The organism is Novosphingobium acidiphilum DSM 19966 (genome assembly GCF_000429005.1).
Classification (GTDB): domain Bacteria; phylum Pseudomonadota; class Alphaproteobacteria; order Sphingomonadales; family Sphingomonadaceae; genus Novosphingobium; species Novosphingobium acidiphilum.
On the sequence record NZ_AUBA01000006.1, the window covers coordinates 1 to 57,671 of the forward strand.

The 57,671-nt window shown below is 64.4% G+C and carries 54 protein-coding genes (1 of these 54 running past the window's edge); 30 read left to right on the forward strand and 24 right to left on the reverse strand.

Features of this window, described 5'->3' with window-relative positions; translation table 11 throughout:
• The 3 genes from G404_RS0106630 to G404_RS0106640 form a co-directional block, all read left to right on the forward strand.
• Positions 1–216, forward strand: a 216-nt coding sequence (locus G404_RS0106630; protein WP_028640382.1) for an integrase core domain-containing protein, incomplete at its 5' end; no start/stop codon positions are given.
• A gap of 161 nt (positions 217–377) precedes the next feature.
• Entirely contained in the window at positions 378–554 is a 177-nt protein-coding gene (locus G404_RS20835) for a hypothetical protein (RefSeq protein WP_245584427.1), read from the forward strand.
• A gap of 46 nt (positions 555–600) precedes the next feature.
• Complete coding sequence (locus G404_RS0106640; protein WP_245584428.1) at positions 601–1,638, forward strand: LacI family DNA-binding transcriptional regulator; 1,038 nt, start codon at positions 601–603, stop codon at positions 1,636–1,638.
• On the opposite strand, the gene G404_RS0106645 is transcribed toward G404_RS0106640, so the two are convergent.
• The 4 genes from G404_RS0106645 to G404_RS0106660 form a co-directional block, all read right to left on the reverse strand.
• Positions 1,635–2,969 (reverse strand): glycoside hydrolase 5 family protein, encoded by a 1,335-nt coding sequence (locus tag G404_RS0106645; protein WP_028640384.1) that lies wholly within the window; start codon positions 2,967–2,969, stop codon positions 1,635–1,637. The two genes, G404_RS0106640 and G404_RS0106645, sit on opposite strands and share 4 nt — an antisense overlap.
• Positions 2,960–5,446: a glycoside hydrolase family 3 protein gene (locus G404_RS0106650; protein WP_028640385.1), complete on the reverse strand. Its 2,487-nt coding sequence runs from the start codon at positions 5,444–5,446 to the stop codon at positions 2,960–2,962. The genes G404_RS0106645 and G404_RS0106650 overlap by 10 nt, the downstream gene beginning before the upstream one ends.
• 11 nt (positions 5,447–5,457) lie before the next feature.
• Entirely contained in the window at positions 5,458–6,978 is a 1,521-nt protein-coding gene (locus G404_RS0106655; protein WP_051280356.1) for a tryptophan halogenase family protein, read from the reverse strand.
• Positions 6,979–7,047: 69 nt separating this feature from the next.
• Positions 7,048–10,122, reverse strand: coding sequence for a TonB-dependent receptor (locus G404_RS0106660; protein ID WP_028640387.1), 3,075 nt, complete (start codon positions 10,120–10,122; stop codon positions 7,048–7,050).
• Between the two features lie 344 nt (positions 10,123–10,466).
• Here G404_RS0106660 and G404_RS0106665 point away from each other — a divergent pair, with 344 nt between their 5' ends.
• The 3 genes from G404_RS0106665 to epsC are packed head-to-tail and all read left to right on the forward strand — an operon-like array spanning position 10,467 to position 13,285.
• Entirely contained in the window at positions 10,467–11,507 is a 1,041-nt protein-coding gene (locus G404_RS0106665) for a mannose-1-phosphate guanylyltransferase (RefSeq protein WP_028640388.1), read from the forward strand.
• Positions 11,504–12,310 carry a class I mannose-6-phosphate isomerase gene (locus G404_RS0106670; RefSeq protein WP_028640389.1) on the forward strand — a complete coding sequence of 269 codons (807 nt, stop codon included), beginning with the start codon at positions 11,504–11,506 and terminating at the stop codon, positions 12,308–12,310. The genes G404_RS0106665 and G404_RS0106670 overlap by 4 nt, the downstream gene beginning before the upstream one ends.
• 27 nt (positions 12,311–12,337) lie before the next feature.
• Positions 12,338–13,285: a serine O-acetyltransferase EpsC gene (gene epsC, locus G404_RS18350; RefSeq protein ID WP_051280317.1), complete on the forward strand. Its 948-nt coding sequence runs from the start codon at positions 12,338–12,340 to the stop codon at positions 13,283–13,285.
• Between the two features lie 62 nt (positions 13,286–13,347).
• On the opposite strand, the gene G404_RS18355 is transcribed toward epsC, so the two are convergent.
• The 3 genes from G404_RS18355 to G404_RS0106690 all read right to left on the reverse strand — a co-directional run bounded on the left by G404_RS18355 (position 13,348) and on the right by G404_RS0106690 (position 17,173).
• Positions 13,348–14,160, reverse strand: a complete 813-nt coding sequence (locus tag G404_RS18355; protein WP_051280319.1) for a hypothetical protein — start codon at positions 14,158–14,160, stop codon at positions 13,348–13,350.
• Positions 14,161–14,317: 157 nt separating this feature from the next.
• Positions 14,318–15,403: a calcium-binding protein gene (locus G404_RS0106685; protein ID WP_028640390.1), complete on the reverse strand. Its 1,086-nt coding sequence runs from the start codon at positions 15,401–15,403 to the stop codon at positions 14,318–14,320.
• Positions 15,404–15,568: 165 nt separating this feature from the next.
• On the reverse strand, positions 15,569–17,173 hold the full coding sequence (locus G404_RS0106690; RefSeq protein WP_028640391.1) for a phosphoenolpyruvate carboxykinase: 1,605 nt from the start codon (positions 17,171–17,173) through the stop codon (positions 15,569–15,571).
• Between the two features lie 250 nt (positions 17,174–17,423).
• Here G404_RS0106690 and G404_RS0106695 point away from each other — a divergent pair, with 250 nt between their 5' ends.
• The 8 genes from G404_RS0106695 (at position 17,424) to G404_RS0106730 (ending at position 24,049) form a co-directional block, all read left to right on the forward strand.
• The gene (locus G404_RS0106695) at positions 17,424–18,194 is read left to right on the forward strand and encodes a response regulator transcription factor (protein ID WP_051280321.1); all 771 of its coding nucleotides are present in this window, start codon (positions 17,424–17,426) and stop codon (positions 18,192–18,194) included.
• On the forward strand, positions 18,163–19,791 hold the full coding sequence (locus G404_RS0106700) for an ATP-binding protein (protein WP_051280325.1): 1,629 nt from the start codon (positions 18,163–18,165) through the stop codon (positions 19,789–19,791). Before G404_RS0106695 ends, G404_RS0106700 begins: the two co-directional genes overlap by 32 nt.
• Entirely contained in the window at positions 19,788–20,231 is a 444-nt protein-coding gene (locus tag G404_RS0106705; RefSeq protein WP_028640394.1) for an HPr kinase/phosphorylase, read from the forward strand. The genes G404_RS0106700 and G404_RS0106705 overlap by 4 nt, the downstream gene beginning before the upstream one ends.
• Positions 20,228–21,271, forward strand: coding sequence for an aromatic ring-hydroxylating oxygenase subunit alpha (locus G404_RS19790; RefSeq protein WP_051280328.1), 1,044 nt, complete (start codon positions 20,228–20,230; stop codon positions 21,269–21,271). Before G404_RS0106705 ends, G404_RS19790 begins: the two co-directional genes overlap by 4 nt.
• Positions 21,272–21,346: 75 nt before the next feature.
• Positions 21,347–22,300, forward strand: a complete 954-nt coding sequence (rapZ, locus tag G404_RS0106715; protein ID WP_028640395.1) for an RNase adapter RapZ — start codon at positions 21,347–21,349, stop codon at positions 22,298–22,300.
• A 219-nt stretch (positions 22,301–22,519) separates the two neighbouring features.
• A complete protein-coding gene (locus tag G404_RS0106720) occupies positions 22,520–22,924 on the forward strand; it encodes a PTS sugar transporter subunit IIA (protein ID WP_028640396.1) in 405 nt (134 codons plus the stop codon).
• A 3-nt stretch (positions 22,925–22,927) separates the two neighbouring features.
• A complete protein-coding gene (locus G404_RS0106725; RefSeq protein ID WP_028640397.1) occupies positions 22,928–23,224 on the forward strand; it encodes an HPr family phosphocarrier protein in 297 nt (98 codons plus the stop codon).
• Positions 23,225–23,248: 24 nt separating this feature from the next.
• Complete coding sequence (locus G404_RS0106730) at positions 23,249–24,049, forward strand: TrmH family RNA methyltransferase (RefSeq protein WP_028640398.1); 801 nt, start codon at positions 23,249–23,251, stop codon at positions 24,047–24,049.
• Positions 24,050–24,082: 33 nt separating this feature from the next.
• On the opposite strand, the gene G404_RS0106735 is transcribed toward G404_RS0106730, so the two are convergent.
• The 3 genes from G404_RS0106735 to recR are packed head-to-tail and all read right to left on the reverse strand — an operon-like array spanning position 24,083 to position 26,852.
• Positions 24,083–25,579 (reverse strand): DNA recombination protein RmuC, encoded by a 1,497-nt coding sequence (locus G404_RS0106735; RefSeq protein WP_028640399.1) that lies wholly within the window; start codon positions 25,577–25,579, stop codon positions 24,083–24,085.
• A gap of 60 nt (positions 25,580–25,639) precedes the next feature.
• Positions 25,640–26,209 (reverse strand): peptide deformylase, encoded by a 570-nt coding sequence (locus G404_RS0106740; protein WP_028640400.1) that lies wholly within the window; start codon positions 26,207–26,209, stop codon positions 25,640–25,642.
• Positions 26,210–26,255: 46 nt separating this feature from the next.
• Complete coding sequence (recR, locus tag G404_RS0106745) at positions 26,256–26,852, reverse strand: recombination mediator RecR (RefSeq protein ID WP_028640401.1); 597 nt, start codon at positions 26,850–26,852, stop codon at positions 26,256–26,258.
• 48 nt (positions 26,853–26,900) lie between these two features.
• Between recR and fmt the strand changes: the two genes are divergently transcribed.
• The 3 genes from fmt to G404_RS0106760 are packed head-to-tail and all read left to right on the forward strand — an operon-like array spanning position 26,901 to position 29,666.
• Positions 26,901–27,806 (forward strand): methionyl-tRNA formyltransferase, encoded by a 906-nt coding sequence (gene fmt, locus G404_RS0106750; RefSeq protein WP_028640402.1) that lies wholly within the window; start codon positions 26,901–26,903, stop codon positions 27,804–27,806.
• Positions 27,806–28,591: a tRNA pseudouridine(38-40) synthase TruA gene (truA, locus tag G404_RS18365; protein WP_051280330.1), complete on the forward strand. Its 786-nt coding sequence runs from the start codon at positions 27,806–27,808 to the stop codon at positions 28,589–28,591. Before fmt ends, truA begins: the two co-directional genes overlap by 1 nt.
• Positions 28,557–29,666: a zinc-binding dehydrogenase gene (locus G404_RS0106760; RefSeq protein ID WP_028640403.1), complete on the forward strand. Its 1,110-nt coding sequence runs from the start codon at positions 28,557–28,559 to the stop codon at positions 29,664–29,666. Before truA ends, G404_RS0106760 begins: the two co-directional genes overlap by 35 nt.
• Before the next feature lie 37 nt (positions 29,667–29,703).
• Here the strand turns inward: G404_RS0106760 and cobS are convergent, their stop codons facing one another.
• On the reverse strand, positions 29,704–30,681 hold the full coding sequence (gene cobS, locus G404_RS0106765; RefSeq protein ID WP_028640404.1) for a cobaltochelatase subunit CobS: 978 nt from the start codon (positions 30,679–30,681) through the stop codon (positions 29,704–29,706).
• Between the two features lie 298 nt (positions 30,682–30,979).
• Here cobS and G404_RS0106775 point away from each other — a divergent pair, with 298 nt between their 5' ends.
• From G404_RS0106775 to G404_RS0106785, 3 genes are all read left to right on the forward strand, one after another.
• The gene (locus tag G404_RS0106775) at positions 30,980–31,471 is read left to right on the forward strand and encodes a GFA family protein (protein WP_028640406.1); all 492 of its coding nucleotides are present in this window, start codon (positions 30,980–30,982) and stop codon (positions 31,469–31,471) included.
• Between the two features lie 3 nt (positions 31,472–31,474).
• Positions 31,475–31,654, forward strand: a complete 180-nt coding sequence (locus G404_RS0106780; RefSeq protein WP_028640407.1) for a hypothetical protein — start codon at positions 31,475–31,477, stop codon at positions 31,652–31,654.
• Positions 31,655–31,996: 342 nt separating this feature from the next.
• Complete coding sequence (locus G404_RS0106785) at positions 31,997–33,154, forward strand: hypothetical protein (RefSeq protein ID WP_156906220.1); 1,158 nt, start codon at positions 31,997–31,999, stop codon at positions 33,152–33,154.
• 64 nt (positions 33,155–33,218) lie between these two features.
• Here G404_RS0106785 and G404_RS0106790 read toward each other — a convergent pair whose 3' ends face one another.
• A complete protein-coding gene (locus G404_RS0106790) occupies positions 33,219–33,875 on the reverse strand; it encodes an alpha/beta hydrolase (protein ID WP_028640409.1) in 657 nt (218 codons plus the stop codon).
• Positions 33,876–34,020: 145 nt separating this feature from the next.
• On the opposite strand from G404_RS0106790, the gene G404_RS0106795 reads away from it, so the two are divergent.
• The 4 genes from G404_RS0106795 to parC all read left to right on the forward strand — a co-directional run bounded on the left by G404_RS0106795 (position 34,021) and on the right by parC (position 38,899).
• Complete coding sequence (locus G404_RS0106795) at positions 34,021–35,076, forward strand: cysteine desulfurase family protein (protein ID WP_028640410.1); 1,056 nt, start codon at positions 34,021–34,023, stop codon at positions 35,074–35,076.
• Positions 35,073–36,158 (forward strand): cysteine desulfurase family protein, encoded by a 1,086-nt coding sequence (locus G404_RS0106800; RefSeq protein WP_028640411.1) that lies wholly within the window; start codon positions 35,073–35,075, stop codon positions 36,156–36,158. Before G404_RS0106795 ends, G404_RS0106800 begins: the two co-directional genes overlap by 4 nt.
• Positions 36,159–36,190: 32 nt before the next feature.
• The gene (locus G404_RS0106805; protein WP_028640412.1) at positions 36,191–36,523 is read left to right on the forward strand and encodes a 2Fe-2S iron-sulfur cluster-binding protein; all 333 of its coding nucleotides are present in this window, start codon (positions 36,191–36,193) and stop codon (positions 36,521–36,523) included.
• A gap of 78 nt (positions 36,524–36,601) precedes the next feature.
• Positions 36,602–38,899, forward strand: a complete 2,298-nt coding sequence (parC, locus tag G404_RS0106810) for a DNA topoisomerase IV subunit A (RefSeq protein ID WP_028640413.1) — start codon at positions 36,602–36,604, stop codon at positions 38,897–38,899.
• A 67-nt stretch (positions 38,900–38,966) separates the two neighbouring features.
• Here the strand turns inward: parC and G404_RS0106815 are convergent, their stop codons facing one another.
• On the reverse strand, positions 38,967–39,467 hold the full coding sequence (locus G404_RS0106815; protein ID WP_028640414.1) for a hypothetical protein: 501 nt from the start codon (positions 39,465–39,467) through the stop codon (positions 38,967–38,969).
• Positions 39,468–39,788: 321 nt separating this feature from the next.
• Positions 39,789–41,201 carry a M20/M25/M40 family metallo-hydrolase gene (locus G404_RS0106820; protein WP_028640415.1) on the reverse strand — a complete coding sequence of 471 codons (1,413 nt, stop codon included), beginning with the start codon at positions 41,199–41,201 and terminating at the stop codon, positions 39,789–39,791.
• A 185-nt stretch (positions 41,202–41,386) separates the two neighbouring features.
• On the opposite strand from G404_RS0106820, the gene G404_RS0106825 reads away from it, so the two are divergent.
• Positions 41,387–43,009 carry an inorganic phosphate transporter gene (locus tag G404_RS0106825; protein ID WP_028640416.1) on the forward strand — a complete coding sequence of 541 codons (1,623 nt, stop codon included), beginning with the start codon at positions 41,387–41,389 and terminating at the stop codon, positions 43,007–43,009.
• On the opposite strand, the gene G404_RS0106830 is transcribed toward G404_RS0106825, so the two are convergent.
• The 10 genes from G404_RS0106830 to G404_RS0106875 all read right to left on the reverse strand — a co-directional run bounded on the left by G404_RS0106830 (position 43,010) and on the right by G404_RS0106875 (position 52,136).
• Entirely contained in the window at positions 43,010–43,693 is a 684-nt protein-coding gene (locus tag G404_RS0106830) for a Fe2+-dependent dioxygenase (RefSeq protein ID WP_028640417.1), read from the reverse strand.
• 13 nt (positions 43,694–43,706) lie between these two features.
• Positions 43,707–45,944: a TonB-dependent receptor gene (locus G404_RS0106835; RefSeq protein ID WP_028640418.1), complete on the reverse strand. Its 2,238-nt coding sequence runs from the start codon at positions 45,942–45,944 to the stop codon at positions 43,707–43,709.
• 151 nt (positions 45,945–46,095) lie between these two features.
• Entirely contained in the window at positions 46,096–46,662 is a 567-nt protein-coding gene (locus tag G404_RS0106840; RefSeq protein ID WP_028640419.1) for a nucleotidyltransferase family protein, read from the reverse strand.
• The gene (locus G404_RS0106845; RefSeq protein ID WP_028640420.1) at positions 46,659–47,558 is read right to left on the reverse strand and encodes an XdhC family protein; all 900 of its coding nucleotides are present in this window, start codon (positions 47,556–47,558) and stop codon (positions 46,659–46,661) included. The genes G404_RS0106840 and G404_RS0106845 overlap by 4 nt, the downstream gene beginning before the upstream one ends.
• Positions 47,555–48,061, reverse strand: a complete 507-nt coding sequence (locus G404_RS0106850; RefSeq protein WP_245584429.1) for a cytochrome C — start codon at positions 48,059–48,061, stop codon at positions 47,555–47,557. Before G404_RS0106850 ends, G404_RS0106845 begins: the two co-directional genes overlap by 4 nt.
• A 69-nt stretch (positions 48,062–48,130) precedes the next feature.
• On the reverse strand, positions 48,131–48,673 hold the full coding sequence (locus G404_RS0106855; protein WP_028640422.1) for a methylamine dehydrogenase light chain: 543 nt from the start codon (positions 48,671–48,673) through the stop codon (positions 48,131–48,133).
• Positions 48,674–48,792: 119 nt separating this feature from the next.
• Positions 48,793–49,395: a thioredoxin domain-containing protein gene (locus G404_RS0106860; protein ID WP_028640423.1), complete on the reverse strand. Its 603-nt coding sequence runs from the start codon at positions 49,393–49,395 to the stop codon at positions 48,793–48,795.
• A 2-nt stretch (positions 49,396–49,397) separates the two neighbouring features.
• A complete protein-coding gene (locus G404_RS0106865) occupies positions 49,398–49,955 on the reverse strand; it encodes a MauE/DoxX family redox-associated membrane protein (protein ID WP_028640424.1) in 558 nt (185 codons plus the stop codon).
• A gap of 21 nt (positions 49,956–49,976) precedes the next feature.
• Entirely contained in the window at positions 49,977–51,203 is a 1,227-nt protein-coding gene (locus G404_RS0106870; protein ID WP_028640425.1) for an amine dehydrogenase large subunit, read from the reverse strand.
• A 198-nt stretch (positions 51,204–51,401) separates the two neighbouring features.
• Complete coding sequence (locus G404_RS0106875; RefSeq protein ID WP_245584430.1) at positions 51,402–52,136, reverse strand: TetR/AcrR family transcriptional regulator; 735 nt, start codon at positions 52,134–52,136, stop codon at positions 51,402–51,404.
• 249 nt (positions 52,137–52,385) lie between these two features.
• Here G404_RS0106875 and peaA point away from each other — a divergent pair, with 249 nt between their 5' ends.
• The 5 genes in view from peaA to G404_RS0106900 are tightly spaced (at most 37 nt apart) and all read left to right on the forward strand, a layout consistent with a single transcriptional unit that may run on beyond the window.
• Complete coding sequence (peaA, locus tag G404_RS0106880) at positions 52,386–54,200, forward strand: quinohemoprotein amine dehydrogenase subunit alpha (protein WP_051280333.1); 1,815 nt, start codon at positions 52,386–52,388, stop codon at positions 54,198–54,200.
• Complete coding sequence (peaB, locus tag G404_RS0106885) at positions 54,197–55,654, forward strand: quinohemoprotein amine dehydrogenase maturation protein (RefSeq protein WP_028640428.1); 1,458 nt, start codon at positions 54,197–54,199, stop codon at positions 55,652–55,654. Before peaA ends, peaB begins: the two co-directional genes overlap by 4 nt.
• On the forward strand, positions 55,651–55,983 hold the full coding sequence (gene qhpC / locus G404_RS0106890; protein ID WP_028640429.1) for a quinohemoprotein amine dehydrogenase subunit gamma: 333 nt from the start codon (positions 55,651–55,653) through the stop codon (positions 55,981–55,983). Before peaB ends, qhpC begins: the two co-directional genes overlap by 4 nt.
• 37 nt (positions 55,984–56,020) lie before the next feature.
• The gene (locus G404_RS0106895; RefSeq protein WP_036520692.1) at positions 56,021–57,121 is read left to right on the forward strand and encodes a YncE family protein; all 1,101 of its coding nucleotides are present in this window, start codon (positions 56,021–56,023) and stop codon (positions 57,119–57,121) included.
• 2 nt (positions 57,122–57,123) lie between these two features.
• A protein-coding gene (locus tag G404_RS0106900; protein ID WP_036520695.1) for a hypothetical protein crosses the window boundary here: on the forward strand, positions 57,124–57,671 show its 5' portion. Its footprint extends 454 nt past the window's final position; the window shows 548 of its 1,002 coding nt (coding positions 1–548); its start codon is at positions 57,124–57,126; its stop codon lies beyond the right edge, outside the window.

Genomic DNA, 57,671 nt, shown 5'->3' on the forward strand with positions numbered 1-57,671 from the left:
CTGCTGGAAAACTACTTCCTGCCAGGCGACCTTGAACTCCAGATCGAGGCCTTCATCGAGCACTACAATCACCAGCGCTACCACGAGAGCCTGAAAAACGTCACGCCCGCTGATGCCTACTTCGGCAGGGCGCCAGCCATCATCAAGCAGCGCGAAACCATCAAGCGACAGACCATCGAACATCGACGCTTGCAACACCGCAAGCTCGCCGCCTAAAACCAAACCCCAGACGAGGCCCGCTCTCCGTTAATTTACGCCGCCTGATGTGCCAAATGTTCTGACGACGGACAACCGGCACACCCGCGCCGCGCGGCGCGCTGGTGTGGTGGGATCCGGGCCGGGATTATTCGGCACATGTCAAACCCGACGCAGCGGTCATGCTGGGTGACACGACGCTGGTGCTGCAACCGCGCCTGCTGCAGCCCCGGTTTGAACTCGGGTACGATCCGCTGTGGCAGGCCTATGGCAAAGAGGTCGAAGCGCACTTCACCCCCGTTGGCCAGACCCGGCTGTGGCGCCTGTGGCAAAGGCGCGATCTGGCCGCGGCCAGGTGATGCGGCGCGCTTGTCAAAGCGGCGGGTTTCGCGCAAGACCGGGGGATTGACCGAGGGAGAAAGACCCATTTCGCGCCGCGCCACGATCTATGAAATCGCGACTGCGGCCGGGGTGTCGCCCAAGACCGTCTCGCGGGTCCTGAACGACGAACCGTTCGTCAAGGATGCGGTGCGCGACCGGGTCAAGGCCGTGGCCAAAGAGCTGAACTATCAGCCCAATATCGCGGCCAAGGGCCTGATCACGCGGCGCAGTTTCATCATCGGGCTGACCTATGAACGACCCAGCCCCAGCTATGTCGTCGAATTGCAGCGCGGCGTGCTCGAACGGCTGGCCGATGAACGCTATCGCATGATCATCCTGCCGTTTCGCGATGTCTGCGCGCGGCGCGACGATTTTATCGCGTTTCTGCGGTCTGCGGCGCTTGATGGCGTGGTGCTGGCGCCACCCGGCAGCGACGAGCTTGAAGTGCTTGATCAACTCGATGCAGCAAAGATCCGCTACGGCCGGATCGCCCCGCAATTGTCACCCGAACGCGGTGCCTCTTCGTTGATGGATGACACCGCGGCGGCGCGCGAAGTGGCCGAACACCTGCTGGCGCTGGGTCACCGCCGGCTGGCGGTGATCCTGGGCGATTCCACGCACCGGTCGAGCACCGCGCGCAGCGAAGGCTATGCCCAGGCCTTTGCCGCTGCCGGCATCGCGATGGATGACGTCTGCGTCGAACAGGGCGACTACACCTTCATCAGCGGTGAGGCCGCGATGCAGCGCATCCTTGCCCGCCCCGGCCCGCGTCCGACCGCCATCCTGGCGCAGAACGACGACATGGCGGTGGGTGCGATGACCATGGCGCGCGAAGCGGGGCTGGCGATCCCCGAAGACCTGTCGGTGACCGGTTTCGACGATTCCGATATCGCCCGGCTGGTCATGCCGAAACTGACCACGGTGCGCCAGCCGGTGTTCGACATGGCAGTCACCGCCACCGATGGCCTGCTGGCGTTGCTTGCCGGCGAAGCGACGCCCGCGCCGGTCATGCACGCGCACCAATTGCTGGTGCGGCAATCCACCGCCGCGCCCAAAGCCTAGGCCATTGTTGCAAACCGCGCCGCGTGGTCACGGATCAGCGTGATCATCGGCATATCGCTGTCGAAATTGCCGTACCAGCCTTGCGGTTCGTGGGGCGGATCGCCCATCAGCGGGTCGCCCGGGTGCCAGCGGTGATCGGGGCGGCGGTTGCGCGCCTCGCCGTTCCAGCCCCAGAAATTGGTTCCGGCAACCGGCCCGCCTTGCGCCAGGCTGGCCTCTGCCGCGCCATAGATCAGGCGATAGTATTGCTGGCGGAACGTGGTGGCGACGGATGGGTCATACAATTCGCCATCGCGGGGAAATCCGAATTCCTCGATCACCAGCGGCTTGTTGGCGGACCTGGCCAGACGGATGTGGGTGGCAATATAGTCCTCGACTTTGGCACGGCCCGCATCCCATGTGCCGGCCAGGTTCTTGCCATCGACCCAGCCCCAGTTGAGTGGCCAGACATGCGCGGTCAGATAATCGATCGACTGGTGCGCGCGCAGCACGATTTCTTCGCTGCCGGCAGTGGCAATCGTGCCTTCCAGCCCCAGCGAGACCAGGTGATTGGCATCGAGGCTGCGGATCAGCGCGGCGCTGGCATCGATCCACGCGTAATAGGATGGCAGCACGCGCGCCATTACCGCGGGGCTGACCCCGGGGCGGGGCTCGTTGCACAATTGCCATGACAGGATCGCCGGATCGTCGCGATAAGCGCGCCCGGTCACGGTGTTGATCCGGCCGACCACGGTGCGCACCCAGGCAAAAAACCGGCCCACCGCATGGGTGTTGGCATAGAAATCCGCGCCAGCATCGGGAAACGCGGGCCAGGGATGCGCCGGATCATTGTTGTCGAGATAGCGCCCCGTGTCATACCACAGCAGCGTCATCATCCCGCCCGACCATTCCCAATTGTTGGTCAGGTACAAAACACCGGTCATGTTCCGGCGTGCCAGTTCCGCCATGGCATGATCCAGCCCGACCAGCAGCGCCTCGTTCACATGGCCGTCGCGATATATAAATCCGGGGGTGACGCTGGCGTGCAACGGGCCTTCCTCGGCGCCCGCCAAAAGCCGGATATTGCGCACACCCATCGCCTGCAACCGGTCAAGTTCCCGCCCCAGGCGCGCGCGACCCGCGGGATCGGCGCCAAGCCAGGCCAGATACCAGGCATTGGCCCCGGTGTGGCGCCAGGGCCTGCCATTGCGCACAAAGCCTGTGCCTTCGCGCCGGACAAAGCCCGCAGCAGGCGGCTGCGCGTGCGCCATGTGCGCGGCCAGCGGGGTGGCCGCCAGCGCGGCCAGCAGGGTGCGACGGTCGGTGGCCAAGGGCCGGTGTGTTACGGACATGGCAGCTCCTGTTCGGCATCGTTGCCCAGTCGCACTTCGCCGATGGCAATGTCGCTGGCCCCGTCGAGTGTCAGGCGAAATGCTTCGCCCAGCCGCGTCATGTCGGCACCGTGGCGGGCAAGGCATTTCAAAGCCAGGCCATAGCGCACCCAGCGGTCGGCCACGGGCAGGGTAACGGGCACGTCGGCGCGGCAGGCCACCCCGTCACAATCGCTGCCCAGCAGCGCACGCGTCGGGGCTTGGGCAACGCGCGCGGTGATCAGCAGCTGGACATCGCCGTTGGCTTCGCGCGACAGGTTGAGCGGGGCAGGCGCCATCAACGCGATCGTCGCAGGGCCCGCCGTGACGACAAAGCGGCGCGCCCCTTCCTGCACGCCGTAATCGCGCGCGGTGACCTGGACCCGCCCGCCCAGTGCCGTGGCCGGCACGCCGGTGATGCGGGTCGATCCGCTGCCGTCGGGGGATTCGACCCGCAATGACCAGCCGCTGGCGGGCTGGCCATTGCCGAACCAGCGCCGGATATCGGCAACGGGTGCAACGCCCGCATCTTCGGACAACGCTGCCCAGCCGCGGGTGCGGTCGCGCCAGGACATGCCATAGCCAAACGGAAACAGCGCGCCGTCCTGCGCGCGGGCGGTGCGCGGCCACGCGGCAGGCAGGCGTCCGGTCAGCATATGGCGGGGGCGGCCACGCGCGTCGCCGATCAGCACGTCGGCCAGCCCTTCGCCCTCGCTGCCCGGCAGCCAGGCCACCACAAAGGCATTGGCGGCATTGAGCGCGGGGTTCACGAACAACGGCCGTCCGGTCAGCATCACCGCGATCACCGGGATGTGCTGCGCGCGCAGCGCACGCATGGTTTCCCAGGGCGCAGTCAGGTCGGGGCTCAATTGCAACGATTTGAGATCGCCCTGGAATTCGGCATAGGGCCGTTCGCCAAACACCACCACCGCGGCATCGGGTCGTCGCGCAAAATGGCCGTCGGGCGCCAGCTCGGCGCTGCCGCCGCCTGCGGCCATTGCCGCCTGCAACCCCTGCCAGATCGTTGTGGCGCCCGGAAAATCGGCGCGCGACAGCCCGGTGCCCTGCCAACTGATGGTCCAGCCGCCGGCAGCGCGCGCCACGTCATCGGCGCCGTCGCCTGCGACCAGCAGATGGCCACGCGGGCGCAGCGGCAGCACGCCATCGTTCTTCAGCAGCACCAGCGATTTGCGCACCGCTTCGCGCGCGATGGCACGGTGTTCGGCCGATCCCAGCTGCGCCCATTGGCCGGACAGCGGCCGGGTCGATGGCGCGCCTGCATCGAGCAGGCCCAGCCGCGTCTTGACCCGCAGGATGCGGGCCACCGCATCATCGATCCGCGCCATCAGGATCACCCCGGCGCGGGTCTGCGCGATCAGGCTGGTGACCATGTCTTTCCAGCTGTCGGGGGCCATGACCATGTCGATCCCGGCCAGCACGGCCTGGGGACAGGATGCATTGGTGCAGCCTTCGACCTGGCCATGCGCGTTCCAGTCGGACACGACGAACCCGCCAAAACCCATCCGGTCTTTCAGCACGCCGGTCAACAGCCCGGCATTGCCCGTCATCTTGCGGCCCTGCCATCCCGAAAAGCTGGCCATGACGGTGGCCACGCCGTTTTCGATCGCCGGGCCATAGGGCGCGCCGTGGATATCGCGCAGCTCGGTTTCGCTGATCGCGGCATCGCCCTGGTCCACGCCGTTGGTGGTCGCCCCATCGCCAAGGAAATGCTTGGTCGAGGCCAGGACCTTGCCCCTGGCCAGCAGGTCGCGCCCGTCGCCAGGTCCTTGCAGACCGCGCACCATCGCGCCCACCAGGTGCGACACCAGCGCCGGGTTTGACGAATAGCCTTCGTAGGCGCGGCCCCAGCGGTAATCCTGCGGCACGGTCACGGTGGGGGCAAACGTCCATTCCTGCCCGGTGACGCGCACTTCGGTCGCGGTGGCGGCGCCGATGCGTTCGATCAGATCGGGATCGCGGGTTGCGCCAAGCCCGATGTTGTGCGGAAACAGCGTGGCGCCGATGATGTTGGAATGTCCATGCACGGCATCGATGCCCCACATCACCGGAATGCCGACCCCGCCGTGCGACCGGTCGGTCGATGCGGTCCAATAGGCATCGGCCAGCCTCAGCCATTCGGGCGCCAGTGCCTTGTCATTGCCGCCGGGGCCGCTGTTGCCGCCATTCAGCACCGCGCCCAGGTGATACGTCCGCACATCGTCGGGCGTGGTGCAGCAGATGTCGCCCTGCACCAGTTGACCGATCTTTTCCTCCAGCGTCATGCGCGCGATCAGGTCGGCGATGCGCGCCTCAGCCGCGGCGTCGCGTATGACGGGGTAGTGGTACACGGGCCAGATGCCGGGATGCGCGGTGCCCGGCGCATCGGCGCTGGCGGGGTCGGGTATGGCAAGGCACAGCCCGACCAGCAGCGCGGCACGGCGAAGAACGGGAACGGTCATGGGCTTGGGGATCATCCGGGTATCGCGACGGCGCGCAGTGGAAACAGGGCACAATGGGGCAGCGCCTGCGCGCGGCCGGCCAGGGTGTCGTGGCTGATCTGCGCCAGCATCGCGCGCAGCCGCGCCGGATCGATAGCAGACAGCAGCGGATCGGTGCGGCGCGGGGTCAGCCCCATGCCATCGAGCACGTAGAACCAGCTTGCCTCGGTAAACATCTCGCGCGGATAGGGCCGGATTGTGCCGGCATCGGCATAAAGTGCAATCCGTTCGGCCAGGCTGTCGGGCAGGGGGGCCTGGGCCATGTCGGCCCAGAACGCGCTGTCGCGGCGGGTGGTCAGGGCATAATGCAGGATCAGGAAATCACGGATGCGTTCAAGTTCCAGCGCCAGTTCGGCGTTATAGCTGGCGGCCAGCGCCGGATCGAAGCGCCGGTCGGGAAAATGGTCGAGCAAATTGAACACGCCTGCGACAATCAGGTGGATGCTGGTCGATTCCAGCGGTTCGAGAAAGCCCGAGGCAAGGCCCACTGCCACGCAATTGCCGACCCAGGCCCGGTTGCGCCGCCCAGGCACAAAGCGCAGCTGGCGGGGTTGGGCATCGGTGCCAAGCGCGGTCTGCAGATCGGCGCATGCCGCATCGTCCGACTGATGCGCGGAGGAATAGACATAGCCATTGCCGCAGCGGTGCTGCAACGGGATGCGCCAGCGCCATCCCGCACGCATCGCATGGGCCACGGTATAAGGGGGCAGCGTCGCCGCGCGCGGGGTCGGCACGGCAAGCGCCCGGTCGCACGGCAGATGCGCGCGCCAGTCGACATAACCGGTTTTCAGTTCGCGTTCGATCAGCACCCCGGCAAAGCCCGAGGCATCGATGAACAGGTCGGCCGGCAATGTGCGGCCATCGGTCAGCGCAATGCTGGCCACGGTGCCATCGCCACGGCGCGCGGCGCCGCGCACGGTCGCCTCGATCCGCGCAACGCCAAGCGTTTCGGCATAACGCCGCAAATAGCGCGCCATCAGCACCGCATCGAGGTGCAGGGCAAAACGCGCACCGGGCGGCGGACGTTCGGGCGAAAACGCCTGGTCGGCTTCGCACAGATGCGCACACAGGTTGTACCGGTCGACCCCTCCCTGGCCGCCGTGCGCGCGGTCATGCAACAGCGCGTGATGAAACGGGCGGCGCCCGATGCCGGTGCCAAACGTGCCGAACGGATGCCAATAGGACGTGCCGGGGCCGTTCCATTGGTCAAAGCGGATCGCCAGTTTCAGCGTTGCCTCGGTATGGCGGATGAAATCGGGCAGCTTGATATCGAGGAACTGCAGCATGTCGATAAACGGCGGGATCGTCGCTTCGCCCACACCGACGATGCCGATATCCGCGCTTTCCACCAGCGTGATGCGCGTGCCCGTGCCGGTCAGCGCACGGGCCAGGATTGCCGCACTGATCCATCCTGCAGTTCCGCCACCGACAATCACGATCGACCGGATGGCGCCATCCGCATCGTCGGTTGGAGCTGCGCGCGCAAAGGTCATGGGATCAGGGCTTTTCATATCCGAAACAGTGCGGCCACCGCATGAGGAACGGTGGCCGCCAGCGAGAGCTCAATATTTGAACTTGGCGCCAAAGAAGAACCGCCGCCCCGAATTGAAATAGGTAAACGGTTCGTTGGTCCATTGCAGATAGGCGTGCTGCGCGGCCTTGGTCAGGTTCTGCGCCGAAAACACCACGCCAAAGTTGCGGTTGACGTCATAGCCGATCTGTCCGTCGAGCTGGCCGTAAGGTGCGGAAAACACCTCATAGGTCGTGGACGTGCCGATCTGGTTGTTGAACGAGAACGTGGCGCCAGCGGCCGAATCGTTGATGGCCTTGTCGCGCCACGAATAGGACAATCGCGCCGAGAAGCCGTGCTGTTCGTAAAAGCCGTTGATCGTGAACGCATTCTTGGCAACACCCGGGATCGGCGCGGTGGTCGTGAACGAGGTTGGCAGGCTGGCACTCGATTGCGATCGGGTATAGTTGGCCGCCACGCCAAAGCCCTGCAGCGCGCCTTCGCGGGCCTGCCACTGGGCACCCAGTTCGATGCCCCAGATCCAGCCCGATCCCGCATTTTCCGGCTTGGACACATCGGCGGTGGTGCCGCCGAAATCATCGTTGACAGTGGTCGCCACGTTCAGCGTTTCGACGAAGTTCAACACTTTCTTGTAGAACACGGCGACGCTGATCAGCGAACCCGGCGCAAAATAGTTTTCATAGTCGGCCACGCCCTGCCACGCGCGATAGGGATCGAGCTGGGCATTGCCCGATGACCCGCCGGCAAAGGCAAACCCGTCGGCCACGCCGGTGTTGACATTGATCCGGCCGCCGGTCTGGCGGGTAAAGTTGTAGCTGTTGCCAAGCCCCAGCGAAAACAGATCCTGCGGCGACATCACCTTGGCCGCGCCAAACCGGACAATCTGGCGATCATCCAGTTTGTATTCGAAGTTCACCGAGGGCAGCCAATCGTCATAATGGCGATTGGTGCTGACCGGCACGTTGTTGTTGTTGACCCCGTTCCACGATGCCGTGCCGTAGAATGTGGGCACCGCGGCGGTCTGTGCGTTGTTGATATCGAGCCAGGTCGACACGAACCGCACGCCGACATTCAGGTGATAGGCCGATGATTTTTCGCCCACATCGGTCATCAAATAGGCGGCCGTGGTCTTGGTGTTGACCGCAAACGAGCTCAACGTGTCTTCGAAGAACTGCTCGGTGGTGTTGGTGCCGCCGCCACCGCCCGCCCACACGGTTTGCAGGTAGGTCGCCGGATTGGTCATGCCCCCGGTATAGGGGTTTTTCACCGTGATCGTGCCGGCGCCGAAATTGTTGACGGTCATCGCCAGGTTCGGGTTCGACAGCGCGGTCGAATAGGGCAGATTGGCATAGCCCGGATCAACGTAATAGACGAAGTTGCCGCCGCCGGCCGACTGGCAGCAGGTGTTGATCAAGGCGCCGTTGGGCGATGTGATCAGATAACGGCCAAAGATCTGGTTTACGTCGCGGCCCGCGCCGCGCACGCCGGCTTCGATCACCATGCCCGGCTTTACGTCCCACGCGGCATCGAAATGCAGATCCCAGGCCGATTGCCTGGTCGTGTTGGCCCAGGCCCAGTTCGATTTGAACAGGGTGTAGTTGGGGTTGTTCAGCACGTCGGAATTGTACGCCACGCCGGGCAGGCCCGACGTGCCGCCATTGGTCCAGTTGAAGGTGTAGCCCGGAGTGCCACCCGTGCCGCAAGTCGACGCGCCGTTGTTGCAGCCGGGCGCCGAGGTGGTCGGATTGCCGGTGACGAACGAATTGTACTGGCCATGTTCGACGTCGGCCTGGTCGGCTTCAAGGTCCGAACCCGCCTTTGAATAGGCGCCGCCCCAGTTCAGCCGCAGCCCGTTCCGGTTGTCGAATTTCAGCTTGGCCTGGAAATTGTCGGCATGCGCGGTCGTGCCCTGGTACAGCGTCGAGGTTTCGGCACCGTTGGCATAGAACGAGCCCGATTGGACCACGCCGTTGCTGTCGATCGACGACGGGCTGCCCGCCAGCAGCGCGGGCAGCGGCGTGCCGGGTGAAGCGGGCGTGCCGGCTGGCGAACCCTGGCCATTGAACCACACTTTGTCCGAATACTGGATGTCGGTATCGCCTTCGTGGCTGTGGAACCACACAAAGCTGGCCGACAGATCATCGCTCAGCCTGGCGGCAAACCCGGCCGATGCGCCAAAAATGCGGCGATCATCGTTGTCATTGGTGAAATAGGCCAGCTGCGGGATGATATAATTGGTTGATCCCGGCGCAAAGCTGGCCGCGGTCAACCCGCCGCCATTGGCACCGAACTGCGGCGTGGTGACATAGTCGGTGAGCAGCCACTGGTTGCGGTTGGCATCCTGAAATGTCTTGGTCAGCGTCTTTTCATGGTCATAGGAAAGTGCTGCAAACACGGCAAAATTGTCGCTGACTTTGTACGAAACAAACAAGGTGCCATCGGGCGTGACCGACTTCGCGCCCGACGAGACTGTGCCGCGCAAGTTGCCGGCCACGGTCAGGCCCGCTTTCTGCGCCAGCGGATCGATCCCCTTGAGGTTGATCGTGCCGCCGATGCCGCCTTCTACGGTCGAGGCCTGCGGGTTCTTGTAGACGTCGATGCCGCCGATTTCCTCGCTCGGCACGCCTTCAAGGCTGGCATATTGGCTGTTGGCTCCGGCGCCGCCGCCCGATGCTTCACCGCCGACATAGAATTCGCGACCGGTCAGGAACACTTCGCCGTTGAGAAGCGTGGCATTCTGCCGCAAACCGTCGATCAGCACGCTGGTGCCCTGGCCATTGGCGCGGTCGATCTGCACGCCGGGCAGGCGTTGCAACGATTCCGCCACGTTCTGGTCGGGAAACTTGCCAATGTCCTCGGGCGAAATCGATTCGATCACCAGGTCGGAATTGCGTTTGGTGTTCAACGCATTGCGCAAACTGGCGCGATAGCCGCTGACGATGATCGGGTTGGCGGGATCCGCGGTGGGTGTGGTCGCAGCCGGCGTGGAGCCGGTGGACGCAGGCGCCGTTTGGGCCAGCACCGTGCCTGCGGAAAGACTGGCAACGATCATGGCCGATGCAGATGCAGAGCGCGCAAAGGCACGCGCCAAATGATGGCGTTTCATGGGGTTCCCCTCCGAGTTTTGGCCGTGTCCCGTTTGCAGATTCGAGTCGTGCACGGTTTTGCGCGGCTCATGACGCAGCCTTCGCCATAAGGATTATTCCTGTATGACATCGATGTCAATTGCCAATCGGACAGCGGGCCGGCGGGGCTGGCGAGGGAACAAAAGGTGCCGATGCGGGCTTTGGTGCCTTGTCCATATCGAACCGTAATGCCACGATTTCCGGCGCAATTTCGGCATGACACCTTGACCCTCGTGGGATAAGCGCACTACAGGTTGTTGCCTTCGGGCGGCTTTTTTCGGCCTGTGTAAGCTGTCCTGCTGATCAAAAGAGAGATTTTTGCGGCGTGACCAAGATCGTTCCAGTCATCTTGTGCGGGGGCAGTGGCACCCGCTTGTGGCCGCGTTCGCGCAAGGCCATGCCCAAGCCGTTTTTGCCGCTGGTGGGTGAAACCACGCTGTTTGCCGCAACCGCCTTGCGCTGCAGTCCCGACGCTGGCTTTGCCGAACCGGTGGTCGTGGCGGGCGCGGCGCATGTGCCGCTGGTGGAAAGCCAGTTGCCCGACGCGGGCGCGGGCTCGATCATCGTCGAGCCTGCGGCCAGGAACACGGCTGCGGCCATTGCCCTGGCGGCGGCACGGCTGCCGGCCGAGGCAATCATGCTGGTCTGCCCTAGCGATCATCACATCGGCAACACCGCGGCGTTTCAGGCGGCGGCAAGGGCTGCTGCGGATCTGGCGGCGCAGGACTGGCTGGTGTCATTCGGTATTGAGGCGACGGCACCCGAAACCGGGTTTGGCTATCTCAAACGCGGTGCGCCGATTGCAGGATCGACGGGGTTTCAGGTCGAACGCTTTGTGGAAAAACCCGATCTGGATCGTGCGCGCGGTTTTCTTGCCGATGGCGGCTATTCATGGAACGGCGGCATATTCGCGTTTCGCGCCGGCGCGTTTCTGGACGAACTGTCGCGCCACCGGCCCGATATAGCAGACGCGGTGCGCGCAGCGGTCGCCGCCGGGCACGAGGACGGCGACCGGTTCCATCCCGATCCGGCGATCTTTGGCGCGATCGACGGCGATTCGGTGGATTATGCAGTGATGGAAAAGACCGCGCGCGCCGCGATGGTACCGGTGTCGATGGACTGGTCGGATATCGGCAACTGGCAGGCGCTGCACGATGCCCTGCCGCATGATGCCCAGGGCAACGTGGTGCGGGGGCAGGTTGAATTGAAGGACTGCCGCAATGTCCACGTGCAGACCGACGGGCCGCGCGTGTCGGTGATCGGGGTCGAGGGTCTGATCATCGTGGTCGATGGCAACGATGTGATGATCACCACACCCGCCGGCGCGCAGCTGGTTGGCAAACTGCATGGTGCCGTGAACCAGTGACCGCACTGCCGATCCGTCTGGTGGACAAACCGTGGGGCATGGATGTGCTGCCTGCACCTTTTGCGGCAGCGCCCGGTCGGCGTATCGGCGAAATCTGGTTCGAGCCGCCCGCGGCACTGCCATCGCTGCTGATCAAATATATCTTCACCAGCGAAAAGCTGTCGGTGCAGGTCCATCCGGACGACGCGCAGGCGCTGGCCGCGGGTGAAACCGACAGTGGCAAGGACGAATGCTGGCTGGTGATCCATGCCGAGCCCGGCGCTGCACTGGGTGTCGGGTTTGATCGGCCGATCGATCATGGCGCGATGCGTGCCGCCGCGCTGGACGGCAGCATCGAACATCTGTTGACGTGGTATCCGGTCAGGCCGGGTGATTTCTTCCAGATCCCGGCGGGCACGGTCCATGCCATCGGCGCCGGGGTCGGACTGATCGAGATTCAGCAGAATTCCGACATCACCTATCGCCTGTTTGACTATGGCCGGCCGCGCCCGCTGCACCTTGAAGCCGGAATCGCGGTGGCAAACGGGGTGCCGCACGAACCGTCACTGCGCCGCCATATTGCCGATGCGGGCACGATCGAACTGGCCGATGGCCGTTATTTCCAGGCGCATCGCATCGCGGGCCGGCCCGACGCGGCGCTGCGCGCGATCTATGCCGGCCCGGTGCTGATACTGCCCCGCCAGGGGACGGTGCGGATCGGCGATACCCTGGTTTCCCCCGGTGATTGTGCCGAGGCGGCAGGGCTTGACGCGGTGGCGTTTGATGGCGACGGTCTGACAATCGTGGTGCGCGCCAAGGCCTGATCGGCCGTCGCAAAAGGATTGTTGGCAATGACGGGTCCGAAGGTCCCAGCGTTCGATATTGCAACGGTGGTCAACCAGTTGCGCGATGTGCGCAAAACCTGGCGGCATGCCCAGGGCCATGTCGGCGAATTCGGTGCGCAAGGGTTTCCTTCGCGCCAGACCATCGGGCAGATCATCGATATTCTGTCTGCTGCGCTGTTTCCGCTGCGGCTGGGACCGCCCGAACTGACCATGCGCGACGAAGATGCATTCGTGCAGTCCAGTCTGGAATCAGCCTTGCCCTTGCTGGCGACGCAAGTGCGCAGGGAATTGTACTATGTGCGGCCCGATCGCGGGTCGCAGGCGATCGAACGCGCAGTCACCGCGATTGTCGAAGAGCTGACGTTGCGCCTGCCGGCGATCCGGCGACTTCTCGACAGCGATCTCGAGGCGGCGTTCAACGGTGATCCGGCGGCGCGCAGCGTCGATGAAGTGCTGTTGTGCTATCCTGGCACGATTGCGTTGATCCACCACCGTGTCGCGCACGAACTGTATCTGCTGGGTGCGCCGCTGGTGGCGCGGATCATGGCCGAAAACGCGCATTCGCGCACCGGGATCGATATCCATCCCGGGGCATCGATCGGCCACAGTTTCTTTATCGATCACGGGACCGGGGTGGTGATCGGTCAGACTGCGATCATCGGTGACCGGGTGCGTCTGTATCAGGCGGTCACGCTGGGTGCGCGCAGCTTTGCCACCGATGCCGAAGGACGGCTGTTGAACGAGCCGCGCCATCCGATCATCGAAGATGACGTTACGATCTATGCCGGGGCAACCGTGCTGGGCCGGATCACGATCGGCAAGGGATCGGTGATCGGGGGCAATGTCTGGCTGACCCGTTCGGTGCCCTGTGGCAGCCGCGTGCGCCAGACCCAGCCCAGCATCAACATCGAAACAACCGATCCCTGCGATCCCAGCGACTGGTCGTCCTTGTAACACATCCGGCAAAAGGCCCCTTCGGACAATGCCGAAGGGGCCTGTCGTCGATCATCGGTTGATCACGGGCGATGCCATTCGCGGCCGCCGCGATACCCGCCATGGTAACCGCCGCGGTACGGACCGCGATAGGTGTGATAATACCAGGCATGATAGGGATAGGGGCGATAGGCCCAGGCTCCGCCAACGAACACCCACGGCTGATACCAGCCCGGCGCTGCATAATAATATCCGGGATAGCTGTAGGGATAGGCGGGGGCGCCTGCGCGCACGACATAGCCGGGAGGGCATCCGGGGCTGGTGGCGTTGTTTTCGGAACCGGCAATGGCCGCGCCTGTGCCTGCGCCAACCACTGCGCCAAAGGCAGCCGAACCGCCGCTGTGACGCCCGCCCGCCGCACCGCCGACAATCGCGCCCAGTACGCCACCGATCACCGCGCCTGCGGCGACGTTGCCATGCGATTTGACGCAATATTGTGCCGCCCACCGTTGGGCATCGGCGGCATAGCGCGCGTCAGTGGCCTGTTGCGCGGCGTAATCGGGCGTAGGCGCATAACCGGGGGGCGGCGGCGGCGCTTGACCCGGGGCATAGCCCTGTGGCGGGGCGGGTTCGGGCGGCGGTGCGGATGCATCGCCATTATAACCCGGCGGCGGCGGCTGGTTGGGATCATAGCCCTGCCGCTGGTTCTGGTCATAGCCTTGCGGCTGGTTCTGGTCATAGCCCTGCGGTGGCGGGGGCGGCTGGTTCTGATCGTAACCCTGCTGGGGCGGATAAGGCTGGGTCTGCGCAGAGGCAGCGACCGAGCCCAAAACCATCGAGACAACCGCAATCGCGGCAAGGCCCGTGCTGTGGCGAAGGTGAGCCGGTTTGAACATGATCAGTCAATCCCTGTTTCGGCCAACTGGTGCGGCGCAATCGCGCACCACCGTGGCGTCGGACAAGCGGTTTATCAACGCCCACCTGAACACAGGATGATTATCCGCGATCGTGCGCGGCCAGGACAAAGTGATACAATTGGATGCGCCCGCCGCATCACAGCACGAAGTCCGCGGCCGCAAGACCGAACACGTTTTTCAGCGTTATCATGAAATCGGCGGTTCCCCCGCCGGTCAGGTCCCCGGTGATGGTGACCCCGGTGCCGGTTACGTCATAGCGCACTTCGCCGGCATGCCCGTCGAATGCAGCGGTGCCGATAAAGGTCAAATGCCCGGCCCCCCCCGAAGGCAGCGCGCTGTCGAAAGCCGACAGGTCGATCACATCATGCGTGCCGGCGTGAAATCGCTGGATCGAATCCGCGGTGGCCGTGGTCAACCCGCCGGTATGGCCGGGCGCAAAGACAAAACTGTCCGAGCCGGCGCCGCCGACCATGATCGTCCGTCCGGTTCCCGCATAGATGGTGTCGATGCCCGATCCCGCTGTAAGCGTGTCGGTTCCCGCACCGCCCCGGATCGTATTGGTGCCGGCACCACCAAAGATGAAATCGGTGCCGGCACCTGCGGTCAGCACGTCGTTGCCCGGCCCGCCATAAATCACCGTTTTGCCAGGCCCGGCGGTGATCGTGTCATTGCCTGACAGGCCCACCAGCAATTCCTTGCCATGGCCGCCCTGCAGCACGGGATTGCTGCTGGTGGCGTAATAGACTGCCGAATTGGGAAAGAACGTGAAGGCGCTGTCGACGTCAAAGGCGATGGACTGCGCCTTTGCCCCTGACGGGTTCACACCCAGCACAAACAGCGCCCCGTTCAGCGCAGACAGCGTGCCGTTTTCAAGAATGAACGAATCGAGCGGCATGGCCGCCAGCGCCAGGCCCACGGCGCTGACCCCGACCACGGTGAAATTCATCTGACCCACCAGCGATTTGCCCACAAACGCATCGAGCACCAGCGTATTGCTGGTGTCCGACACGCTGGCCACTTCGAAGGTGACATCCTTCAGCGTGAAGAACGCCCCGCCCAGCGTGCCGGTCATGCCCGAATAGGTTATGACCTCGCTGGTCGACGTCGAACTGACCGTGACCGAGCCGTTGATCAGCGTGGCAGCAGCGGTGGCAAAGGCATTCCAGCCGAATGTCAGCCCGACAAGCGGGTCAAGATTGCCCAGTGAAACCGTCGTGACCATGATCCAACCCGCGATGGTGGCGTGTGCGGTGCACAGGACGCCAGCGTCGCATTGCGCGCAACGCGGGTTGGTTCCACTTCGGAGCTACAAGCGGCCCGATCGAACAACGCCGCCGTCGACCGGGGGCGGGGTTGTTCGTGTCGGTTTATGCCCGGCGCGGGACCGTCAGGCTGCAACCGGCGCGGCGGCACGGACGCCGGCATCGACATGGTCGGCAAACTGACCGAAATTGTCGATGAACTTGCCCACCAGATCGCGCGCGGTGCGATCATAGGCCTGTGGATCGGCCCAGGCCCCGCGCGGATCGAGCAGACGTGTGTCGACGCCGGGCACGGCCACCGGCACCTCGAACCCGAAATTGGGGTCGATCCGGAATTCGGCATTGTTCAGGCTGCCGTCGAGTGCGGCATTCAGCAGCGCGCGGGTCGCCTTGATCGGCATGCGGCTGATGCCCGGATCGGTTGCCTTGCCACCCGACCAGCCGGTGTTGACCAGCCAGCATTTCACCCCGCCCTGGTTGATCCGTTCTTTCAACAGGTTGCCATAGACCGACGGGTGGCGCGGCATGAACGGTGCGCCAAAGCAGGTCGAAAACGTTGCTTCGGGCTCGGTCACGCCGATTTCGGTGCCGGCCACGCGCGCGGTATAGCCCGACAGGAAATGGTACATTGCCTGATCGGGGGTCAGCCGCGCGATCGGGGGCAGCACACCATAGGCATCGGCGGTCAGAAAGATGATGTTCTGCGGCACCGGGCCCAGATTGTCGGCACTGGCATTGGGAATGAAATCGATCGGGTAAGACCCGCGACTGTTTTCCGCCAGGCTGCCGTCGTCGAGATCGATTTCACGCGTGACGGGATCGATCACCACGTTTTCCAGCACCGTGCCGAACCGTTTGGTCGTGGCGAAAATCTCGGGCTCTGCCTCGGCCGACAGGCGGATCATCTTGGCATAGCAGCCGCCTTCGAAATTGAACACCGCTGTGTCCGACCAGCCATGTTCATCGTCGCCGATCAGCGTGCGGCTGGCATCAGCCGACAGCGTGGTCTTGCCAGTGCCCGACAGGCCGAAAAACACCGCCGTATCGCCAGCGGGGCCGATATTGGCCGAACAGTGCATCGGCATCACGCCTTTGGCCGGCAGCAGATAATTCAGGATGCCGAACACCGACTTCTTCATCTCGCCGGCATAGGCGGTGCCGCCGATCAGGATCAGCTTTTCGGTAAAATTGACCGCGATCACGGTTTCGCTGCGGCAACCGTGGCGGGCCGGGTCTGCGCGGAAACTGGGCAGATCGATAATCGTGTATTCGGGCACGAATTCGGCCAGCTGGTCGGCATCGGGGCGCACCAGCAGCGTGCGGATGAACAGGTTGTGCCAGGCAAATTCATTGATCACCCGCACGTTGACGCGGTGTTCGGCCTGGCTGCCGCCGAACAGGTCGGCCACATACAGCTGGTCCTTGTCCGCCAGCGCGGCCAGGAAATCGGCCTTGAGCGTGGCAAATTGGTCGGGTGTCATCGCGACGTTGGTCTTGCCCCACCAGATCGTGTCTTCGCTCAGCGCATCGCGTACGAAAAACTTGTCCTTGGCCGAACGACCGGTGTGTTTTCCGGTGGCGACCACAAACGGGCCGTCCTTGGCCAGCAGGCCTTCGCCATTGCGCACGGCGTGTTCCACCAGCGGAGCGGTGCCGAGGTTTGCATGCAGCGTTGCCGGCTCGGGAAAACCCTGCGCGGCAAGCGACACATTGAGGCGGTTTTCGGACACTCGGCAATTCTCCCGATGGGCGGCCGCGGGGGCGGCCGCGCACTTCTGGCGTAAAGTTTCGAATACGAATGCACAGACTCGTCAGCGGCGCATACTGACAGAAAATTGCGGCGTCAAACGCGTGGTCGCAAACAAGAATTTTGCGTGGCAAATTGCAAGGATTGCAACCGCAATGGCCCCGGGGCGGGGCGCGGTTGCAGTGGGCGGGTTTACCCGTTAATCCCGCCACGGATGCGCGAACAAGCCGATCATGACCACCAGGCCTGACTCTGGCGGCCCCGCCACCCCGGGCCCGGCGCTGGCCGCGCAAGTCATCGCGCTGGTCGATGATGACCGCAACATCCTGACCACCGTGTCGATCGCGCTGCAGGCCGAAGGGTTTGCCACGCGGGTCTATTACGATGGCGCGGCGGCCTTGCCCGCGCTGCTCGACAATCCGCCTGACCTTGTGGTGTGCGATATCAAGATGCCGCGCATGGACGGGTTCGACCTGTTGAACCGGTTGCGCGAAAAAAGCGATCTGCCGGTGATCTTCCTGACCAGCAAGGATGACGAGGCGGACGAGGCCACCGGCCTGGCCATGGGGGCCGACGACTACATTGCCAAACCGTTCAGCCAGCGGCTGCTGATCGCGCGGATCCGCGCGATCCTGCGCCGCGGCGAACTGGCGCGGCGGGCGGCCGCGCGTCCTGCGGACGAGGCCGGTGAACCGCTGCCCGATCTGATCCGGCGCGGGCGGCTGGCGATGGACCCGGCGCGCCACCAGGTCGAATGGACCGGCCAACCGGTATCGCTGACCGTGACCGAATTCCTGATTCTTGAGGCGCTGGCGCAGCGCCCGGGTGTGGTGCGATCGCGCAGCAGCCTGATGGACGCCGCCTATCAGGACGACGTGTTCGTCGATGATCGCACGATCGACAGCCATATCAAGCGGTTGCGGCGCAAGTTCCGGTTGGTCGATCCGCATTTTTCTGCAATTGAGACGCTGTATGGCGCAGGCTACAGCTTTGCCGACCCCTGAGCCAAACCCGGCGGCAAGCCCACGATTGCGCCCGGTACGGCGGCGGCTGTGGCGCACGCGCGGCATTTCGCTGACCACGCGCATCCTGGCGGTCAACGTGATCGCGCTGGCGCTGCTGGCCGGCGGGTTCTTTTACCTCGACAGTTATCGCACCCAGTTGATCAACGAACGCTTTCGTCTTGCACGGGCAGAGGCGGAAATCGCCGCGACCGCGCTGGCCAAAGCCAGCCCCGATCAACGGCGGCGGCTGCTGGTCGACATCGGGTCAAGCCAGGTGCTGCAATTGCGGCTGTTCAGCCCCGACGGCGCGCTGGAACAGGACAGCTTTCACCTTGGCCCGCCCGCGTTCGCGTTTGTCGACCCGGCAAGCGAACCGTGGTTTCAGTCTGCCGCACGCGCGCTGGACCGCGGGGTGGATGCCATCGTCGGCGCCCCGTCGGTGGAAAACTATCGCGAACCGCCCGACACGCGCGCGGCCGATTGGCCCGAAATTGCCCGCGCGCGCCAATCGGGGCGCACCGAAGTGTTCTTGCGCTATGCACCCGACCGCACGCCGGTGATCACGGCGGCCACGCCTGTGGGCGACGGTGCGGGTGGCGATCGCGGCGAAATGCTGCTGACGATGCGCAACGCGCTGGATGTAACGCAGGCGGTGCGCGATGCGCGCCAGACGCTGGTGATCATCATCGGGCTGGCGCTGTTCCTGTCGGTGCAACTGTCGCTGTTTCTGGCGCGCACGATTGTCCAGCCGTTGCGCGCGCTGGTGCGCGCGGCGGTGCGGGTGCGGCTTGGACGCGATCGCGCGGTGGTGGTGCCGCGCCTGCCCGATCGTGGCGATGAAATCGGACTGCTGGCGCGCGCGTTTTCCGACATGACGCATGCGCTTCGCCAACAGATCGACGCGGTGGAAAGCTTTGCCGCCGATGTGGCGCACGAACTGAAAAATCCGCTGGCCTCGCTCGCCAGCGCGGTGGAGGCCATGGACAAAGTCGATGATCCCGATCTGCGCCGCCAGCTTTACGCCATTGCCACGCACGATGTGCAACGGCTTGACCGGTTGATCTCGGAAATTGCCGAGGCCAGCCGGATCGATGCCGCGCTTAGCCGTGCGACCTTTGCGCCGATCGATCTGGCGCTGCTGGCGGCCAATGTGGTGGGCGCGCGCGGGGCACGTCCGGGCCTGGCCGGATGTCCGATCCGGTTCCGCAGGGGCGAAGGCGATACCCATGTCGCCGGCGACGCGCTGCAGCTGGAACGCGTGATGGACAATCTGCTCGACAATGCGGTGTCGTTTTCGCCGCCTGACGGTGAAGTCGAGGTGCGCATCTGGGCCGATGGCGGACGGGTGCACCTGTCGGTCAGCGACGATGGCCCCGGGGTCGCCCTGCTCGACCGCGAAAAGGTGTTCGACCGGTTCCACTCGGTGCGCCCCGATGAAGAGGCGTTTGGCGGGCACAGTGGCCTGGGACTGGCCATCGCGCGCACCATTGCCGAAGCGCACGACGGCACGCTGGACATTGTCGACAAACCCGATGGCACGCCCGGCGCATGTCTGATGCTGTCGTTGCCGCCGATCGGCGAAGAGGACGAGGAATGAGCACCGCGCACCAGGCCAGCGCGGTGGCGGTTGACGGCCGCGCGGTGCTGATCGAGGGGCCGCCGGGCAGCGGCAAGTCAAGCCTGGCGCTGGCGTTGATCGACCGGGGTGCAAGTCTGATTGGCGACGATGCTGTCATGCTGGACGCTGACGCAGGGTGCCTGTGGGCCAGCCCCCACCCCAATGTTGCCGGTTTGATGGAAATTCGCAATGTCGGGCTGGTGACCATGCCGGCGGTGGGCGGGGTGCCGGTCGCGCTGGTGCTGATGCTCGATGCAGATGCGCCGCGGCATGTCGAGGCGCCCGAGCCCGCCACCCGCGCGGGCGTCGCTGTGCCGTTGTTGCGGCTATGGCCCGACAGTCCCGTTCTGGCCTTGCGTGCAGAATGGGCGCTGCGGCATTATGGCCTTGCATCCCGCAGCCCAAGGCAGGTTCGATGACCGATCGCGCGCCCATGCTGACCAACCTTGCGGCGCGTTATTACGCCGATCCCGCGATTTTCGAGGCCGAGCGCCAGGCGATTTTCCGGCGGACGTGGCAATTGCTGGGCCCGGCATCGCGTCTGGCCGATGCGGGCGATTACCTGGCGGTCGATGTTGCGGGGTGGAAACTGTTTGCGCTGCGCGGAGAGGACGGCACCTTGCGCGCGTTTCACAATGTGTGCCGCCACCGCGGGGCGCGGCTCCTGGCCGAAGGGGCAGGGGTGTGCAAGGTGCTGCGCTGTCCCTATCACAACTGGGTCTATGCCAGCGACGGCGCGTTGCGGCATGCGCCGTGGTTTGGCGAGGATCCCGGTTTTGCTGTGTCGCAATGGCCGCTTGAATCGGCGCATCTGGCGCAATGGCGCGGGCTGGCGTTCATCGCGATCGATCCCGCGGTCGATCTGCTGGTGCAATTGGGTGACCTGCCCGCCGAACTGGCCGACTATCCGATCGAGCGCTACCTGCCGGTCGAACAGCACCGCTTTGATGCGCAGACCAATTGGAAAACCTACACCGACAATTTCGTCGAGGGCTATCACATCCCCGGTATCCATCCCGGTTTCCTGAAAACCATCGATTTTTCGCGGTTCGAAACCGCAGCGCTGAACGGCGTGGTGCGGATGACCTCGCCGCAGAAGGATGGTGCGTTCTATGGCGGCAAATGGCTGTGGATGTGGCCCAACTGGACGCTGTCGATTTTTCCCGGCGGCATGAACATCAGCCGGATCAGTCCGGTGGGTATCGCAGCAACGCAGATCACTTATGATTTCCTGTTTGCCGACCATTCGGACGCGGCCGCAGACACGCGGCGCCGGACGATCGACGGCACTTGCGCGATCGTCCGGGAAGACTTTGAAATCTGCGAACACACCCAGCAAAACTATATGTCGGGCGGCTATCTGCCCGGGCCGTTGAGCCCGCGGCACGAGCAATCGGTGGCCTATTTCCAGGCCAGGGTGAAACAGGCGCTGGCCACGTGCCTGCCCGTGGGGGTGTGACATGCCGGGGCGAACGTGCCGCATCATTGGGGCAAGCCTCTTCCCTTGGCCCGGGCTTGGGCGCACAGCACGGCAATGATCGACGACTCGCCCGCCAACCACCCCGGGGCCGCAGAACCGCAACGCATCCTGCTGGTGACCGGCATGCTGGGCGCGGGCAAGACCACCGCGATGCGCGCGCTGGAGGATCTGGGCTGGGAAGCGATCGACAATTTTCCGATCCGCCTGCTCGATCGCCTGCTCGAAACCGGACCGGGATCGGCAGGACTTGATGCCGGGGCGCCGGTGGCGATCGGGTTCGATACGCGCACCCGCGGGTTTGATCCGCGCGCGATCATCGACCGCGTGAAGGGCCTGTCCGAACGCGACGATCTGTCGATTACCACGCTGTTTCTCGATTGCGGCGGGGGCGAACTGCAACGTCGGTACAACGAAACGCGGCGGCCCCATCCGATGAGCGACGACAAGCCGGCCGAAGGCGGTATTGCCGCCGAACGCGAATTGCTGGAACCGTTGCGCCGCTGGGCCGATGTGGTGATCACCACCACCGATTTTACCACGAATGATCTGCAACAGGCGATCCGCGCACAATTTCACCAGGGCACGTCGCCGCGTCCGGTGATCACGATCAGCAGTTTCGGCTTTTCGCGCGGCACCCCGCCCTTGTCCGACATGGTGTTCGACATGCGGTTTCTGGCCAATCCGTATTGGGTCGAGGAACTGCGCGCGATGACCGGGCGCGACACGCCTGTGGGCGATTATATTCGCCGCGACCCTGCGTTTGACGATGCGTTTGCGCGGGTTCGTGATCTGCTGTTGCTGCTGCTGCCCCGGTTCGAAAACCAGGGCAAGGCCTATGTCAATATTGCCTTTGGCTGCACCGGAGGCAAACACCGCTCGGTGTTCATGGCGGAACAGATCGCTTCAGCCTTGCGCGACGCGGGTTTTTCACCCACATTGCTGCATCGCAACCTGGGCTCGCGCGCCGATGATCTGGTCGAAAGAAGTGGCGCATGGGGGACAAGGTGATACGATGTTTTGCGCTTTTTCAAAGCTTTAATCGAAAATGAAAACACGTATGGCGATCGGGGAAGGATCGATCCTGAAGCTGACAGATTCGCAAAGCGGCATGCCTGCACGCCTTGCCGCAACCCGCACGGTGTGCCGTAATGGCCCATCGCACGTTCAGGTGCGTCACGGTATGGATGGGCGCGGCGCGCGGGTCGCCTTTTGGAGCCACGTCGTTTCATGATCGGTCTTATTCTAGTCACCCACGGCGCACTGGCCGATGAATTCATCCACGCGATGGAACATGTGGTCGGGCGTCAGTCGGATGTTATCGGGGTCTGTATCGGACCCAACGACGATATGGAAAAACGCCGCCGCGAAATCGCCGACGCGATCAAGCGTGTCGACAGCGGCGAAGGCGTGATCGTGCTGACCGACCTGTTCGGCGGAACCCCGTCAAATCTGGCGATTTCGCTGATGCAGGCGGGCAAAGTGGAGGTGATCGCGGGGATCAACCTGCCCATGCTGATCCGCCTGGCCAAGGCGCGGGCGTGCATGGGCGTACGCGAAGCGACCGCGGCTGCACGCGATGCAGGGCGCAATTATATCACGATCGCTTCCGAATTTCTTGGGCAGGATGCGTAGGCGATGTCGAGCCAGGTCTATGTCGCGCGTGAACGCGTTACCATTGTCAACCAGCGCGGGCTGCATGCGCGCGCCAGTGCCAAATTTGTCAATGCGGTGGCCAAGCTGCCCGCAGGGTTCGACGTGATCGTGGCCAAGGACGGCACCGAGGCCAATGGCGGATCGATCCTGGGCCTGATGATGCTGGGCGCGGCCAAAGGCGACAGCGTCGATCTGTCGGTGGCCGGCGAAGCGGGTGAGGCCGACGCCATCCTGATGAAGCTGGCCGGTCTGATCAAGGACGGCTTCGGCGAGGACTGATCCGATCGCCGATATTGGATTGTCATGATTCGCAAGACCATTACCGGGTTTTCCAACCCCACGATCAAATTCGTGCGCAGCCTGCGCGACAAGAAACACCGGCGGCGCGAAGGACGGTTTCTGGCCGAGGGGCTGCGCCTGTTGACCGATGCACGCGCCAGCGGACGTCTGCCCGAACTGTTGTTGATGGCAGTCACGCGCGATCCGCACCCGCTGCTCGACGATCTGGAACGCGCGGTGTTCGATGCCGGGGGCGATGTGATCGAAGTGCCGATCGACATCCTGGCCAAAGTGACGGGCAAGGACAATCCGCAGGCGGTGTGCGGCGTCTTTGCCGAATGGGACACCGGGCTGTCGTGCCTTGACCGCACGGCCGCGCCGATCTGGCTGGTGGCGCAGGCGATGCGCGATCCCGGCAATCTGGGCACGATGCTGCGCACGGCCGACGCGGTGGGCGCAGGCGGGGTGATCCTGATCGACGATTGCGTCGATCCGTTCAGTGTCGAGGCGGTCCGCGCCAGCATGGGTGCGATTTTCACGCAAAGACTGGTGCAGGCGCGCTGGGACGATTTCATCGCCTGGCTGCGTCAGGGGCCGGGCCAACTGGTTGCCGCCTCGTTGCGCGACGCGGTGCCCTATCGCGGGGCAGCCTATGCTGCGCCGTGCTTTGTGATGGTCGGCAACGAATCGCGCGGCTTGCCCGAAGACTATGAAATGGCGTGCGACTTGCGCGTGACGATGCCGATGCTGGGGCGCGCCGACAGCCTGAACGCGGCGGTCGCGGCGGCGGTGCTGGGTTATGAAGTGCTGGCGCGCCTGGGCTGACAGCGTGGCGGTTGCAACGGCACTGTCAGCGCGTCATTCGGCGGCAGGCGCATCCTCGGCAATCAGGGCAACCGGTTCCACATCCGCCGCACCATATCGCGGCGCGCTTTCGATCAGGGGCACATCCTCGATCTCGCGCTTGCCGATTTCGATGTGCTTGTCACGCAGGCGGCGTCCGGCGGACAGCACATTGCGTTCAAAGCTGCCGACGAACTTGTTGTAATTGGTCACCGCCGATTCCAGCCCGCTGCCGACGCGCTTCAGATGGTCGGCCGCCACCGACAGGCGGTCGTACAGATCGCCGCCCATCTTGCCGATTTCGCGGGCTTCGCGGGCCAGGCCATCCTGTCGCCAGACTTGCGCGATGGTGCGCGCAATGGCGACCAGATTGGTCGGGCTGGCCAGCAGCACGCGGCGTTCAAACGCGAAATCCCACAGATTGGGATCATGCTCCAGCGCTGCGGCAATGAAATGTTCGCCCGGCACGAACATCAGCACATAGTCGGGCGCATCGTCAAACTGGCTTTGGTACGATTTGCCGCCCAGTGTCTGGATATGGTTGCGCATTGATTGCACGTGCAAGTTCAGCGATACCGCGCGCGCCTCGTCGGTTTCGGCCTCGAACGCATCCTGATAGGCGTTCAGTGACACTTTGGCGTCGATCACCAGCAGCTTGTTGCCCGGGATGCGCACGATCGCGTCGGGGCGCAACCGGCCTTCGTCGGTGTCGATCGACTGCTCGGTGACGAAATCGGTGTGTTCGGACAACCCGCACTGTTCCAGCACGTTGCGCAGCTGCAATTCGCCCCAGCGGCCGCGCGTCTTGGGCCCGTTGCGCAGCGAATTGCCCAGTTGTGCCGCTGCAGAACGCACCGCCTCCTGGCCTTCGCGCATCGACTGGATCAGCCCGGACAGATTGCCAAAGGCATCGATCCGGTCCTTTTCCAGCTTGCCCACCTGATCCTCATAGGCCTTCAGCCGCTCGCCCACCGGGGCAAGCAGCGATTTGAGCCGCTCGCCCTGGGCCTTTTCGCTTTCTTCAAACCGCGCATTGGCCCGTGTCAGAAACGCATCCTGCGCCTGGGCCAGCACTTTGCTGCCGGCGTTTTCGAATTCCTTGCGCAATTGTTCCTGTGCGGTGATCAGCAGACGCCTCTGCTCGTCGAAATTGGCGGCATCGGCCTTGAGCGTGGCCAGCTCGGTCGCCAGCCCTTCGCGCGCGGTACGGAGCAGGGCCAGCTCTGCACGCAGCCGATCGGCATCGGCGGCGTGCGCCTCGGCGGTGGCCAGGCGCGGGGCCAGCGTGTCGCGTTCGCGGCGCAGTTCGGCCAGATCTGCGGCCAGCGCATCGGCCTGGCGCACGCGTTCGCTCATGCCCGCCAGATCGACCGTCATCTGCTTGACCGTCGCCTCGTGCGCGTCGGCGCGCGCACGCCATTCTGCGACGGGCCTTGCGCCCAGAACCCAGCCGACGATCAGCCCGGCGATCAGGGCGACAACGGCGATACCGGCAATGATCAGCGAATCCACGAAGCGGGCACCCTTACGATCCAGAACGAACCGTGAACCTACCGGGTGCTGTCGGTTCGATCAAGCCGCGCGGCGGATCTTTTCCAGCTTCTTGAGCGCCATGCCGCGTTTCAGCCGCGACAGGTGGTCGATAAACAGGATGCCTTCGAGATGATCCATCTCGTGCTGCAGGCAGGTTGCCAGCAAACCGTCGATGTCGGCTTCGTGGACGGTGCCGTCGACATCCTGCCAGCGCGCGTGGATCGCGGCGGGGCGGGTGACGTCGGCATAGATTTCGGGAACCGACAGGCACCCTTCGCTATAGACCGACATGTCCTGCGTGGTCGGCGTCAACACCGGATTGATGAACACCCGTGGTTCTTTCTTCACCGGCTGGTGGCTGTGCGCGTGGCCGCCGTGCGATGTGCACACTTCGGGTTCGGCATCGGGATCGTCGGGTTGCAGATCGATCACCAGCACGCGCAGCGGCACGCCCACCTGGATCGCGGCAAGGCCGATGCCCGGGGCATCGTACATCGTTTCGAACATGTCGGCGACAAGCGTGCGCAAGTCGTCGTCAAAGGTTTCAACCGGTTTCGACACCTGCTTGAGCCGGGCGTCGGGAATTTCGATGATTTCGCGGATAGCCATGGGGCCCAGATAATCAGCAAGGCCGCTGCCTGCAAGGGGCGGTTTGCTATCCCACCGGGCGGCGTGCGCGCAGCGCCTGCGCCAGCGTGCCTTCGTCCAGGTAATCGAGTTCGCCCCCGACCGGCAGCCCGTGGGCAAGCTGGGTCAGGCGGACAGGATATGCTTCAAGCCGTTCGGCCAGGTAATGCGCGGTGGTCTGCCCTTCGAGCGTGGCATTCATCGCCAGCACCACTTCGTCGATCCCGCCTGCCGCCACCCGATCGAGCAGCGATGCGATATTGAGATCTTCCGGCCGCACGCCTTCCAGCGCGGACAGCCGCCCGCCCAGCACGTGATAGCGCCCGGTGAACAGCCGCGCGCGATCGAGCGCCCACAGATCGGCGACATCTTCGACCACGCACAGCGCGCGCGCATCGCGGCGCGGATCGGCGCAGATCGCGCAAGGGTTGGTGGTATCGACATTGCCGCAGATCGGGCATTCGACCAGCGTTTCACGCACCGTGGCCAGCGCCTCGACCAGCCCGGCAAACGCGGTTTCGCGCCGTTTGATCAGCCACAGCACCGCACGTCGCGCCGAACGCGGCCCCAGCCCGGGCAGGCGGGCCAGCGCATTGGCCAAGCTTTCGATCTCTTGCGATGCCATGGCGGCACAGATAGGGCGCGTTTGACAAAACGAAAGTGGTAATTGGCGATGCGCGTGGTCTTCATGGGAACCCCCGAATTTGCGGTGCCGACGCTGCACGCGCTGATCGCGGCCGGGCACGAGGTGGTCGCGGTCTATTCGCAGCCGCCGCGCCCGGCGGGCCGGGGCAAGAAGCTGCAACCATCGCCGGTGCATCTGGCGGCACAGGCCGCCGGCATTGCGGTGCACACCCCGATCAGCCTGAAGGGCGCCGATGAACAGGCCGCGTTTGCAGCGCATCGGGCCGATGTCGCGGTTGTCGCCGCCTATGGCCTGATCCTGCCGCAGGCGGTGCTCGACGCGCCGCGCCACGGGTGCCTGAATGTTCACGGGTCGATCCTGCCGCGGTGGCGCGGGGCGGCACCAGTGCAGCGCGCGATCCTGGCGGGTGACGATGAAACCGGGGTGACGATCATGCAGATGGAACGCGGGCTTGATACCGGGCCGATGCGTGCCGCGGTGCGCACGCCGGTTGATCGCAAGACCGCAGGTGCGTTGACCGCCGAACTGGCCGCACTGGGGGCAGGCGCAATGATCGATGTGCTGGCCGATCTGCCCGGCCATCCGCCAGTGGTACAGCCCGACCACGGCGTGACCTATGCTGCCAAGATCGACAAGGCGGAAAGCCGGCTGGATTTCACGCAGCCCGCGGCCGTGGTCGAACGCAGCGTGCGCGCGTTTGCGCCGGCACCCGGTGCGTTTTTCGAACTTGATGGGGAACGCTATCGCGTGCTGGCGGCCGAGGCGGTGGCAGGCGACGGCGATCCCGGCACCGTGATCGACGCGGCGCTGACCATTGCCTGCGGCGCGGGGGCCTTGCGCCCTTCGCTGGTGCAGCGCGCCGGACGGCCCGCGATGGACACGCCGGCGTTGCTGCGCGGGCGGGCGATTGCGGCCGGCACACGGCTGGCCTGATGCCGCGTTTTGCCCTGATCCTGGAATGGAACGGCGCGCCTTTCATGGGGTATCAGCGCCAGCCGCACGGTCCCACGGTGCAGTCTGCGGTCGAAGCGGCAATTCTGGCGGTGACGCGAGAAACCGTCACGGTTCATGCCTCGGGTCGTACCGATACCGGGGTCCATGCGCTGGCCATGCCGGTGCATTTCGATCTGGCGCGCAGCTTTGATCCGTTCCGGCTGGCGGGTGCGATCAATGCCAAGCTCAAACCGCAACCGGTGGCCGTGCTGTCGTGCCGCCAGGTGGCGGATGACTGGCACGCGCGGTTTTCGTGTCTGGGCCGCGCCTATGAATACCGCATTGTCAACCGCCGCGCGCCGCTGACGCTTGAGACCGGCCAGGCCTGGCGGATCGGCCGACGGCTCGATGCCTGCGCGATGCACGACGCGGCGCAAGCGCTGGTCGGGCTGCACGATTTTACCACCTTCCGGTCGGTGCATTGCCAATCGCCCAGCCCGATCAAGACACTCGACCGGTTGGACGTGCAACGCGTGGGCGACCGCGTGCTGATCATCGCCGAGGCGCGCAGTTTCCTGCATCATCAGGTGCGATCGATGGTGGGCTGTCTTGCCTTGGTGGGGCAGGGGCGCTGGACGCGCGATGATCTGATCGCCGCGCTCGACGCCAAAGACCGTTGCAAACTGGGACTTAATGCGCCACCCGATGGCCTGTATTTTACGAATGCATTGTATCCTGGAGAGGACGATCATGGTTTCAAACACACAGTTGATCTCGACGCTTGAATCCGACGGTCGCCTGATTGTCGAATTGCGCGAAGAAACCCTGCCCGAACCCACCGGGCACCAGATTCTGGTGCGAATCGAAGCGGCGCCGATCAATCCGTCGGATCTTGGCCTGCTGTTCGCCTCGGCCGATCTGGAAGGTGCGCACTATACGCCGGGCAAGATCGTGGCGACCATGCCCGAGCCCGCGGTGCGCGCGATGCACGCCCGGCTGGGCGAGGCGCTGCCGGTGGGCAACGAAGGCGCCGGCACGGTCGTCGCCGCAGGCGATGCGCCCGAGGCGCAGGCGCTGCTGGGCAAGCTGGTGGCGGTGATCCCCGGTGCGATGTATGCGCAATACCGTCTGGTCGACGCGCGCGCCGCGCTGGTCCTGCCCCACGGCGCCACGGCTGAACAGGGCGCGGCGGCCTTCGTCAATCCGCTGACCGCGCTCAGCTTTGTCGAGGCGATGCGCCGCGAAGGGCACAAGGCGCTGGTGCACACCGCCGCGGCGTCAAACCTGGGCCAGATGCTGGTCAAGATCTGCCAGGCCGATGGCGTGCCGCTGGTCAACATCGTGCGCTCGGATGCGCAAGTTGCGCTGCTGAAAGACATCGGCGCCGAACACGTGGTCAATTCGTCGAGCGACACGTTCCGTGCCGACCTGGTTGCCGCGATCGAGGCGACCGGCGCCACGCTGGGCTTTGACGCGATCGGCGGCGGCAAGCAGGCGGCGCAGATCCTTGATGCGATGGAACAGGTCGCCAGCAAGGGCGCCGCGTTCAGCCGCTATGGGTCTGATACGTTCAAGAAAGTCTATGTCTATGGCGCGCTTGATCTTGGCCCGATCGTGATCAACCGCAGTTTTGGCTTTTCGTGGGGCGTGGCCGGGTTCCTGCTGACCCCGTTCCTGGCGCAGATCGGCGCAGAGGCAGCGGAAAAGCTGCGCCAGCGCGTGCGCGACGAACTGACCACCACCTTTGCCAGCCATTTTAAGGCGCGCATTTCGCTGGAACAGGCGCTGACCCGCGATGTTGCGCTGGCCTACAATGCGCGTGCCACCGGCGAAAAATACCTGATCGTGCCGCACGGCTGAGCGTGCGTCCCGGGGGCCGCGGCCCCCGGGGCGTCGGTCACGCCTTGTGCGCGATGCTTTCGGGCAGTTCCTTGCCAAACACGCGCTGGTAATATTCGGCCACCAGCACGCGCTCGGTCTCGTCGCATTTGTTCAGGAACGTCAGGCGGAACGCAAACCCGACGTCGTTGAAAATCGCCGCGTTCTGGGCCCAGCCGATCACGGTGCGCGGGCTCATCACGGTGGAAATATCGCCGCCGATAAAACCCTTGCGCGTCAGGTCGGCCACGCGAACCATGTCGGCCGCGGTCTTGTCGTCCAGGCCCGGCACTTTGCTTGTCACGATCTGCACTTCGGTCACGGCGGGCAGATAGTTCAGCGCGACGACCATGTTCCAGCGGTCCATCTGGCCCTGGTTGATGGCCTGTGTGCCGTGATACAGCCCCGAAGTGTCGCCCAGGCCCACGGTGTTGGCCGTGGCAAACAGGCGGAACCACGGGCTGGGGCGAATCACCCGGTTCTGGTCGAGCAGCGTCAGCTTGCCCTCGGTTTCCAGCACGCGCTGGATCACGAACATCACGTCGGGCCGGCCGGCGTCGTATTCGTCGAACACCAGCGCGGTCGGTGTCTGCAGCGCCCAGGGCAGCAGCCCTTCGCGGAATTCGGTCACCTGCAACCCGTCGCGCAGCACGATCGCATCGCGGCCAATCAGATCGATGCGACTGATATGCGCATCCAGGTTGATGCGCACGCAAGGCCAGTTCAACCGCGCGGCCACTTGTTCGATATGCGTCGATTTGCCCGTGCCGTGATAGCCTTGCACCATCACCCGGCGGTTGTAGGCAAAGCCGGCCAGGATCGCCAGCGTGGTGTCGGGATCGAACACATAGTTGCCGTCCAGATCGGGCACGCGTTCATCAGCCACGCTGAATGCGGGCACTTTGAGGTCGATGTCGATCCCGAATGTCTCGCGGACGTCGATCTGGGTGTCGGGCGCGGACAGCAGCGTGCCGGCGGAATGCGTCGTGTCAGTCATCATGTGCCCGACTATACGCGCGCGCGCCGCGCTGCAATGCCATTCATCGTCAAAAAGGCGCGCAACCGGGCGTGCACCAGGTGGCAATCGGTGCAAGGAGCAAAGCCCTTGCCGCACGTGGCGCGCCGGTACACAATCATGCGCATGACCGAACAGACCCCGCCCCGCCGCGACCTGCCGCCCCGCGAAGAAATGCCGGGCCGCGCACCTGCGCCGCAGGGCAAAGCACAGGCTGCGCAAAGCCAGCAGTGATCGTGCGCGGTTGACGCTGCGCCCGGCACGACGCATCGTCGGCTGCATGACCGAACACACCCCTTTTGCCACCGGCGGCTGCGCCTGCGGTGCTGTGCGCTATGCGATGATGGACCAGCCCTATGCGGTGAATTGCTGCCACTGCACCGACTGCCAGCGCGAGGGGGGCAGTGCCTTTGCGGTGAACGCCGCGATCGAAACCCCGCTGTTGCAGATGACGGGTGCAGAACCGGTTGCGATCCACCTGGCATCGGCGAGCGGGGCCGGGCAGACAGTGATGCGCTGCCCCCGATGCCAGACTGCGCTGTTCAGCCATTATGGCGCGCTGGGCGCAAAAGCCGCGTTTGTGCGCGCAGGCACGCTCGACAATCCCGCGCTATGCCCGCCCACCGCGCATATCTGGACCGCCAGCAAACTTCCCTGGGTCGCGCTTGATCCGGCCATTCCCGCCTTTGCAGCGTTCTATGCGGGCCGCGATATTCCCGCCCTGCTGGGCGAACGCGGCGCCGAACGCCTGCGCACGTTGCGCAAGGGCTGAACGATGCTGGACTGGACCATGTCGATCGGGATGCTGGCGGTGATTGCGCTGCTGATCGGTGCCGTCGCGTTGTGGCGCCGGGGCGTGCGGCGACAGGCGGTGCTGATGGTGATCGCGGCGCTGGTGATCGCGGGGAATGTCGCGGTGTGGGTGATGCCGATCGCGCCGGCGGCGGGGCATTAGCGCCGGATTGCACGCGGCAGCGGCTGGGGGGGGTTTCGCAGGAATTTCACCTGACGACGGTTTGTATGGAACGCCGGCCTGCATCTCCATTCGGGTTCATCCGATTAAAAACACATTTGGCCACACCGCCATTGATTTTTTGGCGGACTTTTGTTGCTCTTGTAGTGCATGGATAATATCGAATTTCCCAGTGGCTGCAGTCGTTGGGAAATTGCATTAACCTGTTCAATAATGTTGCGATTTCGGTCTCCAGCCCGCCCGGGAGGACCTATGCCCGACGCTCGATCGTATTTGAACATAACGGGAATCGTCAGTCAGGACCAATCTGACGGATATGTTAGGTTGTTTAACAACGGGCCGATTGAGAATTTTATTGGTGCTGAAATTTCCCAGCTTCAGCCTGGATCCAATATAGAGGTGTCACAGCAGGGCAACGCGGTCGTGCCGATCCTGTCTCGGCTCGCCATCAGCAACTATCCCCAATTGCCACCCCCCATTTTGCCCGTCGATCCGACACATTTCGGCCACGCCGAGGCGCATCTGTCACCGGGGCCGGTACGGGTACCCGGCTATTTTCTTACCGACGGGTCGGAATTGACTGCGACCGAGCAGGACGGGCTGGTCGTGAGCCTCAACGGAAAATCGGCCGGCGGTGATATGTGTACGCTTACCGCCACTGTCCGATCGTGGGAAGGGCCCGGTCGCGAAACCCTTGGCAAAGCCCCCGGCAACGTCACCTGGGTCACTGCGGCACTCGAAATACTCAAGGGCACCAATCCGCCGTTTATATTCAACTTCAGCTATTCGGCTCAGGCATTTCTGTTCAAAACGAGCACGAGCCAGCACAATATTGCGAATATGATTGAAATCGATCTGGCCCCTGCGGTCGTCGAGGAACAGACCGGACCCGACCTGATCGGAACGGCAATATTGCAGCGCACGCTGACCTATTATGGTGAGATATTCTCGGTCCAGGCACTCGAAGTGCCGGCATCGACCCTCGATGCCCAGTTCCACCTTGCCAACCAGGCGACGCTGTGGCCCTTCATGGCTGACATTGCGCTATTTTCCGATGTTTTCGAAAACCTTGGCGGACCTGCGCCCCAACTGGATACATCGGCGTTCGTGACGATCGGATCGCTGAACGATTTCCTTCCGCCGCCGCCGCTTGCGGATCTGACCGACCAACTGACCACGGTCATTGCGCCGTGCCTTGGCCCGCTGGCCGCAACCTGCCTTTCGGCCGATGACTCTGTAGTCAGTCTGAAATCGGCGACGAATTGGCTGACCAGGCTGTTGATTGATTCGGCCGATGGACAATCCGCGATTGCGTCGATGGCTACGGCATACCGGCAATCGCAGCTGGCTCAGGAAACCAACAGCGAAAATCAGCCGACGATGCCGGTCAATGTCGATCCGCGACCGGGGCCAACCGAACAAGATACATCGAAGCCTATGCCGGCCGACGAAAACCCGGCAAAACAGCCAGACGGAACGTAACGCCCAAGCGGTGCGAACGCGTGCGTGCTGGTCCCTCCCCGTCAGGGGAGGGGGGAAAGGCCGTTTACTTGATCAGGCAATCGGGCGACAGGCGCATGTCGAGGTACGTATCCACCGAGCGCATCATGTCATCCAGTTCGTTTTCGTAGAAATGGTTGGCGCGTGGAATTTCGTCGTGGTGGATGGTGATGTGCTTTTGCGTGCGCAGCTTGTCGACCAGCTTCTGCACCGCGTTCGGGGTGACCACGGTGTCGGCCACGCCCTGGATGATGATGCCCGACGCGGGGCAAGGCGCCAGAAAGCTGAAGTCGTACATGTTGGCCGGTGGCGACACCGAGATAAAGCCGCGCACTTCGGGGCGGCGCATCAGCAATTGCATGCCGATCAGCGCGCCGAACGAATATCCCGCAATCCAGGTGCTTGAGGCTTCGGGGTGGATCTGCTGCACCCAGTCGAGTGCAGCGGCGGCATCCGACAGTTCGCCGATGCCGTTGTCGAAACTGCCCTGGCTGCGCCCCACGCCGCGAAAATTGAAGCGCAAGGTGGCAAAGCCGCGCGCGACAAAGGCGCGGTACAGCGCCTGCGTGATGCGATCGTTCATCGTGCCGCCGGCCTGCGGATGCGGGTGCAGGATCATGGCGATCGGTGCGCGGGCGCGCGCGCCCGGCTGGAACCGGCCTTCAAGGCGACCTTCGGGACCGGGGAAAATCACTGCGGGCATTGCTGTTCCTGACGATGCGGATTGCGGCGCGTTTGCGGTATTTGCGAACGGGCCGTTGCGCCCCCATATACGGGCACGCTGGAATGGAGCCGATTGCTATATAGAAACCGCCTTCACGAAAGCAATCTTTCAAGCAGGAACGCATTTGTCCGCCCCCACCATCTATCTCGACCATGCCGCCACCACGCCACTGCTGCCGCAGGCGGCCGACGCCATGGCCCGCGGCTTTGCGATCTGGGCCAATCCATCCAGCCCGCATCGCGCCGGTCGCGCCGCGCGCGCCGCGCTGGAGGATGCACGCGCGCGCATCGCGGCGGCGCTGGACTGGCCTGGCGAGGTGATCCTGACCGCCGGCGCGAGCGAGGCGCTGGCGATTGCGCTGGGCCGCGCGACGGTTGACCGGCGGATCGTGTCGGCGGTGGAACACGATGCAGTGTTGCGCGCCGCACCCGATGCGGCCGTTCTGCCGATGGCGGGGGGTGAGCCGGACGCCGATGCGTTGGCGGCGGCGCTGGCAGCGCCCGGGCGCGCGGTGGTGGCGATCCAGCACACCAATTCCGAAACCGGCACGATGCTGCTGCCGCTGCTGCGCAATGCGACAATCGATCGGGTGCATGCGGCGGGCGGGCTGGTGCTGTGCGATGCATCGCAATTGGGGCCGCTGCGCCATATCCCCGATGGCGTCGATCTGGCGGTGATTTCGGGCCACAAGATCGGCGGGCCGATCGGCATCGGCGCGCTGCTGGTGCGCGATTTTGCGATGCTGGCGCCCAGCGGCGGGCAGGAACGCGGATACCGGCAGGGAACCGAAAACCTGCCTGGTGCGCTGGGGCTGGCCGCGGCGCTTGAAACCGGGGCGGACCTGTGGGCGACCACCGTCGAACAGCGGCAGGATTTCAAAAACCGCCTGTGGCGTTCGTGCGACGTCATCGCGCCCGGCACGCAGTGCGCGCATATCTTTGCGCTGGCCAGCCCGCGCCATGCCGCCAATGCGCTGCTGATCCGGCTCGATGCCATGGGCTTTGCCGTGTCGGCCGGTTCGGCCTGTTCGTCGGGGTCGCTCAAGCCCAGCCGCGTGCTGGCAGGCTTTGCGATCGATGCCGGTGTGGCCAGGCGCACGATCCGCGTGTCGCTGGGGTGGAGCACCACGCCCGACGAACTTGATGCCTTTGCCGATGCGTGGCAGCAGATCCACGCATGATCTATCTTGATTACCAGGCCACCACGCCGCTGGCGCCCGAAGCGCGCGAAGCGATGCTGCCCTGGCTGGGCGGGCCCGACAGCCAGGGTTTCGCCAATCCGCACAGCCCGCATCGCGGCGGGCGCGCGGCGGCCGCCGCGATCGAGGTGGCGCGCGAACAGGTCGCAGCACTGCTGCCGCCGGGGGGGCGGGTGGTGTTCACCTCGGGCGCGACCGAGGCGCTGAACATGGCGCTGCGCGGCACCCACGCGCGGCGGCTGGCGGTGTCGGCCATCGAACATGCCGCGGTGTTGGATGTGGCGCGCGCACACGATCCGCACCTGACCGTGCTGCCGGTGGATGGGCAGGGTCTGGTCGATGCCGCGGTGCCGCTCCCGCACGATGTCGGCCTGGTCGCGGTGATGCAGGTCAACAACGAGATCGGCACGGTGCAGCCGATCCCGGTGCTGGCCGCGCGCGCGCATGCCATGGGCGCGCTGATGCTGTGCGATGCGGTGCAGGGCGCGGGCAAGCTGGCGCCGCCCGCGGGCTGCGATCTGATCGCGATTTCGGCGCACAAGCTTTACGGGCCAAAGGGGATCGGTGCGCTGTGGGTGCGCGATGGCGTCGCGATCGATCCGCTGATCCTGGGCGGCGGGCAGGAAGGCGGCTTGCGTGCGGGCACGCTCAGCCCCGCGCTGGTGGCCGGTTTCGGCGCGGCGGCTCGGCTGTGCACAACGCTGTGGGAAAGCGACGCGGCACATGTGGACAGGCTGTGGACAAGGGCACAGGCGCTGCTGGGTGGGTGGACGCTGAACGGCAGCGCAACGCACCGCTGGCGTGGCAATCTGAATGTGCGGCTGGACGGGCTCGATGCCGGGCGACTGTTGTCGGAATGCCGCAGTGTGGCAATTTCCGCGGGCTCTGCCTGCGCCAGCGGATCGGGCCGACCAAGCCATGTCTTGCGCGCGCTGGGACTTTCGGACAGTGTTGCAAAAACCGCGCTACGGATCGGTTTCGGGCGCTATACCAGGGACGAGGATATCGACAGGGCAATCGCGGCAATTTGTGCCGCGGCACGGTCGCAGGGGTTGTCTGTGTAACAACCCGGCGGGCGCGGGAGGAATTGCGAGCGATGATCAGGGTCAACTTTGTCACCACCGACGGACAAAAGATCGTGGCCGAGGGCCAGCCGGGCCAACGCCTGCTGGAACTGGGCCAGGCCGCAGGCATGCCGCTGGAAGGCACGTGCGAGGGGCAGATGGCCTGTTCCACCTGCCACGTGGTGATCGGCGCCGACTGGTTCGACCGCCTGCCCGCCGCGGTAGAGGACGAAGAAGACATGCTTGACCTGGCCGCCGGGGTTACCCGCACCAGCCGCCTGTCGTGCCAGATCGTGCTGACCCGGGACCTTGACGGCCTGGACGTGCGCATCCCCGACGAAGCGCGCGACATGCAGGGGCGCTGAGGTTTTCCCCGAAAAGCCGCGAAAATAGCCGATCACGCCGGTTGTCATCGCCGGGGCCGGTGGTAGGGTCCGGCCACCATGGCCAAGGATACCCCGACCCGGGACGAGCCCGATCCGTTTGATGCGATTGTCGATGCGCCGTTCGATGCGGCCCTGTCGGAACGCTATCTCGTCTATGCATTGTCCACGATCACCGCGCGGTCGTTGCCCGATCTGCGCGACGGGCTGAAACCGGTGCACCGCCGCCTGTTGTGGGCGATGCGGCAGCTGAAGCTGAACCCGACCGACGCGTTCAAGAAATCGGCGCGCGTGGTGGGTGATGTGATCGGCAAATATCACCCGCATGGCGATGCCAGCGTCTATGACGCGATGGTCCGCCTGGCGCAGGATTTTGCGCTGCGCTATCCGCTGGTCGAGGGCCAGGGCAATTTCGGCAATATCGATGGCGATAACGCGGCGGCCTATCGCTATACCGAAGCGCGGCTGACCGCGACGGCGGCCCGGCTGATGGCCGGGCTGGAAGAAGGCACCGTCGATTTCCACCCGACCTACAATGGCGAAGAGGAAGAGCCGGAAATTTTTCCCGGCATGTTTCCCAATCTGCTGGCCAATGGCTCAACCGGCATCGCGGTGGGCATGGCGACCTCGATCCCCAGCCACAACGTGGCCGAAATCGTCGATGCCACGCTGCTGCTGATCGACAACCCGCATGTCGAACACGATGCGCTGATGCAGGTGTTCCACGGCCCTGACTTTGCGACCGGCGGTGTCGTGGTTGACAGCCCCGCGTCGATCAACGCCGCCTATGCCAGCGGCAAGGGCGCGATCCGCGTGCGCGGGCGGTTTTCGATCGGTCGCGATGATGCCGGCCAATGGGAAGACACCGGCATCGAAAAGCTGGGCGGGGGGCAGTGGCAGCTGGTCATTTCCGAAATCCCCTACATGGTGGCCAAGGGCAAACTGATCGAACAGATCGCCGCGCTGATCGCCGACAAGAAGCTGCCGATCCTGGAAGATGTGCGCGATGAATCCGACACCGCGATCCGCATCGTGCTGGTGCCCAAAAGCCGCAATGTCGATCCCGACCTGCTGAAGGAATCGCTCTATCGCCTGACCGATCTTGAATCGCGCTTCAGCCTCAATCTAAACGTGCTCGATGCGCGGCGCACGCCCGGCGTGCTGGGGCTGAAACTGCTGTTGCAGGAATGGGTGATCGCACAGATCGACATCCTGGTGCGGCGCGCGACGCACCGGCTGGACAAGATTGCCAACCGGCTGGAACTGGTGGGCGGGTACATCATCGCCTATCTCAATCTTGACCGGATTATCGAGATCATCCGCACCGAGGATGAACCAAAACCGATCATGATGGCCGAATTCGCGTTGACCGACCGCCAGGCCGAAGCGATTCTCAACATGCGGCTGCGCAGTTTGCGCAAGCTTGAGGAAATGGAGCTGCGCCGCGAACAGGACGCGCTGCTGGCGGAACAGGACGATCTGAACAAATTGCTGGAAAGCCCGGCGCGCCAGCGCACGCGGCTGAAACGCGATCTGGTTGCGCTGCGCAAGGATTACGGCCCCGAAACCGTGCTCGGGCGACGTCGCACCACCATGGCCGAGGCCGCGCCGACGCGCGAATTCAACATGGATGCGATGATCGAGAAAGAGCCGGTGACGGTGATCGTGTCGCAACGCAGCTGGATCCGCGCGGCCAAAGGCCATGGGGCTCTGGACGGCGAATTCAAGTTCAAGGAGGGCGATGGCCCCGCCTTTGCCCTGCACGCGCAGACCACCGACAAGCTGCTGATCGCGCTCGACAACGGGCGATTCTATACGATCGGGGCGGACAAATTGCCCGGTGCGCGCGGGTTTGGCGAACCGATCCGGACGATGCTGGATATCGATCCAGACGCGCAGATCGTGGCGGTGGTGCCATATCGCGTGGGCGGGCAATTGCTGCTGGCGGCGAACACCGGACGTGGCTTTGCCGCACAGATGGACGAATTGCTGGCCGAAACGCGCAAGGGCCGCACGGTGGTTTCAACCAAGCCGGGCGTAAAGCTGACCGTGGTGCGCGAAATTGCCGCCGAACACGATCATGTCGCGGTAATCGGCGACAATCGCAAGCTGGTGGTGTTTGCGCTGAACGAAGTGCCTGTGCTGGCCCGGGGGCAGGGGGTGACACTGCAACGCTATCGCGACGGCGGCCTGGCCGATGCGGTGACCTTGCGGCTGGAAGACGGCCTGTCGTGGCCGATGGGTGGCGATACCGGCCGCATCCGCACCGAAAAAGACCTGATGCCGTGGAAAGTTGCGCGCGGCGCGGCGGGACGCCTGCCCCCCAACGGCTTTCCGCGCGACAACAGTTTTGTCTGAACCTCGGTGCTGAAACCGGGTTTTACCGTTGCGCCCGGCGATGGGCGCAACGGTACCATGCGGCCGATCAGTAGTGCCAGCGTTGGCGCACCATCACGAGGGCCCGGCTGGCGGCGCTGATGTGGTGGATCGCCCGATTGCGCATGTCGCGCGCTGCGGGGTTGGATTCGGGCGTGCTGATTTCGTGCAACGCGTTGCGCAGAAGATCTTCCGTTTGCGCCACACGGCCGCGATGATCACCAAAGGAAAAGCCCGGTGGTGTGTCATAAAGGCTGTGCCCATCGCTGATGTTGGCACTGGCAAGTTCCTGATATGCGGCTTGAATTTCGTTCATTGCGCGCGTTTCCTCGTTCGCCTGAACCGGATCGTTGGGTTCGCGGTGCTGGATCAGTTGAAACCCGGTGCGCAAATCCGACAACGCCTGCACGTATTCGGGATGGCTGTTCCAAGGGTGTTCCATCCGACGATCACGATCATCGCGATGATCCCACTGTTGCGCCTGCGCCGCGATCGGCAGAACAAGCGCCCCCATCATGCCAATCAGCGCAATTCCGGTTTTGAAAGTCATGGCTTTGTTTCCTTCTGTCCCAAACATTCGGCTGCAATCGCCCGGCAGATCGCGCGATTGCCTTCGATCCCCTACGTATAGGTACCGATGGCAATGTGACGGCGCAATTAACGGTTTTTAAGATTTGTGTTCAGCCGGCCGATCGTGACGCCGGACTGATGCTGCGCACCAGGCCTTGCATGGCACCGGTTGCGATTGCTGCGATCGGGCGCGCAAAAGGGCGCTAGCCGCCAGGGGCCGCGCGGCAGCCCGCCCAGCTTATGTTGCGTTGTATTGCGTGACTTGCGATGGCCGACGCTTAACGCGCCGGCCATGCGGGTGTCAGGGCTTTGGCGCCATCAGGTTTTCGGGCGCGTCGGCCAGGATCGCCAGCGCCGTGGTCCAGGCGGCCACGTTCTGGCGCAGCTGTTCGGGATCGATCCGGTCAAGCGTGTCTTCCGGCGTATGGTGCCAGTCGAAATAGCGCAGCGCCGACTGGTTGAGGTCGATACCTGAAACCCCCAGCGCCAGCATCGGTTCGACATCGGTGCCGCCGTCGACCAGCTTGCTGCCATGTACCACGCCCAGCGGCCCGAGCGCCGCGGTCAGCCGCGTCACCACAGCACCTGCGCCTTGCGGCAGAGCGGTGCCAAAGCGCCAGACGCGGTCTGCGCCCAGATCGCTTTCGGCGGCCAGTGCATGGGGTTCCTGGGCGTGGGCCCTGGCATAGGCCTGACCGCCAAAGCCGCCGGTTTCCTCGTCACCAAACCACACCACGCGGATCGTGCGGCGGTGCGCACCGCTTGACTGCAGCAGATGCGCGGCCGCAGCGGTGATCGCAACGCCCGCGCCATCGTCGATCGCACCGGTGCCAAGATCCCAGCTGTCGAGGTGCCCGCCGATCAGGATCACGCCCGCGGCCGGATCGGTGCCCGGCACTTCGGCCACGACATTGCCTGACGGGCGCATGCCGATCTGGTGGTCGTCGAGTTCCAGGTGCAGCATGACCCTACCGCCCAGCCTGACCATGCGTTCCAGATTTTCGGCATCCGACACCGACAGTGCGGCGGCTGGGATAGGGCTGACCCCCTGGGCAAAATCGGTAACGCCGGTGTGTGGCGCGCGGGTGTGATCGGTGCCGATCGAACGAATCACGATCGCTGCGGCGCCGCGCCGTGCCGCCTCGCTTGGCCCCAGAAAGCGCGCGCGGCCTTCGCTGCCATAGCTCGATCCGTCCTGCGTCGGCTGCATCGCGTTCGACACAAACGCGATCTTGCCGGTCAGGCTGCCCGGCGGTGCCAGCAGCAGATCGTTGAAGCTGGCGAAATAGGCCACCGGCAACGTCAGGCCGCCTGTGGGCGTGGGGGCCGAATTGCCAAGGCCGGCTGCGTGCAGCGGCTGCATGAACGGCGCGACAATGGCCGCGCTTTCGTGGCCGCGCTGCCAGGTCGGCACGTCATAGGGTTCGATATGGACATTGGCAAAGCCCAGCGCCTTGAGTTTGGCAATGGCCCACTGGCGCGCGCGGCCTTCGGCTTCGCTGCCATCGGGGCGCGGACCGACTTCGGTGGTCAGGCTGGTGACGATGGCCAACGCCGTGTCATCGCGCAGCGCCTTGTCGCGCAGGGCGGCGATTGCAGGATCAACCGCGGCGGGTGTTTCGGCACTGCGGCGGGGCATCGGCAAGGGGGCGGTTTGGGCCAGCGCGGTCCCGCCAAGCAGACAGGCGACAAGCGCCAAACCAATGCATTTCATGCGAAAAATCCCTGTTGCAACGATGCTTTGCCTGCTTCTAGGCGTCTCGATACGCAGATCGCAAACGGTTTTGCGGCAATGGCGCGGTTTGCCCGATCGAATCGTTTCCTGTCGGTGCCGTCACACAAGAGTCACACACACAGGGCAATCCCTTATGCACACACTTGTGCTGGGAACCTGCCGCCATGAACGCCACGCTTGTTGCAACGGACAGACCGCGCCCCAATCTTGACGCAGGGCTTGGTGATATCGGTCTATACGGCTTTCTGGCCGTGATGGTCGCAGCACTCGGCTTTGTCGGCTACAGCGTCTATTCCGACGCGGTCGCCTCGGGCGCGCAGGCGATCACGTTCCTGCCGTTCCTGTTGCTGTTCGTTGCGCTGCTGATCGCGCTGGGCTTTGAATTCGTGAACGGGTTCCATGACACTGCCAACGCAGTGGCGACAGTGATCTACACCCATTCGCTGCCCGCGCATGTGGCGGTGGTATGGTCCGGGTTCTTCAATTTCCTGGGCGTGATGGTCTCCAGCGGTGCGGTGGCGTTCACGATCGTTTCGCTGTTGCCGGTGGAACTGATCCTGCAGGTTGGCAGCCAGGCCGGGTTTGCCATGGTGTTCGCGCTGTTGATCGCGGCGATCATCTGGAACCTGGGCACCTGGTATCTGGGCCTGCCGTCCTCGTCATCGCATACTCTGATCGGTTCGATCATCGGGGTGGGTGTGGCCAATGCGCTGATGCATGGGCGTGCCGGCACCGCCGGGGTCGATTGGGAACAGGCGACGAAGATCGGCTATTCGCTGTTGCTTTCGCCGCTGATCGGGTTTGGCGCGGCGTTGCTGCTGATCATTGCGGTCAAGGCGCTGGTCCGGGTGGACTCGTTGTACAAGGAACCGGTGGGCGATACCCCGCCGCCGATCTGGATCCGTGGCCTGCTGGTGCTGACCTGCACCGGGGTGTCGTTTGCGCACGGGTCGAACGACGGGCAAAAGGGCATGGGCCTGATCATGCTGATCCTGATCGGGATCGTGCCCACCGCCTATGCGTTGAACCGCGCGGTGCCCGCATCCTACGAAGCGCAATTTCATGCGGCATCGGTGTCTGCAGAGGCGGTGTTCGTCGCCCACGCCGCACCCAATGGCGGCACGCCGGCCTCGCCCATGACGGTCGACGCGGCCCGCGCCGAAATCACCCACTATATCGCCGAGCACAAGTTCAGCCCGGCAACACTGGGCGCGCTCGGCGTGCTGTCGAACGACATCGACCAGCAGGTGGCAAGCTATGGCTCGCTCAGCAAAGTGCCTGCGGCGATCACCCGCAACATCCGCAATGACATGTATCTGTCGTCATCGGCGATGAAGCGTCTGGCCAAGGACAAGGCGGTCACGCTGTCAGCCACCGAGGGCAAGGCGCTCGACACATACAAGAAAAGCCTCGACCAGGCGACGCAGTTCATCCCGACCTGGGTCAAAGTGGCGGTGGCGATCGCGCTGGGCCTGGGCACGATGATCGGTTGGAAACGCATCGTTGTCACCGTTGGAGAAAAGATCGGCAAAAGCCATCTGACATATGCGCAAGGCGCGGTTGCCGAACTGGTGACGATGGTCACGATCAGCGCGGCCGACAATTTCGGCCTGCCGGTTTCGACAACGCATGTGCTGTCATCGGGCGTGGCGGGCGCGATGGCGGGCAACGGGTCGGGGCTGCAATGGGGCACGTTGCGCAATCTGGCGATTGCCTGGGTGCTGACCCTGCCGGTGTCGATCCTGCTGTCGGGCGTGCTCTACGTGGTGCTTAGCAAGGTGATCTGATCACACCTGCGCCCACATCCGCAGCAGGTTGTGATAGCATCCGACCAGCGCCGTGCGCGCCGCGTCATCGCCACCGGTTTCGTTCAGGCGCTGGATCGCGCTGTCGAGATCGAACGCCAGTTCGCGCTGCGCATCGTCGCGGATCATCGATTGCACCCAGAAAAACGCGGCCAGCCTTGTGCCGCGGGTAACCGGGGTGACCTGATGCAGGCTGGTTGCGGGGTACAGCACCATGTCGCCCGCGGCCAGCTTGACCCCGTGCGTGGCAAAGCTGTCGATCACCTGCAATTCGCCACCGTCATAATCGGAAGGGTCGGACAGGAACAGCGTGGCCGACAGGTCGGTGCGCAGCTGCGCACCCGTCTGCGGGTTCAAACGGACCGCACCATCGACATGCGCGCCAAAGGTTTCACCCACGCCATACCGGTTGAACATCGGCGGATAGACCGCGCGGGGCAATGCTGCACTGATAAAGGTCGGGTGGGTTTCGAGTGCGGCGAGCACGACCCGCTGTGCCGCGCGCGCTGCGGGGGCCTGTTCATCCAGCTGATGGTTGCGTTTCACCGGCGCACCCTGCCAGCCGGCGGTCGCCAATCCGTCGACCCAGCCGGTTTCGGGTTCGATCAGGCCGCGCACTTGCGCCAGTTTTTCCCCAGTCAGCAAGGCGGGTATCCTGAGCATCATCGCGCGCGTCCTTTCACATATGCCAGGCAAAGGTGAACAACGCCGTGCGGCCGGTGCCCGGCACCGCGCGTCCACCGTCCGATGCGATCAGCGCGTCGGAATAGTGCACATTCGCCAGATTGAACACGTTGACCCGCAGATCATAACGCGGCTGGCGCCAGGCGATCGTGGCATCGGTGCGCAGATAGCTGCCCACGGCCACCGTGTCGGTGTTGTTGGCATAGCGTTTGCCCATGGTGGTCGCGCCGCCGCCGATCTGCCAGTGCCGATCAAGATCGAGCGTGGACCACACCATCGCGGCGTCGCGCGGCGTGTTGATCGGCACCTTGCCCTGGGTGCCCACCGCGATGGCCTGCACGATCCGTGCGTCAAGGTGGCTGTATCCGGCAAACACCTTCCAGCCGTGCACGATTTCGCCATCGGCACCCAGCCGCACCCCGCGCACGCGCACGGTGCCGTTGGCGGTGTAAGTGTTGTCAGAGTTTTGCGATCGCGAATTGAACTGGGTGATCTGGAATGCCGCGGCATTGAGATGCAACCGGTCGTGCGCCAGATCCCATTTTCCGCCCAGCTCGTAGGCGTGGTTGGTTTCGGGCGGCAGCGGTGCGGAAATCCCGGTGGTCGAAGTCAACTGTTCCAGCGCGGGATCGAACGACGTGCTGAAACTGGCATACGTCGACAGCGCCCTGGTCGGTTGCCAGATCGCGCCCGCGCGCACGCTGGTGTAATGCACGGTCTGCCGGGCGTAGGGCAGCGTGGTGTTGCCCGGGGTATTGGCCAGATTGATCGAGTTGGTGATCGTGGCGGCATAGCTGTCCCAGCGCAGGCCGCCAACCAGCTTGAGCCTTTCGCCAAGCGCCAGCGTGTCATTGGCGTAAACCCCCAATGTATCCGCGCGACCGGTGGCATAATTGCCCGGCGCTTCGGCCACCGCGGCGGGGCTGTCGCCATAGCCGGGATCGAGCAGTGCGACACAGCCGACATAGCCGGTGATCGCCCCGGGCGCGTTGAGCGCCACGCCGTTGCAGGTGCCATTGCGGTAATACAGCTGGTTGCGATACGTGTCGCGCCCCAGCTCGCTGCCGACCAGCAGCGTGTGGCGCAGCGGCCCGGTGCCGAATTCGGCCTTCAGCTCGGCCTGGTCGAACAGCGATGTGTCGTGGATCACCCGGTCGTGGCTTTGCAGGCGCACGCCCAGCATCGCCAGCGGCAGGCTGCTGGTGGCCGCAGGCGTCAGCACGGCAAAGCCATTGCTGCCGATCGTGCCGATGGTGTTGGCAGCGGTTTCAACCGCATCGGTGGTCACGGCGTTGTATTGCACCTGGTTGCGCAACGACACCTGCGGCGAAAAATGGTGCGTGATGGCGGCGCTGCCGGCGGTGACATCCTGGATCGTGCGATCGGTATCATAGCCATAGACCGTGTTGCGCGGCACCGAAACGGGCGCGCCGTTCAGCGGCGAAACGCCGTAATCGGGCCGATCGCGGTTGTGCTGCACCAGCCCTGACACCGTCACTTCGGTCGGCGTGCCGATGCCCATCCGCAGCGTGGGGGCAAAGCCGTAATCGCGGTTGGTCATCGCGGTGCGCGTGGTCGGCGCGCCGTCCTGCCACATGCCATCGACGCGCAGCGCTGCGGTTGACGACAGCGGCTGGTCGATCCCGGCAGTGCCGCGCACCATGCCATTGGTGTTGACCGATGTGGCAATCTGCGCGCCCGGTTTCAGCGTGGCCTGATGCGGCACCTGGTTGATCGCGCCGCCGGTCGATCCGCGGCCGAACAGCATCGAGGATGGCCCCATCAGCACTTCGACACTGTCGAGCGCGAACGTGTCGCGATAATATTGCCCGCGATCGCGAAACCCGTCGAGAAAGATGTCGGTGCGCGCGGTAAACCCGTTGAGATTGATATTGTTGCCGATCTGGCCACCTTCGGCCCCACCCAGCGTGATTCCCGGCACATTGCGCAGTGCATCGGCCAGCGATGTGGCGCCTTGTGCGCCCAGCAGCTCCTTGTCGAGAACGGTGACCGACTGGGCAATATCGTGCTGATCCCCTGCAATGCGCGGGGTGGCAACCTTTGTGCCGATGGCCGGCGCAGGTGTGCCGGTGACCACGATGTCGGCGCCGGTGTCTTCGGGCGCATCGGTGCCGGCATGGGCCGGGGTGGCACCCAGCGCCATCGCGGCAAGGCTGGCAACGAATGCGATCTTGCGGTTGGGTGAAGCGGGCAGGGGGGTGGCAGACGCCATCGAACGAACACCTTGTTGCAATTGATTATCAACAACGCGCTAGATGTCTTGCGAACGGTTCGCAAGATCTAAAATGCAAATCGTTCGCAATAGCCGTGCCCCTGCCTTTGTGGGCAGACGTCCACGACACCAAATGCCGACAGTTTCGGGGTTATCGCAGCGCCAGAAGGTGCGTGGCCCGCGCCAGATCGGCGGCACGATCGATGTCCAGCGCTTCGTCGGATGTCAGCGGCACGGTGGGCGCATCGTGCAACAGCGCGCCGGCCCCCCGATCGCCGTGCAGCGCGATCAGCGCGTCAAAATGCTGCGCGCCGAACAGCACCGGGGGCATGGTCGTTTCGGGGCCGCGACTGGCCAGCCGATCGCCATCGAACCGCGCGATCATCGCGCCGATATGGCGGGCTGGTACCAGTGGCATATCGGCCAGCGCGATCATCACCGCGGCCGCACCGCGCGCGCGCGCTGCGGCAATGCCCAGCGCCAGCGAACGTGATTGCGGTGCGCCCGGGGGATCGAGCCGCACGGTGACATAACCTGGCAACGCGGGTGTGTCCGGGCCGACCACGGCCAGATGTGCGCGGAATCCGAACCTGGCCAACATGTCGGCGGCATGGCGTGCCACCGGCTTGTCCAACAGCGGCGCGGCCAGCTTGGCGGCGCCAAAGCGGGTGCCCCGACCTGCCGCAAGCAGGATCAGCGCGATCGCGTCGGCGTTCACGCGATTTGCGTGGAACCGGCCTGCCACACCGCCCGGCCGGCGCACGCTTCGTAATCCTGCACCAGTTCGGCCAGTATCGACAGGGCCAGCGTGGCCGGATTGCGCGTGCCGGGGATCAGCCCGATCGACCCGCGCAAGGCATCGATCCGGTGCAACGGCACGCCTGTGGCCCGCAGCCGCCCAATCCGCGCCTGGTGCGTGCGGCGGCTGCCCACCGCGCCGTGATAGAACGCCGGCAGCGCCAGCGCCTGGGGCAGCAGAAACTCCTCCCAATCGTGATCGTGGAATACAAACACAATCGCCGTCCATGCGTCGGTGGCGATCGACGGCAGCTGCGTGCGGGTGACCAGCGGCGCAATCCCGTCGTCGCGCATGCCATCGTGCATCGGGGCATAGGCACCCACATCCACGCCATAGGCGCGCGCCAGTCGCACCAGCGCAGTCAGATCCTCGCCATGGCCCAGCGCGATCAGCCGCAGCGGGGGTGCATAGTGCTGGGTATGGTGGCCCAGTTGCAATTGAGCGGGTTCGCGCTGCGCCAGCCGGGCCAGCGCGGCTGCCACCAGCCCCGCATCGGGTTGTGGCGTGAACAGCAGGTCGATGCCCCCGCCGCAGGGCAGGCGCACATCGATATAGGGCGATCCGATCCCGTAGCGCACGGTGCGGGGTTGCCCCTGGCGCAGCACGTCCATCGCTTCGGTCACGATCGCGCGTTCGACACAACCGCCCGAAAACGATCCCACCTGGCGCCCGTCGTCCAGCACCGCCATCTGCGTACCGATCGCGCGCGACGATGTGCCTTCGATTGCGACCAGCGTGATCAGAACCCCGGGCACGCCTTCGCGAATGCCGCGATCGATCAGGCCCAGTGCGTCGACCGGGCGCGCGGCGATCACCGCTTTTCGCCGATATACAACGCGCGGATCGATGCGGGCGCGTGGCATTGCCGAACCAACTGGTTGGCCAGACGCAAGCGTTCGGCAGTCAGGTTCATGTTGGTCAGCGCATGGACACGTTCGCGCGCCACTTCCTCGCCGGTGAACGGCCGGGTGCCGACGGGTGCGGTGCCTTCGCCCAGCACGAACACGACATAGTTCATCATGTCGGCCAGTTCGGCATTGTCCGAGATCCGGCTGTGCGCGACATTGGGCAGGCGCAGCAGATAGGCGCGCGCTTCGGGCGTGCACATGAACCAGCCGACCCGGCCTTGCAGTTCGGGCAGATGCGCGGGCACGGTATCGCCATGCTGCCCATGGCAACCGCTGCAATGTTCAACGTAATCGGCGCGCGCCTGCTCGGGATCGGACATCACGCTGTGCGGATCGATCAGGGCAGGCGCTGCATGCACGCCGCCCTTTGGCCCTGCAATCCCGAGTGTCAGGACCGCGGCTGCGGTCATAACCGCGGCAACGCGCATGGCACTGCGCCAGGATCCGGGACACCGATCACGGAACCTGGTCATGGCGGATCAGGCCGCGCCTACCAGCACGGCGGTCGAGCAATGGTATTCCATGTTCTTCACGCCAAAGCACCAGATGATGTCGTTGTTGAGCTGCTGGGTATAGATCTGCGTTTCGCGATCGGCGCCGTCGCAATTGCACTTGTTGGCAAACGATTTGCCGCAGCAATCGCGATAGGCAATCAGATACGCCTTGCCGTCGTCGGGGTTGATGCAGGTGCCAACCCACGAGACCGGCGAAGGTTCCGCACCCGGTGGGCAGGAATGGATGCCACCGCCCGAACATGTGCACAACGCGCCGTCGATCGCGCAATAGCGCCAATAGGTGCACTTGGTGTCGTCGGTGGTCTGCGCCGTGCGGGCAAACACCGTCTTGGCTTCGGGCGAACGGTCGGGTTTGGCGGCAGAAGCGCGGCTGACCGGCAGGACCGGGAACACCGGTGCCGCGACCAGCGCGACGCCGATGCGCGCAAGCATGCCGCGCCGCGATGTACCACCGGCAAAACGGCGCAGAACCTTTTCGCCAAAGCTGTCAGCATTGAAAATCGTCATACTTTCCCCCGTATTCCGGTCGGCGGGCAGTGGCAAGTTGCGCTGGTTTCAGATGGGTTCGCGCAAATTGCCGTTGCCGGGCATAGTGGTTCAAAACGCGTGTCGTGCAAAGCTGCCTGTCAGGCCAGTTCGGGTTTCAGGCCATCGATATAGTCCTGGACCGAATGGACCCCCATTTCATGGGCGATGACCAGACTTTCCAGATGTTCGCGGCTGTTGACCAGCCCCTTTGACAAAATCACCCCGTCGGCATCGAGCAGCACCGCAAACGGCAATTTGCCCACTTCGTAGGCCTGTCCGACGTCGGGACCATTGATGAACTGGTACCCGTCAAGCCCGTGGCGCGCGATCATGTCGCGCTGGATCTCGACCGTGTCGTCGCCCACAAAGATCAGTTGCACGCGCTCGTCGCGGGCAAAGCTTTTGGCCATCGGGATCAGGTTCTTGCACAGCGGGCAGGTGGCCGAAACAAACATCAGCAGACGCAGCGCCGACCCGGGCGCCGCGCCGCCCACGGTGATTGCCGCGCCATCAAGCGTCCTGGCCGGCAAGACGGGCGATTTCGCCCCGACCGAAGGCCCGCCGGCCGTGGTCAGTGCGCCCGCCGGGGCGACCCGCATGTGCAGGACGCCCACCTGCCGCGCCAGTGCCAGCACGGCAATGACCAGCGTCAGGCTGACGATCCAGCCAAAGATTGCGGAAATGACAAGTGCCGTCAGCATCATTAACTCCGTCCGCTGGCGAGCGGCGAAGCCGCAAGCGCCGCCAGGGCATTGAACACCAGAAACATCAGGAACACCGCAGCGCCTGCTGCCATGGCCAGTGCAATGTCGATCGCGCCGACCGCATCACCGCGCGCCGGGGGCAGGGCGTGCACCGCCACCAGTGCGGCCAGCACCAGATTGCGCAGCACCAGCCCCCAGCGCAGCGGCTGACGCAATTGCGAACGGCCACAACCGCAATCGATCGCGCTGCGGCCGCGGCCGATGTTGATCGCCATGGCAGCGGCAAACACCACGAACAGCGCCGCCGCCGGAATGCCGAGCAGGCGCAGTGCACCGCCGGTAAACACACTGCCAATCAGCCCGAGGCCCAGCACCATTTCCACCACCGGCAGCGCAAAGGCCACCGGGGCAACCATGGCTTGGGGCAGCAGACGATAGTTGGCGACCACGCCCGGCACCAGATCGCGATGGCGCAGCTTGGCCAGGCCCGCTTCGACAAACACGATCCCGGTGCCAATGGCACCTGTCAGACCGGTTTCGACGAGGAACGTGCTCATGGTGGGGCTGCGCCTTGTGGATCAGGGCAGGGTCTGGATCAGGCCGGACCCAGCATCGCTGACGGTATGCTTGATCTCGCCGGTGGCGGCATCGATCACGGTAAACGTGCCGGCCAGCCCTGCGCCTTCGCCATCACCATCGCCTTCGGCAACAAGCGTCAGCTTGGGCGCGCTTTCCTGCGTCACGTTGATCACCGAGGGATGGCCCTTGATCACCATCCGCTTGACCACTTTGTGCGCGGCCAGATCAACATCCCAGATTTCCTCGCCGCCGTTTTTCTGCGACCAGAATTCGCCCTTGTGCATCAGCACATACAGGTGTCCCGAAGCCCGGTGCAGCGCGATCGGCTGGTCACGACCGCCGGGGTACCAGTTCAGATCCAGCGGCTTGGTCTCGCCCTTGCGCAGGCCGGCAGCCTCCTGGATCGAAAACGGCGTGCTGGCGGTGGGCTTGGCACCCAGCTTGGCGGTGTAGATCAGGCCGGTATAGGTGATCATCACCACTTCGTTCTTCGCCTTGTCGTACTGGACATTGTCGAAGATCGGGTCGGCAGTGGCGCTGAAGAACGGCTCGGACCGGGTGATATCGACTTTGCCGCCCGTCAGGTTGATCGCGGCAATCGATCCATCCGAACACAACGCGGCCAGGCCCACAGCGGTGTTGGGGATAAGGTCGGCGCAGCCCGGCAGTTCAAAGCTCTTGACGAACTTGCGCTTGGCCAGATCCAGGATGTTGACCGACGATACTGGGCTGAAATTGTAGACATAGCCGGTCTTGCCGTCGGCGCTCAGCACGAAATTGTGTTCGCGCCCGCCCACCAGCATGCGCCCGGGCATGTCGATGTCGCCCTCCAGCTTCAGCGTGGCGGCGTCATAGACCGAGACATAATCCTGCCGCGTGCCGTGCAGGCGGCGGGTCCAGGCGGTTTCGGCCACATAGTAATGCTTGCCCTCGGGATCGATCGCCAGATCGCCCAAAATCGGCACTTCGATTTGCGCCAGATACTTGCCGGTGCTGGTGTCATAGATCGCGGTGCCGGGCAGCACAAAGCCGCGCGACAGATAGGCCCAGCTGGGTTTTGGTGCGGCAAGCGTGGTGGTGCCCGATTCTTCGGGTTCGACCGACGCCGGTCCCGCCAGCGCGGGCGTTGCCGTCAGTGCCAGCGCACCCAGGGCAGTGGCGCAAGCAAGGCGAACAGCGGCGGAAAGCCCTGACCCGGGGAACTGGAATTGCGCGGCGGACTTCATCGTGGCTTGCCCCCTTTGGACGCGTTGTTTCGGGCGCTGGTACAGGCGCGGCGGCACCGTCCGATGCCTGTCACGCGCCGCGTCCATCACCCGGACATCTGTGATCCAAGATTTGACGCCCGTCCTATTTTAGTCAAGCGCCATTCGCGTGCCACGCGCAACTTTGTTGCACATGTCGCGCAAAAAAAGTGCGTAAGTTCAATCCTGGGCTCCGCCGGCCAGCCTGGCCTGAATATCGTGCGAGGTAATCGTGCGGGCCAGCGTAATCAGATGGCCGGCAGCGATTCGCGTGATGGCAGGCATGCGGTCGGCCCAGGGCTTTTCAAAGCCGCAAAACGGGGTCGTGCCCTCCATCGTCGCGCTGATGTACAAGGCCACGATCTGCACCTCGTCCTCTGACAGCGCGGGGTTGAGCACCGCGACATATTCGCCGATGAAATCGTGCACGCGCCGGTAAAACGCGCGCACCCGGTCGGCGATGAACGGGTTGTGGTTGGCCAGCGCCCACAGTTCGGTAAACAGCCGCGTGGTGCGGATACGGGCAATATCGTCGAGACACATCACGATCAGCACGCGCAGCCGTTCTTCGGTGCTGAGGTCGGGCTGGCGCACGCGATTTTCGAGCAGCTTGTCATAACTGTCGAGCAGATCGTCGAGCAGAACCTGGATCAGCAGCTCCTTGCGCGGAAAGTGATAGCTGACATTGCCGACTTTCATCCCGCATTCCGACGCGATGCGGCGAATGGTAAAGGCCCCGGCACCTTCGTTGATCAGCACGCGCAGCGCCGCCTTCAGAATGGCGTCGACCGTTTCGGTGCCGCGCAGATAGGTCCCCGGCCGTCCGGCCTGGGGCGGAACGGCTTCGTCCGCGGTGCGCGCAGCGGTGCCCGCAGGGAGCGGGGATTTGTCTATTGTCTGCGTTTCCAAACCCAAGCCCAAACCTTGAAAAATCTGACCGGCACGGGCGATCGTGCCCTGGCGCAGGTCGATAGCTAGCGCCGTTTGCCGGAACGCAAAATCTTTTTAGGCAAAGCGCATCGTACGGCCAACAAAGTGTTTGACCAACTCTGGACAGGTGTTCAGTTTTTTGACGACGACGCAGCGCGAATCAAGCCTGCGTGGTGAATGCCGGCGGCCGGTGTGTCGCCCGGATGCCTTTTTCAGCAAGGGGACAATCGACGCATGGCGTGCCCTGATCCCGAACCCGAAATCCGCGTGGCTCCGCGCGGCCCCGCCTGGCGCGGTGCCCACCTGATGCTGGCCTGTGCCACGCTGCTTACTGCCAGCGCGGTGGCGGGCCAGGGCATGTCGGGTGCCGCCACCGGCGCACAAGCCGCAAGCGAAAGCGAAGAGGGCATCCCGGTCACCGATGCGCTGACCCGCGAAAAATGCGGCACCTGTCACACACCCGACGCCAAGGGCAACATGTCGCGCATTTCCTGGCTGCGCACCACGCCCGAAGGCTGGGACCAGGCGATAAAGCGCATGGTCCGCCTGAACGGCGCGGCCGTCACGCCCGACGACGCACGTCATATCGTGCACTACCTGGCCGACAGCCATGGCCTTGCCCCCGACGAGGCGCGGCCGGTGTCGTATTATGTCGAACACCGCGCGGTCGATGAAACCAATATTCCCAGCGAATCGGTGCGCACCGCCTGCGCCGCCTGCCATGCCTTTGCCCAGCCCCTGTCGTGGCGGCGATCGGCGAGCGAATGGAAGCTGCTGCAGGATTTCCACGTCGCGCTCTATTCGCAGGCGGATTCGCAGTATCGCCGTCCGGCAGTCGACGAACCCGGTGATGTGTTTGGCAAGACAACGCCGGTGGTGAACAAGCCCGGCACGATCCCCCTGACATCGGGCACAGTGGCGCTGGCATATCTGCGCAAGACCGCGCCGCTGCACACACCCGAATGGTCGGCGTGGAGTGCGCGCGCGCAAAGCCCGCATGTTGCCGGCAAATGGCTGGTCAATGCCAACCTGACTGGCAAGGGCACTTTCTTTGGCACGATGGAGGTTTTGCCGGGCAAGACCGCAGACAGCTTTGTCACCCGCACCACGTTGCAATCGCTAAGCGGGGGGCCATCGATCACCACCACCGGCTCGGGCGTGGTCTATGCCGGCTATTCGTGGCGCGGTCGGGCACAGACCGGGGCCAGCGGCGCAATCGCACCCGATTCGCTCGACCAGCCGGTGCGCCAAGTGCTGCAATTTGCCTCTGACCGCAAAAGCGCGGCCGGCCGCTGGTTCTGGGGCGAATATCAGGAATTCGGCTATGGCGTCACGCTGACGCGGGCCGATGGCGCGCCGGTGATCGGCGCAATTTCGCCCGGCGGCATTCCCGCCGGCGCCCGGGGGCAGACGTTGCGCATCCTGGGCGATGCTTTTCCGGCCGGACTGACCACGCATGACATCGATCTGGGCCATGGCCTGTCGGTGACCAGGATCGTCAGCGCCAGCCCCGGCGAACTGGTGGTGTCGGTCGATGCCGAGGGCGATGTGCCGGCAGGCCTGCACGATGTCACGGTGGGGTCGGCGGTGCTGACTGCCGCACTTCCGGTGTGGCACAAGGTTGCGTATATCGCGGTTGAACCCGACAGCGCGCTGGCGCGGCTGGGCGGCGCGGCGCATCCCGCCGGGTACAGCCAGTACGAAGCCATCGGCTATGACGCCGGGCTCGATGGCAAGCCGCACACTGCAGACGATGTCAAAGTCGGAGTGGTCGAAGCCGACTTCAGCCTCGAAGAATTCCGCGACACCTGGTACGATGATGACATCAAATATGTCGGCAAGATCACCCCGGCGGGCTTTTTTCAGCCCAATCTGGATGGCCCCAATCCCCAGCGGCCAGGCAACCGCGACAACTATGGCAATGTCTGGGTCGTGGCCAAGGCCAGGGGCCTGAAGGATGCCAATGGCGATCCGCTGACGGCCAAATCCTATCTGGTGGTCTCGATCCCGTCGTTCAAACGCTGGGATCAGCCGGAGGTGGCACAGTGACAACATTGCTCGAACATCGCTATCGCGCGGGCGAAATGCACCGGTTTTCGGCCGCCGGGGAACAGTTCGTCTATCTGCCGCAGGCCGGCGCGATCTTTGCTCTCGATGAAGCAACCGATGGGGTGCTGGGCCTGCTGGGCGACGGCGTTGCCGCGCACGATGACCTTGTTGCCGCGCTGACCGGGCAGGGCATGACCATGGCCGATGCCGAGGGGCTGCTGCGCGAATTGCGCATGGTCCGGCTGGTCGAGGCGGAAAACGTGGTGGCGCGTGCGCCGGTGGTCGACACACCGCCCGATGATTTTCCGCTGCAGGCGCTGGTGCTCAATGTGACCAACCAGTGCAATCTGGCGTGCACCTATTGCTATGAGTTCGGGGCGGACAAGATTTCGACCCAGACCGGCAAGACCAAGTACATGACACCCGAAACCGCGCGCGCGGCGGTCGATTTCCTGCTGGAATCGGCCAAGGGGCGCGACGCGGTGCACATCACCTTTTTCGGCGGCGAAACGCTGATGAATTTCCGCCTGTTGAAAGAGGCGGTGGCCTATGCCGATGCCCGCGCCGCCGAAACCGGGCGGCGCGTGACATACAGCCTGACCACAAACGCCACGTTGCTGACCGATCCGATCATCGATTTCCTGGCCGAACATGCGGTGGGCGTCACGGTGTCGATCGACGGGCCCGAGAAAATGCAGGACGCACGTCGCGTCTACAAAAGCGGCAAGGGCAGCTATGCGGTGATCGCGCCGCGGCTCAAGGCCCTGATCGCGCGGCACACGACGCGTGCGATTGCCGCGCGCGTCACGCTCAGCGCCGGGGTGACCGATGTCGTGGGCATCTATCACCACCTCAAGCACGAGATCGGGTTTCACGAGATCGGCTTTGCGCCGGTGACCACCACCGACGACGGGCATGATTTCGGGCTGAACGGCGATGGCATGAGCGCGGTTCTGGCCGGGTTCAACGCGCTGGCCGATGAATGGCTGGCATATGCGCTGCGTGGCGAAATGCACGGTTTTTCCAACGTATCGGAAACCTTGAGCGAACTGGTCGTCGGCACCAACAAGTCGCATCCATGCGGCGCGGGGCTGGGCCTGCTTGGGGTAAGCCCTTCGGGCGATCTGTCGCCGTGCCATCGTTTTACCGATGCCGACGACCATGTGCTGGGCCATATCGACAGCGGGGTCGACCAGGCCAAGCGCAGCGATTTCCTGACGCGCGGCCATGTCGGGGCCAAGTATGAATGCACGTCGTGCTGGGCGCGCCCGCTGTGCGCCGGCGGATGCCATCACGAGGCTTTTGTGCGCTATGGCGATACCGGTCATGCCAATCTGCATTACTGCGACTGGATCCGCGGCTGGACCGACCGCGTGCTCGACATTTATGGTACGCTGGCGGTGAAGAACCCCGAATTCCTGGACCGATTTGCCGATCGAAAGGGCTTGTCATGAAGCACCTGAAACCCCTGAATGCCAAGGCGCGCCGGATCGAGGCAGATATCGGCGCCGCGATCGAAGAGGATGTGGTCGCGCTGCAACAGGCTCCCCGGCCGCATGTGCCGCTGGGCTGTTCGCTGTCGTTTTCGCCGGGCTGGGAAGTCGACGCCAGCGGCGGCACTGCCGGTCTGTGCCAGCCGGCGGAACGCGACATCTACGACTGCTATGTCACGTGCTTCTGGCCGGTGCAGATGGCTGACCATGTCAACTATTCCGCGGACTGGGCCAGCAATTGCGCAGCGGCCACCAAGGACTGGCGCAATCTGGACGTCGTGTTTCCCTGATGCATCCGTTCCAATCCGTCTGTCGGGGGGACTTGTCATGACTTTGCGTAAATCGATCCGGATGCTGTCGCTGCTGGCGCTGGCCGCCGGCATTCCGGCCCACGCCGGGCAACTGATGCTGGGCACGTATCCGGACAAGCTGTTCACGATTGACGATCAGACCGGCGCGGTAAAGGACAGGATCCGGCTGGAAACCGGATTGCCGGTGTCCTTGCGGCTGAGCGATGATCACAAGAAGATCTATGCCACCACGATTACCACCAGCGGGGTGATCGTGCTCGATGCCGCCACGCACAGGATACTGACGCAGTTCGCGCTCAACACGCCCACCGAAAAATATCGTTTCAACGGCGGGGTACCCGATCCCACCGGGCGCTATTTCTACACCACGCTGATCCGTATCGACAAAATGATCGATCATTATGAAGTGTCGAAACAGGCGTTTGCAGTGATCGACCTGGTGCAGAAAAAGGTCGTACGCACGGCCGATCTGGAACCCCAGGACGATGCGCTGGCGGGGGGCTATCGCGCGCCGATGATGATCTCGCCCGATGGCCGGACGTTGTACCTGTTCAAGGACAAAGTGCTGATGGTCGATACCGCCAGCCTGAAAGTGGTCAATCGCATCGATGTGCAAAAAGCCGATGCAACAGGCTATGAAAACGTCGCATTCGGCGGCGGAGTCGAAGGGCTGCAATTGACCAGCCCGAATGAACTGGTGTCGCTGTTCACCGCGTCCGATCCGTTTGTGCACAACAAGATTTTCGGGCTGGGCCGGTTCGACCTGACCGCGCGCAAGTTCAGCTTTACCCCGATCGGGCCGATCACCAACCAGATCTCCGGGCTGGAGGTCACCCCCGACGGCAAGAGCGCCTATACCGTGGCGACCACGGGCACGACCGGCAACAAGCGCTGCGAATTCTGGAAATTCGATCTGGGCACGCTCAATCTGGTCGACAAGCAGGAGTTTCATTGCCGATCGCGCTTTACGCTGGGCATGTCGCAGGACGGGGCGAAACTGTACATCTATGGCGCCAGCTACGACATCGAAGTCTATGACGCGGCCAGCCTGAAATACGAAAAGACCTGGGATCTGGGCGCCGATGCGACGATGGCCGGGATGGTTGCGCTGCACTGATCATGGCGGTGCGCATCTCGGGCCGGGGCATTGCCGCTGCCAGCGCTGCGCGGTGCCTGACTGCACGCGGAATATCCGTATCGGTCGATGGCGCCGGCAGACGCCGGTCGCCGGTGGTCATGCTGGGCGAACAGGTGCAGGGTTTGCTGACCGATGTGTTTGCCGGGCACGATGTGCTGGCCCAAGGCCACCGGGTTGCGCGCCGTGTGGTGCTGTGGGGGGCTGACGCGCCGCAGGCGTTTGATCATGCCGCGCTGGTGATCACAGGCGACGCGCTGGCCGCGGCCTTGCCCTGGCCCGCGGCACCGGTTGCCGCCGACGACCCTTTCCTGCTTTCTACCAACGCACCCCCGGCTGCGCGCATGCTGCATTTCGGCGCGCGCGAGGCCAGCGCGGTGCCGGTTGATCTGGCGCCGGGTGCCGATCGCGCCGCCGCGTTGGTCGAGGCGCTGGGCGAAGGCTGGCTGTTCCTGATCCCGACCGGCGGCGATACCGGGTGGTTGCTGTCGGTCGGCACCCCGCCCGACCAGGGCTTGCGCGAAAGCCGGCT

Coding starts and splice junctions, on each gene's coding strand:
- G404_RS20835 (WP_245584427.1), top strand. CDS start 378: ATGCTGGGTGACACGACGCTGGTGCTGCAACCGCGCCTGCTGCAGCCC.
- G404_RS0106645 (WP_028640384.1), bottom strand. CDS start 2,969: ATGTCCGTAACACACCGGCCCTTGGCCACCGACCGTCGCACCCTGCTG.
- G404_RS0106650 (WP_028640385.1), bottom strand. CDS start 5,446: ATGACCGTTCCCGTTCTTCGCCGTGCCGCGCTGCTGGTCGGGCTGTGC.
- G404_RS0106655 (WP_051280356.1), bottom strand. CDS start 6,978: ATGACCTTTGCGCGCGCAGCTCCAACCGACGATGCGGATGGCGCCATC.
- G404_RS0106660 (WP_028640387.1), bottom strand. CDS start 10,122: ATGAAACGCCATCATTTGGCGCGTGCCTTTGCGCGCTCTGCATCTGCA.
- epsC (WP_051280317.1), top strand. CDS start 12,338: ATGACGGGTCCGAAGGTCCCAGCGTTCGATATTGCAACGGTGGTCAAC.
- G404_RS18355 (WP_051280319.1), bottom strand. CDS start 14,160: ATGTTCAAACCGGCTCACCTTCGCCACAGCACGGGCCTTGCCGCGATT.
- G404_RS0106685 (WP_028640390.1), bottom strand. CDS start 15,403: ATGGTCACGACGGTTTCACTGGGCAATCTTGACCCGCTTGTCGGGCTG.
- G404_RS0106695 (WP_051280321.1), top strand. CDS start 17,424: ATGACCACCAGGCCTGACTCTGGCGGCCCCGCCACCCCGGGCCCGGCG.
- G404_RS0106700 (WP_051280325.1), top strand. CDS start 18,163: ATGGCGCAGGCTACAGCTTTGCCGACCCCTGAGCCAAACCCGGCGGCA.
- G404_RS0106705 (WP_028640394.1), top strand. CDS start 19,788: ATGAGCACCGCGCACCAGGCCAGCGCGGTGGCGGTTGACGGCCGCGCG.
- G404_RS19790 (WP_051280328.1), top strand. CDS start 20,228: ATGACCGATCGCGCGCCCATGCTGACCAACCTTGCGGCGCGTTATTAC.
- rapZ (WP_028640395.1), top strand. CDS start 21,347: ATGATCGACGACTCGCCCGCCAACCACCCCGGGGCCGCAGAACCGCAA.
- G404_RS0106720 (WP_028640396.1), top strand. CDS start 22,520: ATGATCGGTCTTATTCTAGTCACCCACGGCGCACTGGCCGATGAATTC.
- G404_RS0106725 (WP_028640397.1), top strand. CDS start 22,928: ATGTCGAGCCAGGTCTATGTCGCGCGTGAACGCGTTACCATTGTCAAC.
- G404_RS0106730 (WP_028640398.1), top strand. CDS start 23,249: ATGATTCGCAAGACCATTACCGGGTTTTCCAACCCCACGATCAAATTC.
- G404_RS0106740 (WP_028640400.1), bottom strand. CDS start 26,209: ATGGCTATCCGCGAAATCATCGAAATTCCCGACGCCCGGCTCAAGCAG.
- recR (WP_028640401.1), bottom strand. CDS start 26,852: ATGGCATCGCAAGAGATCGAAAGCTTGGCCAATGCGCTGGCCCGCCTG.
- fmt (WP_028640402.1), top strand. CDS start 26,901: ATGCGCGTGGTCTTCATGGGAACCCCCGAATTTGCGGTGCCGACGCTG.
- truA (WP_051280330.1), top strand. CDS start 27,806: ATGCCGCGTTTTGCCCTGATCCTGGAATGGAACGGCGCGCCTTTCATG.
- G404_RS0106760 (WP_028640403.1), top strand. CDS start 28,557: ATGGTTTCAAACACACAGTTGATCTCGACGCTTGAATCCGACGGTCGC.
- cobS (WP_028640404.1), bottom strand. CDS start 30,681: ATGACTGACACGACGCATTCCGCCGGCACGCTGCTGTCCGCGCCCGAC.
- G404_RS0106775 (WP_028640406.1), top strand. CDS start 30,980: ATGACCGAACACACCCCTTTTGCCACCGGCGGCTGCGCCTGCGGTGCT.
- G404_RS0106780 (WP_028640407.1), top strand. CDS start 31,475: ATGCTGGACTGGACCATGTCGATCGGGATGCTGGCGGTGATTGCGCTG.
- G404_RS0106790 (WP_028640409.1), bottom strand. CDS start 33,875: ATGCCCGCAGTGATTTTCCCCGGTCCCGAAGGTCGCCTTGAAGGCCGG.
- G404_RS0106800 (WP_028640411.1), top strand. CDS start 35,073: ATGATCTATCTTGATTACCAGGCCACCACGCCGCTGGCGCCCGAAGCG.
- G404_RS0106805 (WP_028640412.1), top strand. CDS start 36,191: ATGATCAGGGTCAACTTTGTCACCACCGACGGACAAAAGATCGTGGCC.
- parC (WP_028640413.1), top strand. CDS start 36,602: ATGGCCAAGGATACCCCGACCCGGGACGAGCCCGATCCGTTTGATGCG.
- G404_RS0106815 (WP_028640414.1), bottom strand. CDS start 39,467: ATGACTTTCAAAACCGGAATTGCGCTGATTGGCATGATGGGGGCGCTT.
- G404_RS0106820 (WP_028640415.1), bottom strand. CDS start 41,201: ATGAAATGCATTGGTTTGGCGCTTGTCGCCTGTCTGCTTGGCGGGACC.
- G404_RS0106825 (WP_028640416.1), top strand. CDS start 41,387: ATGAACGCCACGCTTGTTGCAACGGACAGACCGCGCCCCAATCTTGAC.
- G404_RS0106830 (WP_028640417.1), bottom strand. CDS start 43,693: ATGATGCTCAGGATACCCGCCTTGCTGACTGGGGAAAAACTGGCGCAA.
- G404_RS0106835 (WP_028640418.1), bottom strand. CDS start 45,944: ATGGCGTCTGCCACCCCCCTGCCCGCTTCACCCAACCGCAAGATCGCA.
- G404_RS0106850 (WP_245584429.1), bottom strand. CDS start 48,061: ATGACCGCAGCCGCGGTCCTGACACTCGGGATTGCAGGGCCAAAGGGC.
- G404_RS0106855 (WP_028640422.1), bottom strand. CDS start 48,673: ATGACGATTTTCAATGCTGACAGCTTTGGCGAAAAGGTTCTGCGCCGT.
- G404_RS0106860 (WP_028640423.1), bottom strand. CDS start 49,395: ATGCTGACGGCACTTGTCATTTCCGCAATCTTTGGCTGGATCGTCAGC.
- G404_RS0106865 (WP_028640424.1), bottom strand. CDS start 49,955: ATGAGCACGTTCCTCGTCGAAACCGGTCTGACAGGTGCCATTGGCACC.
- G404_RS0106870 (WP_028640425.1), bottom strand. CDS start 51,203: ATGAAGTCCGCCGCGCAATTCCAGTTCCCCGGGTCAGGGCTTTCCGCC.
- peaA (WP_051280333.1), top strand. CDS start 52,386: ATGGCGTGCCCTGATCCCGAACCCGAAATCCGCGTGGCTCCGCGCGGC.
- qhpC (WP_028640429.1), top strand. CDS start 55,651: ATGAAGCACCTGAAACCCCTGAATGCCAAGGCGCGCCGGATCGAGGCA.
- G404_RS0106895 (WP_036520692.1), top strand. CDS start 56,021: ATGACTTTGCGTAAATCGATCCGGATGCTGTCGCTGCTGGCGCTGGCC.